The organism is Aeromonas sp. s9 (genome assembly GCF_040907765.1).
Classification (GTDB): Bacteria; Pseudomonadota; Gammaproteobacteria; order Enterobacterales; family Aeromonadaceae; genus Aeromonas; species Aeromonas caviae.
On the sequence record NZ_JBFOCK010000080.1, the window covers coordinates 1 to 57,184 of the forward strand.

Consider the following 57,184-nt stretch of genomic DNA (forward strand, 5'->3'; position numbering starts at 1 on the left):
AGCGCTACGGGCGGGAAGTGAATGTGCCACGTTGCTTGCATGAGGCGCTGGGGCGCCCCATGCAACACGTAATTGGGACATAGCCTTTTTTTATGGGGCAAGCGGCATTGTCAGGTCAGCAAGCCGGACGCTTGCCAGCGGTGCAACTCTGCCAGCACCCGGGTCTCTCGCGCCGTCCACTGGGGACAGGGACCCGCCAGCTGGGTCTTGTTGGTTTGCAGGGCCTCGGCCAGGGGGAACCAGCCCGGCGTGAAGCCGAGGCGGATCTCGTAGGGCTGGGGGCGCGGCGCACTCCAGCCCTCCCCGACCCGACAGAGGTAATAGGACGATCGGATGCAGTAGGCATCGTAATCCGGCTCGCGCGCGGCACGATATTCCCGGGTCTCTCCCAACAGGGGGCCCACGGCCACCAGCTCGGCGCCACACTCTTCCCGCAGCTCCCGGGCCAGGGCCGCATCGTGCGCCTCCCCATGCTCGATGCCGCCACCGGGGAACATGAGATCCCCGTTGACGCGGGAGTGCACCAGCAGCAGTCGATCACCACGCATCACCACGGCCCTCACCGTGGCCCGTTCAAGCACCCTGTCCTCGCCGCGGATCTGGCCGTGCACGAGACGGATATCGAAGGGATGGGCCCACTCCCGGGCTTCTGACAGGGTCGGATTCATGGTGTGCGGTAGCTCCCCTGCCTGAGTGCATCGACGATGGTGGCCGCCTGGTCGTCCAGCGTCTCCTGCTCCTCCTTGCCGATGGCATGGTAAATGCCGAGCCGGGTGGCGGAGACCTCGGGACTCTCCTGGAATGACTCGCTCACCTTGCCCCACAGATAGGCCTGATCAAATCGCTTCTGCCCCATGTAGAGGGTGCTGAGGGCGGTGAGGATCCGGCTGTTGACCTTGTCCCCCTCCCGATAGAGGGAGAGCGCATGATGCATCAGCCTGATGGCCTTCTCGGGCTCGCTCTTGGCATAAATGCCGCCGAGCGCCAGTTGCAGCTCGGGCTCCTCGAGGCTCGGCGTCCCCTCCTGCGCGAGGAAGCTGGCGCGGGCCTCGGGACTGGTGTTGTTGGTCCAGTGCCAGAGCAGCAGGTAGGGATCCCGGGAACCCCGGGTCTGCGCATCCAATTGCTCCAGTTGACGGCCGGCGGCCAGCATCCCTTCCACTCTAGGGCTCTTCTGCTCCCTGGCCCGCTTGTACTCGATGTTGGTGGAGTGCTCGGCGCACTGCAGATAACGCTCCAGGCCGCGCATCAGATCGTACTTGCGCCTGTCCGTCCCCTCTTCCTGGAGATAGTAACGACCGCGAATGACGTCGCTGCGCTCATAGCGACACCAGCCGTCGTCCACCAGGTCCGCGCACAGGGCGGGATATTGGGAGCAGATGTTGTGGATCCTGTCGTCGTCGCAGGCCGTCAACGTCAGGCAACAAGCGAGGGAAAGCAGTAACGGACGCTGTGAGAATAGGGTCATGGTTCACATCTGGTTGATAACAATCGCAACCCGCACCGGCCACCGCCAACTAGCAAACAGGCTACATATCCATTACAATGCGCGCGCCGTATAAGGCCGCGATTGCAGAATAATATAACGAAACCATCAGCCCTACACTGATCTGCCTTCGACGAATTTCAATTTGCCCAGGCAACTTGCTTCAACAACGTGAAATAAAAGGATCTGGTTAATGACCCACGAGCACTACTTGCAGGCGTGGCAGGAGAGCCAGGAGCTCGCCGAAGCCATGCAACCCTTGATAGGTCGCCTCTACCGACAGCAAGGGATAGAGATCACCCTCTACGGACGCCCGCTGCAAAACGCCTCCACCATCGATATCCTCAAGGCCCACCGGGTCGTTCGCCGCCACCAGGGCACCCCGCTGCCCATCCAGCAAAGCTTCCCTCTCCTGCGCGCCATCGTCGCCCTGAACCCCACCGCCGCCGAAGTCGATCTCGGCAAACTGGCCGTGGGCTACTGGCAGGATCACCAGGATGAAGCCGGCATCGAGGACTATCTGCGCGCCAAGCTGGCACCGGCCCTGAACCGCAGTGCTGTGCCCGCCCCGACCGACGTGGTGCTCTACGGCTTCGGCCGCATCGGCCGCCTGCTGGCCCGTCTGCTCATCGAGCGCACCGGCGCCGCCAACTCCCTGCGCCTGCGCGCCATCGTGGTGCGCGGCGGTCGTGACGGGGATCTGGAGAAGCGTGCCAGCCTGTTGCGCCGCGATTCGGTGCACGGCCCCTTCAACGGCTCCATCGAGGTGGATGCAGAACGCAGTGCCATCATCGCCAACGGCACCTTCATCCAGGTGATCTATGCGAACAGCCCGGCCGACATCGACTACACCGCCTACGGCATCGACAATGCGCTGATCGTTGACAACACCGGCGTCTGGCGTGACGAGGCGGGGCTGTCCGAGCACCTCAAGGCCCGTGGCGCCGCCCGGGTGCTGCTGACCGCCCCCGGCAAGGGGGAGATGAAGAACGTGGTGTTCGGGGTCAACCACGAGGTGATAGGCCCGGATGACAAGATAGTCTCCGCCGCCTCCTGCACCACCAACGCCATCACCCCGGTGCTCAAGGTGATGCAGGACAAGTACGGCATCCGCCACGGCCACGTGGAGACGGTCCACTCCTACACCAACGATCAGAACCTCATCGACAACTATCACAAGGGCGAGCGCCGCGGTCGCAGCGCAGCCCTCAACATGGTGATGACCAGCACCGGCGCCGCCAAGGCGGTGGCCAAGGCGCTGCCGGAGCTCAAGGGCAAGTTGACCGGCAACGCCATCCGGGTGCCCACACCCAACGTGTCCCTGGCCATCATCAACCTGTCGCTGGAGCAGACCACCGATCGGGAGAGCCTCAACGCCTATCTGCAGCAGATGGCACTGAGCTCGGCCCTGCATCGCCAGATCGACTTCAGCGCCAGCACCGAGCTGGTCTCCTCCGACATGGTGGGCTCCCGTTTTGCGGGCATCGTCGACTCCCAGGCCACCATCGCCGAGGGGGATCACTGCGTGCTCTACGTGTGGTATGACAACGAGTTCGGGTACAGTTGTCAGGTAGTACGGGTGATGGAGCAGATGGCTGGCGTAGTCCGCCAGGATCTACCGGTATAGTCCGACAGGATCTGCCCGCCTGAACCCGTGTTCATGGCTCAATTTTCAAGGAGAGGCCGGATGTCGTCTCAGCAAGTGACGTTTCAACAAGCGATAGCGCAGATGCCCAAAGAGGTGTACGAGCGACTCAAGACTGCGGTCGAACTGGGCAAATGGCCGGATGGCAAGCCCCTCACCGAGGAGCAGAAGGCCACTTCCCTGCAGGCCGTGATGGCCTGGCAGGCGATGCACCTTGAGAACCCCGAGCACATGAACATCGGCCGTGACGGCGAGATCGTGATGAAGAGCAAGAGCGAGCTCAAGCGCCAGTATCGCGATGAGGAAGAGATAGTGCGGGTCGACCTTAGCCACTGAGGCAGGCCGCACGTCACCTATCGCGGTAACGAAACGAAAGAGGGGAGCCATAATGGCTCCCCTCTTTTTTCCTCTCTATGCAGGATAACTCATCCCCCTCATCCCCCTCATCCCCGGCCCTTCTCCCACCAGGGGAGAAGGGAGCTGGCACGCACCTGCGAGCAGTCAGCGGGCCACCTGCCGGCGATCTTCATGGCAAACCTCGCCACCTCGATCTATCCCCTCTCCCGCTGGGAGAGGGTTAGGGTGGGAGGGAAAGTCAGGGGGTCAGTTCACCCCGCAGGGACTGCTGCATCAGCTCGCGGATGCGCGGCGCCGGCAGATCCTGGCTCAACAGGAAGTGCAGCTTGGTGAGCGCCGCCTCGGCGGTCATGTCAAAGCCCGAGATGACTCCCGCACGGGAGAGGGCGTTGCCGGTGGCATAGCCCCCCATGTTGACCTTGCCGTGCAGGCACTGGCTCAGGTTGACGATGATGACGCCCCGGGCAGATGCCTCGGAGAGCAGCGCCAGCATGGCCGGGTTCTGGGGCGCATTGCCCACCCCGAAGGAGAGCAGGATCAGCGCACGCACCGGCTGTTGCAGGATGTTCGCTATCACCTCAGCCGATATCCCCGGGTAGAGGGTCACCACCCCGATGGGCTGGGGGGTGATGTCGTGCAGCACCAGGGGGCGATCGCACGGCACTCCCAGCTCGCCCGCCTCCAGGGAGATGGCGATACCGGCATTGAGCAGGGGCGGGTAGTTGGGCGAGTCGAAGGCGTGGAAGCCGTCGGCATGCACCTTCTTGCTGCGGTTGCCACGATAGAGCTGGTTGTTGAAGAAGAGCGTCACCTCGTGGATCGGGTAGTTGGCCGCGATATAGAGGGCGTTGAGCAGGTTCTGCTGACCGTCCGAGCGCAGCTCGGCCAGGGGGATCTGGGAGCCGGTGATGATGACCGGCTTGTGCAGATCTTCGAGCATGAAGGAGAGCGCAGACGCGGTGAACGACATGGTGTCGGTACCGTGCAGAATGACGAAACCGTCGTACTTGTCGTAGTTGCCCTTGATATCCTCGGCGATGCGCTGCCAGTCTGCCGGCGTCATGTCGGAAGAGTCGATGAGGGGGGCATATTCGTGGATATGGTAATCGGGCATTTCCGGTCGATGGAACTCGGGCATCCGTGCCAGACAGTCCTCCATGAAGCCCGCCATCGGTACATAACCGTGGTCGGAACGCTGCATCCCTATGGTGCCGCCTGTGTAGGCAATGTAGATGGACTTCTTCACACCCTCTCCTCTCTCTGGACTGGAAACCGGCAAATCAAACAGGGCTCAACCGATACAGCCCCCGTCCTTCAGATGGTGCGGGCGGGCTCAATATCGGTCATCAGCAGACCCCTTGAGGGTCTGTGTCCTCCCGTGGGGGCGGAACCGGGCGAATTATAAAGAGTGCCGCTGCAAATGACAGCCGCAGCAGCATTGTTGCGATCCGGAGCACACTCGGCGAGGCAGTTTTAAATGCCATGTTAACACCATGTTTTAATCATTAATGTGACATATGTGGATGTACTTGGTGTTTTTTGCTAGTATCCGGCGGATTTTTCACAAATCTCATCTGGACGCCCGACGAACACGGGCTCGTGTCGACCCCCTCTTTTGCAGAGGGACGGGGCTGCGGCCCCTCTGTCACTGGCGCGTTCGCCACTCTGTTTCATCCCGGCTGGATCCGTGAGTCTTTCTCGCCAAAGACACAGCCGATCAACATGGGAGCACTGAATGCTACAACTTGATGCCTACGCCACCCTGGTCGCCGCGACCCTGGTGCTGCTGCTTGGCCGCCTGCTGGTCAACAAGATAGGACCCCTGCGCACTTTCAACATCCCCAAACCCGTGGCCGGTGGCCTGGTGGTTGCCCTGGTGCTGCTGGTGCTGCGTTCCACCCTGCAGATCGAACTGCAATTTGATACCAGCCTGCAGACGGCCCTGATGCTGACCTTCTTCGCCTCCATCGGCCTCTCCGCCGATCTGGGCAGCCTCAAGCGCGGCGGCAAGGCGGTGGCCACCTTCCTGCTGGTGGTCACCGGCCTGCTGCTGGTGCAGAACAGCCTGGGGGTGGGTCTGGCCACCCTGCTGGGGCTGGATCCCCACATGGGGCTGCTGGCCGGCTCCATCACCCTCTCCGGCGGCCACGGCACCGGGGCGGCCTGGGGCTCCATCTTCACCGAGAAGTACGGCGTGCAATCCGCCGCCGAGCTGGCGATTGCCTGTGCCACCTTCGGCCTGGTGCTGGGGGGCCTCATCGGAGGCCCGGTGGCCCGTTATCTGGTGAAGAAAGTGCAGGTGCCCGGTGAGGAGCACAACCGTGACGGCGCCCCCCAGGGCTTCGAGATGCCGGACATGGAGCGCCCGCTCACCACCTTCAGCCTGATCGAGACCCTGGCACTCATCGCCATCAGCCTGAAAGGGGGCGAAATGCTGGCCCTCTACCTCAAGGGCGGCGTCTTCGAGTTGCCGATCTTCGTCTGCGTGCTGTTCGTCGGCGTGCTGCTGCGCAACCTGCTCACCCTGCTCAACTGGCACGAAGTGAGCGACCGTGAGGTCTCCCTGCTCGGCAACGTCAGCCTGTCGCTCTTCCTCGCCATGGCGCTGATGAGCCTCAAGCTGTGGGAGCTGGCAAGCCTGGCCCTGCCCATCTTCATCCTGCTGGCCGTGCAGACGGTGGCCATGGCGCTCTACGCCATCTTCGTCACCTTCCGGGTCATGGGGCGCAACTATGATGCGGCCGTGCTGGCGGCGGGTCACTGCGGCTTCGGCCTCGGCGCCACCCCCACTGCCATTGCCAACATGCAGGCCATCACCCAGCGCTTTGGCCCCTCCCACCTGGCCTTCCTGGTGGTGCCCATGGTCGGTGCCTTCTTCATCGACATCATCAACGCCGTGGTGATCAAGCTGTTCCTGGCCCTGCCCTTCCTGTGATCCCGGACGCAGGCCCCGTATGACAGAGCCCACCTTGCGGTGGGCTCTTTGCTTGCTGGCCCCTGGACGCTTGGGCACCACGGGTTACGCTGCCACGACGGTGCCGCCGAGCCCCACCAAGGGGCCGACGGCAGGCAACAAAAAGCCCCGCACCAAGGTGCGGGGCTTTTTACTGACGCCACGGTAGGACTGCGGCCTGACCTTCCTTACAAAATAAAGGTCGACACCTGCTGGTTCAGGTTGGTGGCACGCCCCTTGAGGTTGTGCGCCTGATCCAGGTCGCGCATGGCGGAAGCGGTGATCTCGTCGCTCACATCCTTGATGGCGGTGGTGTTCTGGGTGATTTCACCGGTCACCTGGGTCTGCTCCTCGGCGGCGGTGGCGATCTGGCCCGCCATGTCGGAGATGAGGCTGACGGCCTGGGTGATCTCCTCCAGGGCCGCAGCGGCAGCGTCGGCATCCTTCACGCTGTTGTCCGCCAGCCCCTGGCTGGTCTGCATCAGGCTCACCGCGCGGGCCGTGGTCTGTTGCAGGGTTTCGATGGTGGACTGGATCTCCTGGGTGGAATCCTGGGTACGGCGCGACAACACCCGTACCTCGTCCGCCACCACGGCGAAACCGCGACCCTGTTCGCCGGCACGGGCCGCTTCGATGGCCGCGTTCAGCGCCAGCAGGTTGGTCTGCTCGGCGATGCCCTGGATGGTGGAGAGGATGCCGGAGATGGCCTGGGCGTGACGGCTCAGTTCACCGATGACGCCGGTCGCCTGCCCCACTTCCTCGGCCAGGTTGTTGATGGATTGGCGAGTCTGGTTCACCAGGATCTTGCCCTGTTCACTGCTCTGGGCGGATTGCTGGGCGGCGGCAGCGGTGTTCTCGGCGTTGCCCGCGATCTCCATGGTGGCACTCGCCATCTCGGTGACGGCGGTGGCAACCATGGTCACCTCCTGTTGCTGGCGTTGCAGCTCTTCCACCGCGGCCTGGTTGGTCACCAGACTGCGTTCGGCATCGGCGTTCAGCTCGTTGGCAAGCTGACGGATGTTGGCGATGAGCTGATGCTGGCTGCCCACGAAGCGGTTGAAGCTGCCGGCGAGCTGGCCCACTTCGTCATTGGCGTCGATCTTGATGCGCTGGGTCAGATCGCCGTTACCGTCGGCGATGCGGGCCAGGGCCTGGGACACCTTGGTGAGGGGACCGAGCAGCAGGCTGACCAGCCAGGAGATGGCGAGAATGCTGCCCACCAGCACCAGCAGGGCTAGGCCGAGCTGGGTCATCAGCAGGGAGGAGAGCGGCGCCTCCAGGGTGCTCTTGTCCAGTACCAGCACCAGCTCCCAGTCGGTGTCCGGAATGTCCGTCGCCCACAGCAGCTTGTCACGCCCCTCGTTGTCGAAGAAAGCAGGCACCAGGCTGTTGCTCGCCTTGCTCTGCTCGATCAGGGCATTGGTCAGATCGTTGTCGATCTCGCTGGCTGGCTTCATCGCCTTGGCCGCATCCTTGTAGGCGATGACGGTGCCATCCTTGTGCATCAGGATGGCGAAGCCGTCCGCTGGCAGCTTCATCTTGGTGATGTCATCCACCAGGGAGGCAATGGAGAGATCCCCCCCCACCACGCCGCCCTGGGCAGGCTGGGCCAGGGTCACCACCAGAATGTTGTAGGCCACGTCGAGGTAGGGTTTGGTGACGATCATGCCGCCCTTGGCCATGGCTTCCTGATACCAGCCACGGGAGCGGGGATCGTAACCGTCGCGGTTGATGGAGGGGTCGGAGTCGTTCATCTTGCCACTGCCCTCACCAAAATAGGTGAGCTGGAAACGGCCGGACACCTGGGCCTGTTGCAGGGCGTTGAGGGGCTCGGCACCGGCCTTGTTGCCAAGGGCCTGGATGACGTCACGACGGGCCGCGAGCCAGTCGCTGACGCTGGCGGCCTGCTGGCTACCAAGGCGCTGCACCTGTTCCTGACTGCCTTGCAGCAGCATGGACTTCTGGCTGGTGTAGCTCTGCCAGGAGAGCAGCAGGATCACCAGTGACAAGGCGATGACCACAGACAACAGTATCTTCTGCTTGAGTGATAGGTTTTTCATCGTGTTTTCTTCTTGTGGGGGTCGGGAACAGGATCAATCGGGAGTGCGTGGCACTGTGTGTTGTTAGCGGCCAATCTGCGCAAAACTGAAGCGGAGAATGGCGTGAGTGACGATATTTTACGCGGAAATTTTAAAAATGCTGCGGAAAATTAGAGCAGGAAAAAGAGCGGGGCCAGCCAACCCTGTTTATTCCTTCTGCAATTGGCTAGAATATCCCGTTTTTAAATCACATCGACCCCGAGAGTTTTCACGATGTTTGAAGTCAATCCTGTATTAAACAAGCTTAAGGAGCTGTCTGAGAGGACCGAGCTGCTTAGGGGGTACCTTTGACTATGACGCCAAGAAAGAGCGTCTAGAAGAGGTCAATGCCGAGCTGGAACAGCCGGATGTCTGGAACGAACCCGAGCGCGCACAGGCGCTGGGCAAGGAGCGCGTCTCCCTGGAGAACGTCGTCAGCACCATCGATACCCTGACCCAGGGCGTCGATGACGTCGAGATGCTGGTCAGCCTGGCCGTCGAAGGCGAAGACGAAGAGACCTTCAACGAAGCCGTGGTCGAAGCGGACGAGCTGGAGGCCAAGCTGGTGGATCTCGAGTTCCGTCGCATGTTCTCCGGTCAGCACGACGGTTCCGACTGCTACATCGACATCCAGTCCGGTTCCGGCGGCACCGAGGCCCAGGACTGGGCCAACATGGTGCTGCGCATGTACCTGCGCTGGGGTGATGCCCACGGCTACAAGCCCGAGCTCATCGAATGCTCCGAGGGCGACGTGGCCGGCATCAAGTCCGCCACCATCAAGTTCACCGGCGAGTATGCCTTCGGCTGGCTGCGCACCGAGACCGGCGTGCACCGCCTGGTACGCAAGTCGCCGTTCGATTCCGGTGGCCGTCGCCACACCTCGTTCTGCTCCGTGTTCGTCTACCCCGAGATCGATGATGACATCGAGATCGAGATCAACCCGGCTGATCTTCGCATCGACGTCTACCGCGCCTCCGGTGCCGGTGGTCAGCACGTCAACCGGACCGAGTCCGCGGTGCGTATCACCCACGTGCCGACCGGCGTGGTGGTGCAGTGCCAGAACGACCGTTCCCAGCACAAGAACAAAGATCAGTGTATGAAGCAGTTGAAGGCCAAGCTCTACGAGCTGGAAATTCAAAAGCAGAACGCTGAGAAGCAAGCCCTCGAAGAGACCAAGTCTGACATCGGCTGGGGCAGCCAGATCCGCTCCTACGTACTGGATGATTCCCGTATCAAGGATCTGCGCACCGGCGTCGAAACCCGCAATACCCAATCGGTACTCGACGGCGACTTGGACAAGTTTATCGAAGCCAGCCTGAAATCAGGCCTGTAAACAGAGCAGCAGGAATCACCATGTCTGAACAAACCACCACCCCGGAAGTCGACCAGACTCTCGAACTGAACAACGAGATGCTTGAGCGTCGCTCCAAGCTGGCCGCCTTGCGCGCCCAGGGCAACCCCTTCCCAAACGATTTCCGTCGTGACAGCCTCTCCGGCGATCTGCACGCCGAATTCGGCGACAAGAGCAATGACGAGCTGGTCGCCCTGGGTAAACAGGTGAAGATTGCCGGTCGCATCATGACCCGCCGGATCATGGGCAAGGCGTCTTTCGCGACCCTGCAGGACATGGCTGGCAAGATCCAGATCTACGTGACCCGTGACGACCTGCCGGAAGGCTTCTACAACGAGCAGTTCAAGAAGTGGGATCTGGGTGACATCGTCGGTGTCGAGGGCACCCTGTTCCGCACCAACGCCGGTGAGCTCTCCGTACACGTCTCCACCATCCGCCTGCTGACCAAGGCCCTGCGCCCGCTGCCCGAGAAGCACAAGGGTCTGACCGACCAGGAAGCCCGCTGCCGCCAGCGTTACCTGGACCTGATCGCCAACGAAGAGTCCCGCAAGACCTTCGTGACCCGCACCAAGGTGGTGGCCGGCATTCGCAAGTTCCTGAATGACAAGCGCTTCATGGAAGTGGAAACCCCCATGATGCAAGTCATCCCGGGTGGCGCCTCCGCACGTCCCTTCATCACCCACCACAATGCGCTGGACATCGACATGTACCTGCGTATCGCTCCGGAACTCTATCTGAAGCGTCTGGTGGTCGGTGGTTTCGAGCGTGTCTACGAGATCAACCGCAACTTCCGCAACGAAGGCATCTCCGTTCGCCATAACCCCGAGTTCACCATGCTCGAGTTCTATATGGCCTACGCCGATTACATCGATCTGATGGATCTCACCGAAGAGATGCTGCGCACCCTGGCACAGGACATCCTGGGCGACACCCAGATCCGTTACGCCAAAGAGGGCGAAGAGGGTCTGACCATCGATTTCGGTCAGCCGTTCCAGCGCCTCTCCATGGTTGACTCCATCCTGAAGTACAACCCGGGTGTGACCCGTGACGATCTGGCCACCCTGGAGAAGGCCACCGCCGTCGCCAAGGGTCTGAAGATCGAGCTGATGAAGAGCTGGGAGCTGGGCCACGTGATCACCGCGATCTTCGAAGAGACCGTGGAACACATGCTGCTGCAACCGACCTTCATCACCGAGTACCCGGCTGCCGTCTCCCCGCTGGCCCGTCGCAACGACCAGAACCCGGACGTCACCGACCGCTTCGAATTCTTCATCGGCGGCCGCGAGCTGGCCAACGGCTTCTCCGAGCTGAACGATGCGGAAGATCAGGCCGAGCGCTTCCAGGCCCAGGTTGACCAGAAAGCCGCAGGGGACGACGAAGCCATGTTCTACGACGCCGACTTCGTCACCGCGCTGGAACACGGTCTGCCGCCGACCGCCGGTCAGGGTATCGGTATCGACCGTCTGGTGATGCTGTTCACCAACAGCCACACCATCCGCGACGTCATCCTGTTCCCGGCCTTGCGTCCACAAAAGTAAGCGCCGCAGAAACAGGGCCGCAGCAAAACGCTGCCGTCCATGGCAATCAAAACGCCCCGCAATTGCGGGGCGTTTTTTTATGCAGAAGTCACACCGTGACGAGCGGTCATCGGTCCGCTGGTACGCCAGGCGGCAGCAGCCACTCCCCCTGCCACAGGGTCAGTGCCCGGCCCGCCATCAGCACCCGCTCCTCCTGCAATTCCAGCCTGAGATCCCCGCCCCGGGCCGAGATCTGGCGGGCCCGCAATTGCCGTTTGCCGAGCCGCTCTGCCCAGAAGGGCACCAGGGCGCAGTGGTTGGAGCCGGTCACCGGATCCTCGTCCACTCCGACCCAGGGGGCGAAATAGCGGGAGACGAAGTCGTCCTCCTTCCGGCTCGATGGCGCCGTCATCATGATCCCCCGGCCCGGCAGCGCCCGCAGGGCGTGAAAATCGGGGGTGAGCGCGCGGACCTCTTCCTCGTTGGCGAGCTCAAGCAGGAACTTGGCCCCGGCCGCCAGGGTTTGCAGCGGCTGACAGCCGAGGGCAGCCCCATAGGCAGGATCCAGCTCAAGAGGAGCCAGAGAGATACGCGGAAAGTCGAGCCAGATCCACTCCCCTTCCCGCCGGGCCACCAACTCACCGCTGCGGGTCGCGAAGCGGATGGGGAGATCCCCTGACACCTTCCCCGTCTGCCACAGCACATGGGCCGCCGCCAGGGTGCCATGGCCGCACAAGTCCACCTCCACTTGCGGGGTGAACCAGCGCAACCCGTAATGCCCCTCCCCCAGTTGGGTCAGAAAGGCGCTCTCAGAGAGGTTGAACTCCGCCGCCATGGCCTGCAGCTCGGCGTCGGGCCGCGCTTCCCCCAGCACCACCACGGCGGGGTTGCCTGCGAAGGGGTGATGGCTGAAGGCGTTGACATGATAGAGACGGGACATGGTTGCTCCTTGGGGCATGAGAGATCACCGGGACAGGGGGCTCGGCAAGGCCATTTTTATATCACGGGCGCCCCGGGGCTGAGATGGATTTTGGCTTTATAAATTCATAAATCGCATAAAGAAGATATTTTTATTCTTTGTTGTTATTCATTACACCCCTTACCCTGACCAAAAATCAGACCATGGAAGACATGTGTGATGCCATTGACAGCCCCCACCCTGAGCCCGCTCTCTGACGAACAGCAGCGCCAGCTCAACCAAGTTCTCACCACCCTCAATACCCAGCAACTGGCCTGGGTCAGCGGTTATCTCTACGGCCTCTCCCAGGCGGGCGTCCAGCCCGTGGCGAGCGCAGGCGCAGAAGTCGCGGCTCCCGGCGGCAGCCTGACCATTCTCTACGGCTCCCAGACCGGGAATGCCAAGGGCGTGGCCAGCGCCATCAAGGCCCAGGCCGAGGCCCGCGGCCTGCCGGTGACCCTCACCTCCATGGCGGACTACAAACCCAAGCAGCTCAAGAAAGAGAGCCACCTGCTGGTGGTAGTGAGCACTTACGGGGAGGGGGAGCCCCCCGAGAGCGCCGTCGATCTGTTCGAGCAGCTTAAAAAAGGCAAGGTCGGCAAGCTGGAAGGGCTCAAGTTTGCCGTGCTGGGGCTGGGTGACAGCTCCTATGAGTTCTTCTGCCAGACCGGCAAGGATTTCGATGGTTTCCTCGCCAAAGCGGGGGCCGAGCGCATCCATGAGCTAGCTAGCCTCGATGTGGATTATCAGGATGCCGCCAAGGCCTGGGGCGAGCAGGCCGTTGCGGCGGTCGCCGCCACCCTCTCTGCCGGCGCCGCGACTGCCAGTGTGGCGGGCTCGGTGCAGGCCGCCGTCGGCCACAGCCAGTACAACAAGGAGAACCCCTTCCCGGCCAGACTCTCGGTGAACCAGAAGATCACCGGCCGCGACTCCACCAAGGACATCCGTCACATCGAGATCAACCTGGAAGAGTCCGGCATCACCTATCAACCGGGGGACGCACTCGGCATCTGGTTCTACAACGACGCCGATCTCGTGGGGGAAGTGCTGGCCCTGACCGATCTGACCGGTGACGAGGCCACCCCCCATGGCAGCCTGCGCGAGGCGCTGACCCGTCACTACGAGCTGACCCGGTTGCACGGGGGCCTGATCACTGGCCTCGCCGAGATCACGGACAACGCGGCGCTGAAAGATCTGGCCGGTGACAAGGCCCAGGTCAACGCCCTGGTGGCCAGCGCCCAGGTGGTGGACGTACTGAAACGCTTCCCGGCTTCCTTGAGTGCCGATCAACTGATCGCACTGCTGCGCCCCCTCACCCCCCGCCTCTACTCCATCGCCTCCGCCCAGAGCGAGGTGGAAGAAGAGGTGCACCTGACCGTCGGCGTGGTGCGCTACCGCCAAGAAGATGGCACAGTGCGAAGCGGCGGCGCCTCCTCCTATCTGGCGGACCGTCTGCCGGAAGATGCCGAGGTCCGGGTGTTCGTGGAGCACAACGACAACTTCCGCCTGCCCGCCAATCCCGACACCCCCGTCATCATGGTGGGCCCGGGCACCGGCATTGCCCCGTTCCGCGCCTTCCTGCAGGAGCGGGAAGCACAGGGGGCAGAGGGCCAGAACTGGCTCTTCTTCGGCAATCCCCACTTCACCCAGGACTTCCTCTATCAGGTGGAGTGGCAGCGTTATGTGAAATCGGGCCTGCTGTCCAAGATCTCCCTGGCCTTCAGCCGGGATCAGGCCAACAAGATTTATGTGCAGGACCGCCTGCGCGAGGCAGGGCTTGAGCTCTACCAGTGGCTGGAAGCAGGCGCTCACTTCTATGTGTGTGGCGACGCCAACCACATGGCGAAGGATGTGCAGGAAGCCCTGCTGGAAGTGATTGCGGAACACGGCCACAAGAGCCGTGAGGAAGCAGAAGAGTATCTGAGCGAATTGCGTCGTGCCAAACGTTATCAAAGGGATGTCTATTGATGAGCAAACAACTTATTCCGGGACCGGTCGAAGGGCCGCTGGCTGACAACGAACGCCTCAAGCGCGAGAGCAACTTCCTGCGCGGCACCATCGCCGAAGATCTGCAGGACCCGCTCACCGGCGGCTTCAACGGCGACAACTTCCAGCTGATCCGCTTCCACGGCATGTATCAGCAGGATGACCGCGACATCCGCCCGGAGCGCGCCGCCCAGAAGCTGGAGCCCCTGCACAACGTCATGCTGCGCGCCCGCCTGCCCGGCGGCATCATCACCCCGGCCCAGTGGCAGGTGATCGACAAGTTCGCCGAAGAACACAGCATGTACGGCAGCATCCGCCTGACCACTCGCCAGACCTTCCAGTTCCACGGGGTACTGAAGCGCGACATCAAGCTGATGCACCAGACCCTCAACAGCACCGGTATCGACTCCATCGCCACCGCGGGGGACGTGAACCGCAACGTGCTCTGCACGAGCAACCCGGTGGAGTCCGAGTTGCACCAGGAGGCCTACGAGTGGGCCAAGAAGATCTCCGAGCACCTGCTGCCCAAGACCCGCGCCTACGTGGAGATCTGGCTGGATGGCGAGAAGCTGGGGGGTGACGAGGAGCCGATCCTGGGCTCCAACTACCTGCCGCGCAAATTCAAAACGACCGTGGTCATCCCGCCCCACAACGATGTGGACATCCACGCCAACGATCTCAACTTCGTGGCCATTGCCGAACACGGCAAGCTGGTGGGCTTCAACGTGCTGGTGGGGGGCGGTCTGGCCATGACCCACGGCGACACCACCACCTACCCGCGCAAGGCGAGCGACTTTGGCTTCATTCCGCTCTCCCACGTGCTGGAGGTGGCGGCCGCCGTGGTCAGCACCCAGCGCGACTGGGGCAACCGGGTCAACCGCAAGAACGCCAAGACCAAGTACACCCTTGAACGGGTGGGGGTCGAGGCCTTCAAGGCCGAGGTGGAGAACCGCGCCGGCATCCAGTTCGGGCCGGTTCACCCCTATGAATTCACCAGCCGTGGCGATCGCTTCGGCTGGGTGGAGGGGATCGACGGCAAGCACCACCTGACCCTGTTTATCGAGAACGGCCGCCTGCTGGACTTCCCGGGCAAGCCCCTCAAGACCGGCATGCTGGAGATCGCCAAGGTGCATCAGGGTGACTTCCGCCTGACCGCCAACCAGAACCTCATCATCGCGGGCGTGCCTGCCGGTGAGAAGGCCCGCATCGAAGCCCTGGCGCGCCAGTACGGCCTGCTGGATGACGGCGTGAGCGAGCAGCGCAAGCAGTCCATGGCCTGCGTGGCCCTGCCCACCTGTCCGCTGGCAATGGCCGAGGCCGAGCGCATGTTGCCCGCCTTCGTCACCGACATCGAGGGCTTGCTGGCCAAGCACGGTCTGGCGGATGACGCCATCATCTTCCGGGTCACCGGCTGCCCCAACGGCTGCGGTCGCGCCATGCTGGCGGAAGTGGGGCTGGTGGGCAAGGCGCCGGGTCGCTACAACCTGCACCTGGGGGGCAACCTCGAGGGGACCCGCATCCCGCGCCTGCATCTGGAGAACATCACGGAGCCGCAGATCCTGGCGGAGCTCGACACCCTGATCGGCCGCTGGGCCAAGGATCGCAACCCGGGCGAGTGCTTCGGCGATTTCGTCATTCGCGCCGGCATCATAGCCCCGGTCATCGACTCCGCGAGGGACTTCTATGCAGCCTGAACAGACTGATACAGCCCGGCTGGCGCGCACCGCCGACGGCCGACTCGACCTTGACGCCCTGTTGGTCCTGAGCCGCGAGGAGCAGACCGAGGCGCTGGCCCCCCTCAACCGGGAGCTGGACGCCATGAGCGCCCCCGAGCGGGTGCGCTGGGCCCTGGCCAACCTGCCGGGGGAGCACGTGCTGTCGTCGAGCTTCGGCATCCAGGCGGCGCTGATGCTGCACCTGGTGAGCCGCGAGCGGGCCGACGTGCCGGTGGTGCTGACCGATACCGGTTATCTCTTTCCCGAGACCTACCGTTTCATCGACGAGCTGACCGAGCGTCTCGCCCTCAACCTCAAGATCTATCGGGCCGAACTCAGCCCGGCCTGGCAGGAGGCCCGCTTCGGTCTCCTGTGGGAGCAGGGGGTGGAGGGGATCACCCGCTACAACCAGCTCAACAAGGTGGAGCCCATGGACCGCGCCCTGAACGAGCTCGGTGCCCGCACCTGGTTCTCGGGCCTGCGCCGGGAGCAGTCCGGCAGCCGGGGCAAGCTGCCGGTGCTGGCCATCCAGCGCGGCCGCTTCAAGTTCCTGCCGGTGATCGACTGGAGCAACAAGGACGTCTTCTACTACTTCAAGGAGTTCGACCTGCCCTACCACCCGCTGTGGGAGCAGGGCTACCTGTCGGTAGGCGACGTGCACACCACCACCAAGTGGGAGCCCGGCATGAGCGAGGAGCAGACCCGTTTCTTCGGCCTCAAGCGCGAGTGCGGCCTGCACGAGGAGAACGGCGAGAACGACGGCTCCGGCATCTGATCCCCCGGCCCGGCCATGTGCTGCGCCCCGCCCACAAAAAAACGCCCGGCAACTGCCGGGCGTTTTTCTTTGCGCAGAAGGGCGACGTTCCACCCCTCATTACATGGCGGCGGCGCGCGCCTGATTCAGCCAGTCGTTCACCAGTGCCTCGTGGCCCTTGAGCCAGGCGTCGGCATGACGCTCCACGTCCGCCGGCTTGTTCTGCCCTTTGTTCATCAGGCCGTTCTGCACGTTGATGTCATTCAGCGGCAGCTTGACGATGGAGAAGAGCCTGGCGGCGGCCGGATTGGCCTCGGCAAACCGCTTGTTGGCAACGATGTGCATGGTGTTCACCGCAAAGCCGTAGTTCTTGCCGTTCGGCAAGCGGGTCTTGGCCGCATCCGGGGCGTCGGCGGGGACTTCCAGCCACACCACATCCTTGCCCGGCACCAGTTCGCTGCTGAGCCAGTAGGGGGTCCAGGTGTAATAGAGCACCGGCTTGCCGGCCTGGTAGCGAGCCAGGGTATCGGCAATCAGCGCCGCGTAGTTGCCCTGTTTGTGGGCCACCGTGGGGGTCAGGCCAAAGGCGTCGAGGTGATGGTTGATCGCCCCCTCGCAGCCCCAGCCGGGGTTGCAGCCGATGAGGTCGGCCTTGCCGTCGCCATCCCCGTCAAACAGCGCCGCCACCTCGGGATCCTTGAGCTGGCCCAGGTTGGTGATGCCGTATTGGGTCGCGGTCTTCTTGTCGATGAGGTACCCCTGGGCGGCACCGGCCACATAGGTGCCCTCACGGAAGAACACCTTGTCGCCCCCCGCCTGCTCGTACTTGTTGTCCTGCAGCGGCACCCAGTTGAACGCGAGGAAGGTGCCGTCTCCCTGGGCCACCGAGGCATAAGCCACGTTGTAGTCCACCTCCTGGGCGGGCTGGACATCGTAACCCAGACGCGCCATCAGCTTGCTCACCAGCAGGCTCTGGAAGGCCTCTTCCGGCAAGGAGCTCTGCAGGGGCTGAACGCGAACCCCCTCCCCCGGCAACTCGGCGCTGGCCATGGCGAGCGGGCTCAGCAGTTGGGCACTCAGCAGCAATGTGCCCAGGGTCAATCCTTTGGTGATCGGTCTCATGCGTTTACTCCTTTGTAATCGATTTCTTGTCACGGCCGGCCAGGCGCAGCAGCAGGGCGGCGGGGCCATGCTGATACCAGCGGCCGGTACGGGTGCGATCCGGTTGCCCCATCGCCTGGGTGAGGCGGTCGAGCACGATGGCCAGCAGCACGATGCCGAGGCCGCCGATGGAGGCGAGCCCCATGTCGAGCCGGCCGATGCCGCGCAGCACCATCTGGCCGAGGCCCCCCACCGCGATCATGGAGGCGATCACCACCATGGAGAGCGCCAGCATCAGGGTCTGGTTGACCCCGGCCATGATGGTGGGCATGGCGAGCGGCAGCTGAACCTTGAACAGCAACTGGGAGGGGCTGGCACCGAACGAGTGGGCCGCCTCCACCAGATCCGTGGGCACCTGGCGAATGCCCAGCATGGTGAGCCGGATCATGGGCGGCAGGGCGAAGATGACGGTCACCACCACCCCGGGCACGTTGCCGATGCCAAACAGCATCACGATAGGGATGAGGTAGACGAACGCCGGGGTGGTCTGCATGGCATCCAGCAGCGGCCGGGTCCAGGTGGAGAGCCGCTCGCTGCGGGCAAGCAGGATGCCGGTGGGCAACCCCAGCAGCACACAGAAGAAGAGCGAGGTCAGCACCAGGGACAGGGTCACCATGGCATCGGACCAGGCCCCGATGAGCCCGATCCCCACAAGAGATACGAGCGTGCCGAGCGCCATGCGGCCGTTCACCAGTTGCCAGGCAAGCAGGGCCAGGAGCCCCATCAGCAGGGTGGAGGGCACCGTCTGCAGCAGATGGGTCATGGCGTTCAGGGTCAGCTCCACCGGTGCGCGGATCAGCTGGAACAGCGGCCGCAGGTTCTCCACCAGCCAGCCGATGCCCCCTTCCACCCAGGTATCCAGCGGCACCAGCGCCTGCTGGAAGGGATCCAGCCAGTCGATGGCGGTTGTGGTGTCGGCGGCTTCGATCTGGTTCTGCCAGTCGGTAGCCTGGGTGTCGGTACTGCCCCAGGGATCGGACACCTCGGCGGACGCAGGCGCGCTCCAGGGGTCTGCCGCCACCTCATCGGCCCGCAGGGAAGGGCTCGCCAGCAGCACCAGGGCCAGCAGCCCGCTCAGCAAGAAATGGGGATTCATCAGCTTCATGCCGGGGTACTCCTGTCCAGGGTGTTGAGCAGATTGGCCTTGGAGATGAGGCCGAGGTAAGTGCCATCCTCCTCGACCACGGGCACCTGACAGGGAGCGGCCGCCACCTGGCTGATCAGTTCATTGAGGGCGGTGTCCGCCAGAATGGGCTGGATGTCCGCCAGCAACGCCTGCTCCAGGCTGCCTTTGGCCCTTACCGCCTGACCGAGCGACTCCACCGAGACGACCCCAAGGAAGCGACGGCTGCGATCCACCACGTACCCGAACTCCCGCTCAAGCTCCTTGAGCTGGCGCAGGGCGTTGCCCGGCCCGTCGGTGGTGTGTTTCTTGATGAGGGGCACCTGCTTGCGGCTGGCCACGTCGCGGGCGCTGAACACATGGGCCAGATCCACACCGCGAAAAAAGGCGCGCACATAGTCGTTGGCGGGCTGGTTCAGGATCTCGTCCGGGGTGCCCACTTGCACCAGCTGGCCATCCTGCATGATGGCGATGCGATCGCCGATGCGCATCGCCTCGTCCAGATCGTGGGAGATGAAGACGATGGTGCGCTGCTGACTGGCCTGCAGCTTGAGCAGCTCGTCCTGCATCTCGGTGCGGATCAGGGGATCCAGCGCGGAGAAAGCTTCGTCCATCAGCAGAATGTCGGGGTCATTGGCAAGGGCCCGGGCCAGCCCGACCCGCTGCTTCATGCCGCCGGAGAGGGCATCCGGATAAGCCTCTATCCACTGTCCCAGCCCCACCTGATGGAGCGCCTGACGGGCGCTCTGCTGGCGCTCCGCCAGCGGTACACCGGCCAGCTCCAGCCCGAAGGCGGTATTTTCCAGCACACTCAGGTGCGGCATCAGGGCGAAAGACTGGAATACCATGCTGATCTTCTTGCGACGCACCTGGCGCAGCTCGCGCTCCGAGATAGCGGCGATGTCCTCACCATCGATCAGCACCTGGCCGCGGGTCGGCTCGATCAGCCGGTTGAAGAGACGCACCAGGGTGGACTTGCCCGAACCGGAGAGTCCCATCACCACGAAGATCTCCCCTTCGTTGATGGCCAGATTGACATCCTGGACCCCCAGGGTCTGTCCGGTCTTTTTCAGGATACTGGCGCGATCATGCCCTTTCGCCAGCAATTTGAACGCTTTATCCGGCTGATCGCCGAAGATTTTGTAGAGGGATTTGACCTCGAGTTTGACTGTCATATTGTCCTTTTTTCTTGGCCGACGCCTTGCCTGGCAAACCGTCGAACGTGAGCCAATTACTTTTAACACTAAGCAATATTACGCCCAAACAAAAGAACCAATTGAAGCCACCCTAAAAGGATTAAATTTAAATTATTGATTTTTATTGGTTATTTTTATTCATAAAAATCCATTAAATCACGATAAAAACGCCTATAACAGACAGGGTCGCCACAGTATCGATGCACTTTCAGCACATTTCATTAATGATTAAAAGGCGTTAGCAGCAGGCGAAAAGAGAGGGTGGGGACGACTGCGCCCATCGGAGCGATGAATGGCTTATTAGTTACATAACTAATCATTTTAATGTCACGCATTCTGGATATTGCTTCAGGCACCTTCAACCATGCCGGTTCAGCCCCCTTCTCTTTGCGGCAACAGGGCACAAAAAAGCCCCCGGCTGTCGCAAGGGGCTCTTCATGGCATCAGAGGGCTCAGCGCCGCTGCCAGGTCTCGAAACAGTAGGGATGGGGGTTCTTCTCGTCGGGGTGATGGGACTCGCGCTCGATGCAGGACCAGTCATTCTCGTCGAAGGCCGGGAAACGGGTATCCCCCTCCACCGCCAGATCGATGCGGGTCAGATAGAGCCTGTCGGCCCGTGGCAGTAGCTGGCCGTAGAGATGCCCCCCCCCGATCACCATCAGCTCGGCCACGTCGCTGCCCGCCAGCAGCGCCAGCGCGGCCTCCACCGAGTCGATGACCTCCACGCCGTCGGCCCGGTAGTCGGGATTGCGGCTGATCACCAGATTGCGACGGCCTGGCAGCGGCCGTCCGATGGACTCGAAGGTCTTGCGCCCCATCAGCACCGGCTTGCCCAGGGTGACCCGCTTGAAGTGGGCCAGATCCGCCGGCAGGTGCCAGGGCATCTGGTTGTCCAGGCCGATCACCCTGTCCTGGGCCATGGCGGCAATCATGGAAATCATCATGGGGTCAACCTCTCGCACCGTCGTCAGATAATGGGGCGGTTACGGTACACGACCAGAGAGGGGATCGCCAAACCGAAACTCAGGGCCCCCACGATAAAGAGCGCCTTGAGGCCGTTCTCCACCGCGCTCTGAAGCAGCTCCATGGTCACCCCGGAGATATTGAGCTCGACGATGGCGATCATGGTCTTGAACGCATAGCTGCCCGGGATCATGGGGATAATGGAGGCAACGCTGAACACCGGGCGTGGTGCCAGCAGGCGGCGCGACCAGTAGACACAGACAAAGCCGACCGTGGTCGCCGCTGCCAGGGTGGCCCACTCGATGGGCATGCCGTAGTGGATGAGCAGGGTACGCAGGCTGTGGGCCAAGGCGCCCCCCATGGCGCAATATTTGAGCATCCGTGGCGGCACGTTGAACAGCATGGCAAAGCCCACCGCCGGAATGGCCGACCAGAAGGCATCCTTGGCCAGCAGCCAGAGCAGTTCCATCATACCTTCCACCCCCAGATCCCGGTGACCGACATGGCGAGAATGATCCCGATATGGTTCCGCTCGCTGATGGATAGCCGGTTTGCCCCGATCAACAGGGTCGATACAACGTCAAAGATCTTCATACTTTCCACCCCCAGATACCCGTCACCGACATGGCGAGAATGATCCCTATGGCCGCGCTGATGGTCAGCAGTGTCGCCGTGCCCCAGCGGGCCAGCCCCATGTTGAAGTAACCCTTCACCATGTCGGAGACCGCATTGATGAGCGGGAACCCCGGCACCAGCAGCAACACGCTGGCGGCCATGGCGAGATAGGGTTGTTCGCCCCAGCCGAAGAAGGTGGCGCTGGAGGCAAGCAGGGTGGCGATGAAACCGGTGGCGGCAAAGTTGATGAGGGGGCTGTGGTGATGGCGGGCAATGAGCTGGCGCACCCGCATGGCGACCGAGGCCGAGCAGCAGGTCACCAGGAAGATGGGCCAGTCACCGCCAAACAGCAGGCTGAAGGCACCGCAGGAGAGCCCCACCATGGGCACCACCAGCCAGGGGTGATAGTGGAACGGCGTGATGGCCTCGAGGCGCTGACGTACCTCGCGCGCGCCGATAAGCGACTTTTCCGTCATGATGCAGATGCGCTGGATTTCGCACACCACCTGCATGTTGATGCCGTGCTCCCGCACCCGGCGGGTGGTGGTGACGCAACTGCCCTGGTAGAGGCTGGTGAGGACGATGGCGCTGGAAGAGATGGCCATCTCGACGCTCTCCAGCCCGAGCGCCATGCCCAGGCGGACCGTGGTCTGCTCGATGATGCGGCTCTCCGCCCCAAACTGGGCCAGCATCTGGCCCGCCTTGACGATGATCCGGGTGATCTCCGTCTGCTGCTCTCGCGACAGCACCCTTCCTGGTGTGATGCTTCTCATGATCCCTTTGAGTCATAGCAAGATGAAATGTGTCTGGATATTACCCCAAAATAAATACACCTTCATCCATCTCTATCGGACTGCGGGCACTGGTCACTATTATTCAGCCGCCCGGGGAATATTTGCAGCAAATAAAAAACAATTCACCCAACTTGCTTAACAACTTGTTTGAAAAGAGGTGAAACAAATTAATAAACACCCTGTTTTTTTATATCTTGAACAGGGCCTTTAATTATTTCCGTTTCAGATAACTGGAAAACGCTATCACATTATCCGGCAGCGGGGGCTCTGCCATTTCCTGACAAGATTCGTTCTGCAGATCCAGAATGTGCTGGCGCATGGCGTAGACGGAGTCATGCATCATGTTGGCTATCCGGATGCAGCTGTCGAGGTTGTTTCTTGCCAGGCGGCGCTGGCAGTCGATGCGAAATTGCAGACCTCGCAACCGACGTTGCCGCTCTGGCCCCACCTGGGCGATCAGGGTCTCTATCTGCTGGTGCAGCAGCGCGTCGAGTCGCTCCGGCTCGGCCAGCGCCCAGTACTTCAGGGTATCGAAATCAGGCAGCTCCATATACCCTCCTGGCCGGACCTCGCCCATGGAATGGAACGACGCCGGGCACATCACTATTTCACTGTCCCTAGGGAAGGTTATATAGGATGGTGGCGATTTTGGGCCATTCACCGCCGAGCCACAGGAGTCCGGTTTTTGGCACGGATTGCGCATCGTTGGCGGAAAAAATCATTTATTCCTTATGATTCATGAAATTAACCGAATCCGGCCTGCGTCAGTTTTTTTATAAAATTTCAGCGCCATTTTTCTCGGCCTTATGCCTTATTAAGGAACTTTCCTCAAAATTGTTTTTCATTCGACTCTCTCCCAGGCTCGACGCCCTCCCCTTGTACCATCCGGCGGTTTAACATATCTCACTGATTATGTTATTTTATTTACCACTTTATTGCGGCAACCAAGGGCAGACCATGAGCAAGGCAAGAATCGGTATCGTCACCGTCAGCGATCGCGCCAGTGCAGGCATCTACGAAGATCTCTCCGGCAAGGCCATCATCGACACCCTGAACGCCTACCTGACCTCGGAATGGGAGCCCGTCTATCAGGTGATCCCCGACGAGCAGGATCAGATTGAGGCGACTCTGGTTCGGCTGGTGGACGATGAGCAGTGCTGCCTTGTCGTTACCACGGGGGGCACAGGGCCGGCCAGGCGGGATGTGACCCCGGAGGCCACCGAGGCGGTGTGCGATCGCATGATGCCGGGCTTTGGCGAGCTGATGCGGGCCGAGTCCCTCAAGTTCGTGCCGACCGCCATCCTGTCGCGCCAGACCGCCGGCCTGCGCGGCAGCTCGCTCATCGTCAACCTGCCGGGCAAGCCCAAATCGATCCGCGAGTGCCTGGATGCGGTCTTCCCCGCCATTCCCTACTGCATCGACCTGATGGAAGGGCCCTATCTCGAGTGCGACGAGGCCATCATCAAGCCGTTCCGCCCGAAGAAATAAGCACTGGGCGGGGATTTCCCCCGCCCTTCGCTCATTTGCGCCCGTACACCTTGACCCCTGCCCTGCTCCCTTCCGAATTGCCGTACACCTCGATGCGCTTGATGCAGAGTCGGCTGCCGAGGGATTGCCACCCCGACTCCTGATCCTCTTTCAACACCTTGTCGAAATAGAGGGTCTTGCTGCGATCGTTGCCGTAGAACACCTTGACCCGCTCCAGGGTCAACTCCCGCCCTGCCTTGACCATGATGGATTTGGTCGGCCGGCAGGCGAGCATGGGAATGATGGCGGGATGATCGCCGACCCCGAGCAGAATGGTCTGCCCCAAGCGGATATCCTCGTCGGCCATGGCCGGGGGAACAGCAGCCCCCAGCAGCGCCATGGGTACGCAGATGCGCAACGCGCGGGCAAGAGTGGACGAGGAGTGAAGGGAAAACAGCGCTGACATGATGCCTCCTGAAAAAAGGAGTCATGATAAGGGCCCGATGCCAGACCAAAGCTGTACTGGCCCTGTACCAGGGGCCATGACAATGGCCGGAGGCCCGTGTGGGTAACGGGGGCCTGGGCCCCTGTTACCCCTGCCGGACGCGCTAACCGCCCCACATGGCCGACAGCCGCGACTCCATGGCCTCTTCCTCCTCGTCAGGCAGCTCGGTAAAGAAGTCGAGTCCGGTCTGCTCCTCCACCTCATCCACCGTCACCACATAGTCCGCCAGCTTGCTGGCCGAGACGTTATCTTGCGGCAGGATGAAGGCGATGGCCCGCTTGCCCGCCAGCTCCATCACCACCCGGTAGTAGGCGTGGGGCACGGTCACGCCGTTGCCGATGGCGCCATCGGAGTGGGTGAAGATGGGGCCGGTGATCACCTGCACGCTCTTGTAGGTGATGGCCCACTGCCGGGTCTTCTCCTCCAGGATGCGCCAGGCCCCCTGGTTGAGCGCTGGCAGTTGCGGGGTCATGTTGGTGAGCAGGAAGCTCTGCTTCATGGTGTTGGCGGTGGAGCGCATGTCCGCCGCCGGCGCCTGGTGGCCGCGGTCATAGCCCGAGCCCTTGTAGTCCGACAGGGTGGCGCGAAACTGCACCGGCACCTCCTTGTCCTCGGCGAAGGCATCCTTGCGCGGCACCTGACCCTGGGCGCTGGCGGCCGTCATCCGGTAAGAGACCCAGTCAGAGACCTTGGTGTCGTAGTTGTACCCGGCGGCATATCCCTCCCGGCACAACAGCTGACTGGATTGACCGGGTACCCCCAGGGTAACGTGCTCCCCGCACTGGAATCCCGCCGCCAGGCTCGGGAAGGTGGTGAGAGTGAATCCGATAGCCAGAACTAATTTATTGATATTATTCATTATTATGCCACTCCTTGTGTTAGGCGGAGTGATTTGACACCAGGTCGGATGAGTAAGGCAATCGCACAAATAGCGAGCAATCCGGAAATGTGAAGAGGACGGCAAAACCGCAAACAAGGCGCCGCCAACCGGGGGATTGCCATCCCGCCGTCACTGTGATGAGGGGGGAATTTCTCCTGCACTATCAGAGGGATAAGGGGTCAACACCGAGGCACTCTGTCAGCGCAGCGCCCGGCTCCCGCCACGCACGCCCCTGACCGGGTCAGGGAATATCGAACAAATCCCAGCGAAATAAGGGATCCTCAAGCCCGATAATTAGTCCGCGCTTGTTTGCTCGAGATCAAACGGAGCCATGAAAAGCCCTCTAGAATCAGCCCGTCATCTATTTGGGACGCCATGAAAGGGGGCCGTTCATTGCGAAAATGCCCGCAGGATTTCTCCTTCATGAATAAGCGAGCCCCGTTGCCGGAATACATCATGGCGCCGCCTCATGCCACGCTTCAAATAACGATGACGACAGACCTTTCATAACAATTAATCCGGTCTGGCACCGCGTACCCTGCGTTTCCAACGATGCCATTGATGAGGCCTTCCTGCCGGAAGGCCAGGAATGGCCGTGCTTTTCAATCAGGATAAGGATGCATGATGAAAAAGTCCCTGCTGGCTGGCGCCCTGCTGCTCTGCCCTGCCGCCTTTGCCGCCACCACACACTGGGAATACAGCGGCGAGGCCGGCCCGGCGAAATGGGCCAGCCTGACCCCGGAATATGGCCAGTGTGCCGGCAGCAACCAGTCGCCGGTCAACCTCTCGGGTCTGGTGAAGGCCGATCTGGCCCCCCTGCAGTTCCACTATCAGGCGGGTGGCAAGACGCTGGTCAACAACGGCCACACGGTGCAGGTCAACTATGCCCCCGGCAGCACCCTTGAGCTCGACGGCATGCACTTCGAGCTCAAGCAGTTCCACTTCCACGCCCCCAGCGAAAACCTCATCGAAGGCAGGTCCTACCCCCTGGAGGGTCACCTGGTCCATGCCAATGACAAGGGGGAGCTGGCGGTGGTCGCCGTGATGTTCGAGCCGGGCCAGGCCAATGGGGCCCTGAGCCAGGCCTGGCAGGTGTTGCCAGCCAAGGCGGGGGAGATCCATGCCTTCAAGGAACCCATCTCGGCAGAGCAACTGCTGCCCGCCCAGCACGACTACTACCGCTTCAGCGGGTCCCTGACCACCCCACCCTGCTCGGAAGGAGTGCGCTGGCTGGTGATGAAGGAGCCGGTCCAGGCCAGCCAGGCCCAGATCGATGCCTTCAAGGCGGTGATGCACCACCCCAACAACCGCCCCGTCCAACCTCTCAACGGGCGACTGGTGCTGGAATAAGGAGGTTATCTCACCGATTCGCGCAATAAAAAGAGGGCCTGTTGGCCCTCTTTTGCATCTTTCGCAAAGGTGTTTACAGGCTGGCAGCGATGCGCGCCCCCAGCGCGGCGTTGTTGAGCACCAACTGGATATTGGCCGCCAGGGAGTTGCCACCGGTCAGTCGTACGCCCGGACTACCGGTTACAGGCTGGCGGCAATCTTTGCACCCAGGGCAGCGTTGTTCAGCACCAGCTGAATGTTGGCCGCCAGGGAGTTGCCACCGGTCAGCTCGCACACCCGGGCCAGCAGGAAGGGGGTGGATTCCTTGCCCTTGACCCCCTGCTCGTCCGCTTCCCGCAGCGCCTGCTTGATGGCCGCGTCGATGTCCGCCTTCGGCATCGCAAACTGGGCCGGGATGGGGTTCGCCACCACGGCACCTCCCGCCAGCCCCAGCTCCCACTTCAGGCGCAGCGCCTCGGCGATCGCCGCCGGGGTGTCGAGGCGGTAATCCACCTTGAAGCCGCTCTCCCGGGTATAGAAGGCGGGCAGCTCCTCGGTCTGGTAGCCGATGACCGGCACCCCCTGGGTCTCCAGGTACTCCAGGGTCAGGCCGATGTCGAGGATCGACTTGGCACCGGCGCAGACCACGGCCACCGGGGTCTGGGCAAATTCCTGCAGGTCAGCCGAGATGTCGAAGGTCTCCTGGGCGCCGCGATGCACGCCGCCGATGCCGCCGGTGGCAAACACCCGGATCCCGGCCATGGCGGCCACTATCATGGTGGAGGCCACCGTGGTGGCCCCCATCCCCTTGTTCGCCAGCACGAAGGGGATGTCACGGCGGCTGCACTTGATGGCGGCGTGGCCGGCCTTGCCCAGCGCCTCCAGGGCCCCCGCATCCAGGCCCACCTTGAGGCGGCCGTCGATGATGGCGATGGTGGCCGGCACGGCGCCGTTGTCCCGCACCACCTGCTCCACCTGGCGCGCCGTCTCCACGTTCTGCGGATAGGGCATGCCGTGGGAGATGATGGTGGACTCCAGGGCAACGACGGGTTTGCCGGCGGCAAGAGCTTCGGCGACGACCGGTTGGATATCGAGGTAAGCGTTCAACATGGGTACTCCTCCAGCATGCGTTCAACGGCGGCCTTGGATAGGCCGGAAAAGACGGTATCGGAACAATTGACGGTGAGGGCGGCGCAGCCGAGGGCGAACCGGGTCGTCTCGACGATGTCCTGCTCCTGCAACCAGGCGTGGGCCAGCCCTGCCATGAAGGCATCGCCGCCGCCGGTCACGTTGACGACCGGGCTGCCGAGCACGGGCAGATGGCCCTGGCACGCCCCGTCGCTGTAGAAGATCCCCTGATCGCCGAGGCTCAGGAAGAGCCGCTGCACCCCAGCGCGGTGGAACCAGGCCGCCGCCATGGGCCAGGTGTCGGGCCCGGCGATGGTGAAGCCACACAGTTGCTCGGCTTCCGTGCGGTTCGGTTTCAGGGTGTGGATGCGGTGCAGCCAGGGGCGGATCTTCTCCACCTTGGCCACAGAGACGGTGTCCACGAAGATGATGTGCTCCCCCTGGCGCTCGAACAGCCAGTCCAGGGTGTGGGTGGCGAGGTTGGTGTCCAGCACCCAGAGCCGGGCCGCGCCGAGGAAGCCGCTCAAGGGGGCAAGCCGGGCCGGGGTGAGCTGCTCGATGATCCCCATGTCGTTGACGGCGCAGCTCATCTCGCCGCTGCCATCGTGCAGGCTGAGGTAGCAGGAAGTCGATTGACCCTCCAGTACCAGTACCTGGCGCACGTCGACCCCGGCGCGCTGGCTCACCTCCAGCAGGTGGTGGCCGTATTGATCGTTGCCCACCGCAGTCAACAGCCGGGTGTCGGTACCAAGGCGCGCCAGGTTCTCGGCGATGTTGCGCCCTACCCCACCGGCGGAGGTGCGTACCCGGCCCGGGTTGGAATCCCCGATGCGCAGGTTGTCGTGGCTGCAGCCGCAGATATCCATGTTGGCGCCGCCTATCACCACGGCGTAGGGGCCTTCGCGCAGCACATAGCCGCGCCCCTGCACATAGCCCTGGCGCATCAGGCTGGAGATGTGGCTCGCCAGCGCGGAGCGGCTGATGCCGAGCCTGTCCGCCAGCTCCTGCTGGGCAATCATGGGATCCTGGCGCAGCAGGGCGAGGATCTCTTGTTCACGTTCCGTCATAGACAAACATCCAGCTGCAAACGTTTGTCCATTATTTCTGAAAAACGTTTTCCCGCCATCCTCTCGTGCAAGAAATGTCGGGTCGCGCACAAAAAATCACCGGGCAAGCCCGGTGATAGAAAAACGGTTTTCAGATGGAGCCACTCACCCCAGCTGTACCCAGACCTCGCTCCCCTCCAGTCGCACCGGCCAGCAGGCGACGCTCAGGGCAGGATCGTCCAGACAGCGACCGTCCATCAGGGCGTAGCGCTGCTTGTAAAGGGGCGAGGCGACCACGGGCTCCCCACCGGCATCCCCCACCAGACCACGCCCCAGCACCGCCACGCCGGCCAGGGGATCCACCCCGTCCAGGGCATAGACATGCTCCCCGAGGCGAAACAGCGCCAGCACCCGCCCCTCCAGCCAGGCGCTGCGCCCGGCCTGCTCCGGCAGCGCCGCCAGCTCGCATACCCTATGCCAGGCTCCAAGTTCTGACTGTAAGGTCTCTTCTTTTATGTCGCTCATACCACCTCCTTGATAGCGATATCCGGCACCCATTGCCCCCGCTCCTCACGGCGCGGCGGCGTCTCGTCCTCGGGCCGGTTGACGAAGGCCTCGAACAGCTTGAGCTTGTCCGGATCCGCCAATGTGCTCTTCCACTCGCACTGCCAGGTGCCGACTATCCCCTCCATCATGGCCTCCAGCTCGGCACCGATGCCGAGCCTGTCCTCGATGATCACCGACTTTAGGTAGTCGAGCCCCCCTTCCATGTTCTCCATCCAGACCGAGGTACGTTGCAGTCTGTCCCCGGTGCGCACGTAGAACATCAGCAGCCGGTCGATGTAGCGGATCAGGGTCTGCTCGTCGAGATCCGTGGCAAAGAGGTCGGCGTGGCGCGGCCGCATGCCGCCGTTACCACACACATAGAGGTTCCAGCCCCGCTCGGTGGCGATGACGCCTATGTCCTTGCTCTGGGCCTCGGCGCACTCCCGGGTGCAGCCGGAGACCGCAAACTTCAGCTTGTGTGGCGCCCGCAGTCCCTTGTAGCGGTGCTCCAGGGTCTGGGTCAGGGTCATGGAGTCCTGTACCCCGTAACGACACCAGGTGGAGCCCACGCAGGACTTCACGGTGCGCACCGACTTGCCGTAGGCCTGACCGGTCTCGAAGCCCGCCGCCACCAGCTCACCCCAGATGGCGGGCAGCTGGTCGACCCGGGCGCCGAAGAGATCGATGCGCTGGCCGCCGGTGATCTTGGTGTAGAGGCCGTACTTGCGCGCCACTTCGCCGATGGTGATGAGCCCCTCCGGGGTGATCTCCCCCCCCGGGATGCGCGGCACCACCGAATAGGTGCCGTCCTTTTGCAGGTTCGCAAGGAAGGCGTCGTTGGTATCCTGCAACGCGCGGTGGGGCTTCTCCAGCACGTGCTCGTTCCAGAGGGACGCCAGGATGGAGGCCACCGTCGGCTTGCAGATGTCGCACCCCAACCCCTGGCCGTGCTTGTCCCGCAGCGCCTCGAAGCTCTTCAGCTCGCCCACCCGGGCCAGGTGATAGAGCTCCTGACGGCCGTAGGCGAAGTGCTCGCACAACCCCTTGTCCGCCTCGACGCCAAGGTCTGCCAGGGTCTGATCCACTACCTGCTTGAGCAGGTTGCTGCAACCGCCGCAACCCGTGCCGGCCTTGGTGCAGCTCTTCACCGCCGACAGCTCGTGATTGCCCGCCCGAACGGCGGCTACCACGTCCCCCTTGCTGACGTTGTGGCAGGAGCAGAGGATGGCGCTGTCCGGCAGCACCAGGGGCGCGGGAGCGGCCCCTGCCTCCCCCACCAGCAGGGAGAGCGGCGGCTGGGGCAGCGCCACCCCGTTCTGGTAGTACTGCAGCAGCCGCTCATAATCGGCCCCGTCCCCCACCAGGATGGCGCCGAGCAGGCGATTGCCCTCGCCGTCGGTCACCAGCTTCTTGTAGATGCCGTTGACCCTGTCCAGCAGCAGCAACTCCTGGGCGCCGGCGGTGTTGGCGTGGGCATCGCCGATGGAGCCCACGTCCACCCCCATCAGCTTGAGCTTGGTGGACATGTCGGCCCCGATAAAGCGGGTCTCGCCGCCGCACAGACTGGCCACTGCGGCCCGGGCCATCTGGTAGCCGGGAGCCACCAGGCCGAAGATGCGCCCCTGCCAGAGCGCGCACTCGCCGATGGCGAGGATGGCGGGATCCGAACTGTGGCAGCCGTCGTCGATGCAGATGCCGCCGCGCTCCCCGACCTCCAGCCCGGATTGCCGGGCCAGGGTGTCGGCGGGGCGGATCCCCGCCGAGAACAGCAGCACGTCGGTCTCAATGTGGGAACCGTCCTTGAAACGCAGGCGATGACGGGCCTGCTCCCCCTGCTCGATGCACTCGGTGGCTTTCTCCACCAGCACCTCGACCCCGAGGGCCTGGATCTTGTCCCGCAGCACGGCGCCGCCGCTCTCGTCGAGCTGCACCGGCATCAGCCTGGGGGCGAACTCCACCACCTGGGTCTTGAGGCCGAGCAAGCGCAGGGCGTTGGCCGCCTCCAGCCCCAGCAGGCCGCCACCGATGACCACGCCGCTGCGGGCCTGGGCGCAGGCATCGCGGATGGCGGCGAGATCTCCCAGGGTACGGTAGACGAAGCACCCCTCTCGCTGATGACCGGGGATGGGGGGCACGAAGGGGACCGAGCCGGTCGCCAGCACCAGACGGTCGTAAGGGAACTGCTCGCCGTTGGCCAGCGTCAGGGTGCGGGCCGCCCGGTCGAGCACCTCCACCTCGGCCCCCAGTCGCAGCGCAATGCCGCTCTCCTCATACCAGGCGGGATCCGCCATGCGCAGGGCCTGGGGCGCCTTGCCGCCGAATACCTCGGACAGATGCACCCTGTCGTAGGCGGGGTCAGGCTCGGCGCCAAACACCGTCACCTGGAAGCGCGTCAGCCCGCCGGCCGCCACCAGCTGCTCGACGAAGTGATGGCCCACCATGCCGTTACCCACTACCAGCAGCCGTTGCTTGTCGGCCGTGTCGGCGGAACCACTGTTCTGGCGACCGAGCAGGTCCATGCCGCCCCCTGTCACCCACTGTTGCTCTTTGTCAGTCATGTCTCTCTTCCTTGAATCCGGCGGGCTCAGGCGCGCAGCTTGCTGCGCACCTGCCCGGCTGCCTTGAGGGGGGTCACCTTGCGCTGCTTCTCGTAGAGGAAGCGCAGCACCTGCTGGCGCAGCTTGTGGTAGTGGGGATCGTCCGCCAGGGCGACCCTGTCCCTGGGCCTTGGCAGGTCCACGGTCAGGATCTCCCCGACGGTGGCACTGGGGCCATTGGTCATCATGACGATGCGATCGGAGAGCAGCACCGCCTCGTCCACGTCGTGGGTGATCATGATGACGGTGTTGCCAAGCTCCGCCTGGATCGCCATCAGGGCATCCTGCAAATGGGCCCGGGTCAGGGCATCGAGGGCGCCGAACGGTTCATCCATCAGCAGCACCTTGGGGGAGAGCGAGAGGGCGCGGGCGATGCCGACCCGCTGCTTCATCCCCCCCGACAGCTCGTGGGGCATCTTCTGGCTGGCGTGATCCATCTGCACCAGGGAGAGGTAGTAGTCCACCCGCTCCGCCACCGCCCGCTTGTCAGACTCCACCTGGGCCACCGCCAGCGCCACGTTCTGCTGGACGCTGAGCCAGGGCAGCAGGGCGTGGTTCTGGAACACCATGGCCCGCTCGGGCCCCGGGCCCGCCACCTCGCGACCATCGAGAATGATGCCCCCCAGGGTCGGCTCCAGCAGCCCGGCCACCAGGTTGAGGACGGTGCTCTTGCCGCAGCCCGAGTGACCAATGAGGGAGACGAACTCCCCCTTCTCGATGCGCAGGTTGACCCGGCTCAAGGCCTCGAAGCTGCCCTGCTCCGTCTCGAACGAGATGCCGACGTCGCTTATCTCCAGATAACTCTTCATTGGCTCTTCTCCTGCCTGAATAGGAATGTGATTAACGCAGCACCTGACGCTTGTCCCAGGACAACCACTGCTGCAGGGCCAGCATGCCCCTGTCCAGGGCGCAGCCGATGAGGCCTATGGTGATCACCGCCACCATGATGCGGGCCAGAGACGCAGAGCCGCCGCTCTGGAACTCGTCCCACACGAACTTGCCGAGCCCCGGGTTCTGGGCCAGCATCTCCGCCGCGATCAGCACCATCCAGGCCACCCCAAGGGAGAGCCGCAGTCCGGTGAAGATCATGGGCAGGGCCCCTGGCAGCACGATGCGCCGCACGTGGGTCACAAAGGAGAGGCGCAGCACCCGGCTGACGTTGTGCAGATCCCCATCCAGCCCCGCCACGCCGACCGCCGTGTTGATCAGGGTCGGCCAGAGGGAGCAGAGGGTCACCGTCAGGGCCGAGGTGAGGAAGGACTTGGCAAGCCAGGGGGCGGGATTGGCGTAGAGGGCGCTCACCACTAGCGTGATGAGGGGCAGCCAGGCCAGCGGCGACACCGGCTTGAGCAGCTGGATCACCGGGTTGGCGGCGCGATAGAGCCCCTGGTTCATGCCGAGCAGCACCCCGCACGGAATGGCGATCAGAGTCGCCAGCGCGAAGCCGCACAGCACGGTGAGCAGGCTGGTGGCTATCTGATCGAAGAAGGTGGGACGTCCTGTGTAGGGACGCAGCTTCACCTCGGCCGCCGGATCCGCCGCCAGTCGCTCGGCGTTGCGCACCTGCTGGCGTTCGAGGAAGGCCGCCGCCTTCTCCCGCTCCTGCAGATGCTCCTGCCCGAGGGACCAGAGCTGGCTGGCGGTGGCGAGCGGCCCCGGCAGGGTGCCCAGACTGGTCTGCACCTGGCTCGCCCCCCACTGCCAGAGGCCGAGGAAGAGCAGCACGCCGAGCAGGGGCTGCACCATGATTTTCCAGTTGATGGCTTTTAAATGGATGAGGGGCCATGTGTGTCGTTTCATCGGGATCTCCTTGCTCATTGCACCCGCTCATCGCCCTTGAGGCCGATGGCGAACTGTTGCAGGTAGGCGTTGGGGTGGCGGCCGTCGTAGATGAGGCCGTCGATGAAGCCATCCTGGGGGCCGCGATAGCCCTGCTCGCTGGCAAAGTCGGGGAAGTCACTGGCCTTGAGCTTGCCCTCGGCGATCAGCGCCTCGGCGGCCTGGCGATAGACGTCCGGTTGATAGACGGCCTTGGCCACCTGCTCGAACCAGGCGTCCGGTCTGGCCTCGGGGATCTGGCCCCAGCGCCGCATCTGGGTCAGATACCAGATGGCGTCGGAGTAGTAGGGATAGGTGGCGTGGTGGCGGAAGAAGACGTTGAAATCCGGCACCTGGCGCTTGTCCCCCCTGGCGTACTCGAAAGTGCCCGTCATGGAGTTCGCGATCACCTGCTCGTCCGCCCCCACGTACTCGGGTCTGGCCAGCAGCTTGGCCGCCGCGCGCCGGTTGCCGTTGTCGTCTGCATCCAGCCACCAGGCCGCCCGCAGCAGCGCCTTCACCAGCCGCACATGGGTGTTGGGGTGACGTTCGGCCCACTGCCGGGTGACGCCGAACACCTTCTCCGGGTTGTTGCGCCAGATCTCGTTATCCGTGATGACGGGCACCCCTATGCCCCTGGCGACCGCCTGCTGGTTCCAGGGCTCCCCCACGCTGTAGCCAGCGATGGTGCCCGCCTCCAGGGTGGCGGGCATCTGGGGCGGCGGCGTCACCGACAGCAGCACGTCCGCCTGGCGCTGGCCCGAGTTGTCGCCGAGCCGGGGTGCATAGAAACCGGGGTGCAGACCACCTGCCGCCAGCCAGTACCTCAGCTCGTAGTTGTGGGGGGAGACGGGGAAGACCATCCCCATGTTGAAGGGCTTACCCCCCTGGCGATACTCCGCCACCACGGGCTTGAGGGCGGCGGCGCTCACCGGGGGCGGCACCTGGCCCGCCTGCGGCCTGGGCAACTGGGGCGCCATGGCGGCCCAGACGCTGTTGGCCACCGTGATGGCGTTGCCGTTGAGATCCATGGCAAACGCCGTCACCAGCTCGGCCTGGGTGCCGATGCCGATGTGGGCCGCCAGGGGCTGGCCCGCCAGCATCTGGGCACCGTCCAGCTCGCCGTCTATCACCCGATCCAGCAGGATCTTCCAGTTCGCCTGGGCTTCGAGGGTGACGTAGAGTCCCTCATCCTCGAAATAGCCACGCTCGTAGGCCACCGCCAGCGGCGCCATGTCGGTCAGCTTGATGAAGCCGAGCCTGAGCTCCTCCTGCTCCGGGGCTCCCAGTGCCAGCACCGGCAGCGACAACGCCGCCAGCAGCAGCCCCGCACATCCTTGTCGTCCGTTCATTGCATCTCCTCCCTCGGTTCCGGGTCAGGGCCATGGCGCCAGGCTGCCTGGAATCGCAGTGCCACCTCGTTGCAGCGCTGCGACCCAAGGTGCGTCGCGACCAAAAAAAAGCCCCGCCGATCCGGGATCGGCGGGGCTTCTTTGCCCTGTTGCGGGTGAGTGACCTGACCGGCCCCTCACTGCGCATCGTTACTTCATTGCTATCGTGTTTTTGTTATTCACTTTCCGTGCCAGCTCGTCCAGGGTGCATCAGGCGGCCCTTTGCGGCCTGTGGTGCCCTGATCCTCCCTCAAATTTGCCTCAATTAGGCGCAGTTGCACCAAAACGGTTGGCCACGGGAGCGCTCAGGCGGGCAAAGCCTGCAGCAGTTGCCGCGCCAGCTCCCCCAGGCTCAGGTGACGGCTCATGGCGGTGCTGCGCATCAGGCGATAGGCCTCGTCCTCGTCCAGCCCCTGATGGCGCATCAGGCGTCCCTTGGCCTGCTCGATGAGCCGCCTATCCTCCAGCTTCTGGCGCAGCTCGCTCTCGGTCTGCATCAGGGCCTGCACCATGGCGAGCTGACTGCGGGCCAGGCGCAGCCACTGCTCCACCGGCTCACGCTCGCCGCAAGGGTGGGGCACCAGCAACACCCCCTGCTGCAACAGGGCGAGCTGGGTATCGCCCCCCAGCCGCTCGCAGAACAAGAGGCGCGGCATGTCGGGCCAAAGGGAGAGGCCAAGGCGTACCTCGGCGCTGAACTGGCGGCAACTGACGAGCAGGGCATCCCCCCTCTGCGTCGGAGTCAGCAACTGGCGGGTATCGAGGATCTCGGGCTGATGGCCGTAGTGACTGACCAGCAGGGCCAGGCGGTTCGCCTGGCCCGGGTCATCGGCGTGGATCAACAGCCGGGAAGCGGGGCCGTCCTGGCCCCGGGTGGAAAAAGTAGTCATGGCGCTCCTTGCCGGCGACGATCGCGTTCTGTCTGGCGAAAATACCGCAACATGAAGGCCAACTCTTTGAATCTACCTCCTTTTTATCTATCAGGAGGTAGTGGGGGTAGAGGGAAAATCGCCCCTCAGGCGACCCGTTCCAGGGCCTCCGTCAGCAGCCCCTGCAGCTCGGCGCGCAGCCGCACCACCTCCCCCATGATGATCAGCACCGGGCTCTGGCCCAGCAGGGCACGGGCGGCCTGCTCCAGGCCATCGAGCGTGGCCTCGTGCACCTGCTGGCGGGGGCTGCAGCCAGCCACCACCAGGGCCACCGGCAGCGCGCCCGGGGCCCCCGCCCTCAACATCCCTTCCCGAATGCGGGCCGCCCGCTCCAGCCCCATGTAGAACACCAGGGTGTGGCCCGCCCGGGTCAGCCCGTGCCAGCCCTGATAGTCGCGCTCGTCCATCAGGTGCCCCGTCACCAGGGTCAGAGAGCGGGCCAGCCCCCTGTGGGTCAGGGGAATGAAGCTGCTGGCGGCGCACCCCAGGGCCGCCGTGATCCCCGGCACCAGCTCGGCCTCGATGCCGTGCCGGGCCAGGTGCAGCGCCTCCTCGCCACCGCGCCCGAACACCAGGGGATCCCCTCCCTTGAGACGCACCACCCGCTTGCCCGTGCGGGCCAGGGCCAGCAGCAGGGCGTTGATCTCCTCCTGGGTCGGGCTCGGCTCACCGCAGCGCTTGCCCACGTCGAAGCGGGCCGCCCCGTGGGGAATGCGGGCCAGGATCTCGCTCCCCACCAGGCGGTCATAGACCACGATCTCTGCCGCCTCCAGACGGTGCAGGGCGCGCAGGGTCAACAATTCGAGGGGCCCGGGGCCCGCTCCCACCAGACTGATTTGGCTCATCTCAGGCTCCTTGTGTCCTGGCACCGCACTAAGCGGATGCCAGGAAAACATGTTTGATCAACAGCTTGTCGATTTCGGGCAGACAGGTGCCGCAGTTGCTGCCACAGCCGAGCAGGGCCTGCAGCCCCGCCAGCTCGCTCACCCCCTGCCGGGTGATGGCATCGACGATGCGCTGCTCCGAGACCCGCAGGCAGGAGCAGACCAGCCGGCTCTCCCCGGCCAGGGCCTGGCTCAGTGTCTGGCTCAGGGCCCCCGCCTGGAGCGGCGTGCCGAGCAGACTGGCCAGCAGGTCGACCTTGATGTCCGGGCGCCGCTCTCCCACCAGCAGGATCCCCTCGATGCGATCTCCGGCCAGGGCCACGGCCAGCCACCCCTCCTTCATGGGCAGCCTGAGCCAGTGCCCCTCGGCCCCCAGCCGTTGCCACAGGCACTCTGTGCTCTCTGACCAGGAGGCCAGCAGGGTGCAGTTACCCTCGGGCAGGGGGCGCCTGGCCCACCAGTCCACCGGCTCGCGCCACTCACCCCGGCCACACCAGAGCCCTTGCCAGCGGGTGAGCTGCGCCCTGGCCTGCACCCGCCCCTGTTTGAACATCGGCTGGCCGGAAAGGGGATCCACCACGGGGGCGATGAGGCGGTTGACCGCCCCCTGGCTGCACTGGCTGTCGGTCCAGTGCATGGGCAGGAAGGCCTCCCCCTCCCTGAGCCCCTCATCCAGCCCCACCAGCAGCAGCGCCTCCCCAAGCCCGTTGCAAAGGCGCACCAGATCCCCCTCCTTCACGCCAAGCGCCAGCAGGCTGGCGGCCCCCATCCGCACCCTGGGCCAGGGCTCGGCCTCCTGCAACCGGGGCACGTGGCCGGTGCGGGTCATGGTGTGCCACTGATCCCGCAGGCGGCCACTGTTGAGGAGCAGGGAGACAGCCCCTGCAAGCGGGAGCGTTGCTGGCTGCTCGGGGAAGCGCTGGGCCAGGGGCAGCAGGCGGGCCCGGCCATCCGGGGTGGCAAAGCGCCCATCCTCGAACAGGCGGGCCCTCCCCTGGGGCCAGTCAGCGTTGACGGGCCAGCGCAGGGGAGAAAGGGCCTCGAATTCGGCACGGGTGAGACCCGCCAGCCCGGAGATGTCGAACTGGCGGGATCCGTCGTTCTCAAACCCGGAGAGGGCGGCATGCTCGCAGAAGATCTCGTGCTCGTGCTCATAGGCGAACCCCTCGCCAAAGCCGAGCCGACGGGCGAGCCGGGTCAGGGCCCACCAGTCGGGCCTGGCCTCCCCCGGCAGGGGCAGGAAGGCGCGCTGGCGGCTGATGGTGCGCTCGGAGTTGGTGACGGTCCCGCTCTTCTCTCCCCAGGCTGCGGCAGGCAACAGCAGGTGGGCGAGGCGCGCCGTGTCGGTGTTGGCCGTCACCTCGGAGACCACCAGCAGCTCGCAGCGGCTCAGGGCCTCGCGCACCCGGTTGCCGTCCGGCAGGGAGACCGCAGGGTTGGTGCCGAGCACCCAGAGCGCGCGGATCTCCCCCCGGTGCACAGCCTCGAACAGCTCGACGGCCTTGTGCCCCTGCCCGCGCACCATGGTCGGGCTTCCCCAGAAGCGCTGTACCCGATCGCACTCGGCCTCGCCAAAGCCCATGTGGGCGGCGAGCTGGGTCGCGAGCCCTCCCACCTCGCGCCCGCCCATGGCGTTGGGTTGCCCCGTCATGGAGAAGGGAGCCGCCCCCGGCTTGCCGATGCGACCGCACATCAGGTGGGCGTTGATGATGGCGTTGGCCTTGTCCACCCCCTGGTTGGACTGGTTGATCCCCTGGCAGAACAGGGTGACGGTCTTGGGGGTACGGGCAAAGAGCTGGTAGAAACCGAGCAGGTCGCTGCGGGAGAGGCCGCAGCTGCGGGCCACCTCGTCCAACTGCCAGGCCGGATCGTCCAGCGCCCCCGCCAACGCCTCGAAGCCGCTCACGTGCTGCGCCACATAGGCCTTGTCCCAGCCATCGACATCGAGCAGGTAGCGGCACAGGCCGTTCCAGAGCGTCACGTCGCTGCCGGGTTTGAGTGCCAGATGCAGATCCCCCTGCTCCGCCGTCATGGTGCGGCGGGGATCCAGCACCACCAGCCTGAGCTCGGGGCGCCGCGCCCTGGCCTGCTGCAGGCGGCGAAACAGCACGGGATGGGTCCAGGCGGTGTTGGCACCGGTGAGCACCACCAGATCGGCGAGCTCCAGATCCTCGTAACAGGCGGGCACCAGATCCTCCCCGAAGGCGCGCTGGTGGGCCACCACCGCCGACGACATGCAGAGCCGGGAGTTGGTGTCCACGTTGGCACTGCCCAGATACCCCTTCATCAGCTTGTTGGCGACGTAGTAATCCTCGGTGGTGAGCTGGCCCGACAGATAGATGCCGATGGCATCCGGCCCGGACTCGGCCAGGATGGCGGCAAAACGCTCCGCCAGGGTGTCCAGGGCCTCCTCCCAGCCGATGCGCTGCCCCATCCAGCGCGGATAGAGCAGGCGATCGGGAAAGGCCAGGCTCTCCAGCAGGCTGGCGCCCTTGACGCACAGGGCGCCGCCGTTGGCCGGATGCTGCTCATCCCCCTGCAACTGCCAGTTGTCCCCCTCCCGGCTCAGCCGGATGCCGCACCCCACTCCGCAATAGGCACAGGTGGTCTTCATTCCCTTGCTCCTTGTCATGTGTCTGACGAGGGGCCCATAAAAAAAGCGTCCGCCCCCCTGCGGGGACGGACGCCTTTGTCCGGATGCCTCATCGTCTTGTATGGGGAAGTGACTGCAAACCCCGCGCCAGGATGCAAGGGGCGCCGCCATTGCGCATCAGGATGTCGGGCTGCGCCGCCACGGTGCAGCCGCCCCCTTGTTGGGCCCGCCTTGCGGGAATCCGCCCCGCACGCTGGGCAAGGGACCCACCGGGGGTATAATGCGCCACCACACAGGAGAGAGAGATGAAAGTGTCAGATGAAGGCGCCGCCGGGCAGCACCGGGCAGATGCCCGGGAGGGTGGGGACTATTGCGCCATCGGGCTGGTCAATCCCAAATCCCCGGAGAACGTGGGCGCCGTGATGCGGGCCGCCGGCTGCTACGGGGCGGACGAGGTCTACTACACGGGGCAGCGCTTCGAGCTGGCACGCCGTTTTGTTACCGACACCAAGCAGATGGTGGAGAAGATCCCCCTGCTCGGGGTCGAGGAGCTGCTGGACTTCGTGCCCGAGGGCTGCACCCCAGTGCTGGTGGATTTGATCGAGGGGGCCACGCCCCTGCCGGATTACGTGCACCCCGAGAGAGCCTTCTACATCTTCGGCCCGGAGGATGGCACCCTGGAACCCGCCCGCTTCGCGGCGGTGAAGGAGGTTATCTATGTGCCGACTCAGGGTTGCATGAACCTGGCCGCCTCGGTCAACGTCATCCTCTATGACCGGTTGGCCAAGACGCTCAGAGCCAAAGGTTAAGGCAGGACAAGACGTTATCTATGTGGCCAGACCGACAGGCTGCATGCACCTCACCGCCTCGGTCAACGTCATCCTCTATGACCGGTTGGCCAAGACGCTCAGAGCCAAAGGCTGAGGCAGGACAAGAGGGGCCCGATGACGTTATCAGGCCCGACAGCTAGGGCTGTGGCTTGTTCGCCCGCACCACCTGCTCCCTGAGAAAGTCCTGGTAGTAGTCGTAGAGCTTGTTCTGCCGATAGATCTCCGCCAGCTTGCCCTGCCTTATCAGGGTGCGCATGCCGGGATCCCAGAGCCCGTGTAACTCCCTGCCCTTCGGGGTATCGGCGAAGATGGGGTAGGTCGGGATCCAGCGCAGGAATACCTGTACCAGCTCGGGGGGAAGGGAGCCTTCGGGGTAGAGGGCGCCGTCGGTCAGGTAGTAGCGGTAACGCCCCTTGATCAGCAATTGCAGCGCCATCTCATGACTGTCTATCTCGAACCAGCGCATCGGCTCCGGGATGAACTTGTCAAAGGCCCACCCCCTCAACCAGAGCACCTCCTGCTCCTTGAGGCTGTGCTCCCCTGCCCAGTGCGGCAGCCAGCGCTTTTGCATCACCACGCTCACGTAGTCAGCCGAGTCTGGGTAGTCGGGCTGATGGACCCCGGGCACCTCTCCCCGATAGACCCCCATCGCCATGTCCCCCTCCTTTTTCGACACCACCGCCAGTGCCCGTTTGTAAGGCACCATGTGAAGCTTCACCTCGTGCCCCAGGGGTTCATAGATGGCTCGAACCACATCCAGATAGACCCCCTTGCCGTCCCGGTGACAGAAGCCGGGCCAGTCGTCGCAATAGACGTGTATGGTGTCTGCCCGCACGGACGAGGTGATCAGCAGGCAACAGAACAGAAAAAGACGAACCATGAATATCCTCAGTGATATGGCACTCGGCAGATGCTCACCGCCGGACGGCCCGTTCAGGCATACAGATAGCATAGAAAAACAGAGTCCCGGCCGACATTTTCCCCATTTTGCGAGCGGGTCGAGGGTTATTGTCGCCCCACAGCGTATCATGGCAAACAAGATTCATTAGTAGCCCAACTTGAGGGGAGATTCTCATGCCAACCATCAAATCCCTGCTCTGCCCCGTCGATTTCTCCGAGATGTCCAGAGCGGTACTCGACTACGCCGTCTTCATGGCCAACACCCACCAGGCCGAGCTCAAACTGGTCCACGTGGTGGATCAGCTGCACGGCTTCGACAGCTACAAGATCCTGCACATGACGGCCATCGAGATCACCCACGAGATGGAACGCCAGGCCAAGAGTCAGCTCAAGGAACTGGTCGCCTGCCTGCCCATTCCGGCCAAGTTCGAGGTCCGTTTTGGCCGCGCCGCCGATGAAATCGTTCTCCAGGCGAAGGAAGACAAGGTGGATCTCGTGGTCATGGGCAGCCATGGCCGCTCCGGCATCACCCACCTGCTGGTAGGCAGCGTGGCGGAATCCGTGGTGCGCCACGCTCCCTGCCCTGTGCTGGTGGTCCGCAAATAATCCCCGCCTGATGCGCCAAGGCCAGCATATGCTGGCCTTTTTGCTGTTCATTGCCATGGGATGCTCATCTCAGAACCGGTGCACGAGGGATAACGAGAGGTCGTCGGCAAGGTAGAACGCCGCCCACCAGTCCTGGTGACGCCCTCGCAGCAGGCTCGCGGGCAGGGTCTCAGCCATGGGCATAGATGACGCTCCCTCCCTTGATGGTGTCGATAATGGCCCTGGACTGCTCCCTTGGCAGGGCCGGGCATCCCCAGCTGCGCCCCAGCTTGTCAAACTTCTGCAGATGCCTGGGGCTGGCGTAGTCCGCCCCGTGCACCACGATGGCGCGCTTGCGGGCATTGCTGTTCTTGCCGGGACTGAGGCCGTCGAGACGCAGGGAGTAACCGTGCTTGCCCTGATAGGTCTCGGCGGTGCGGTAGACCCCGAGGGAGCTTTGCCGGGAATTCATCTGATTGGAGAACTGGCGGGCGGCCAGCTCCCCCGAATTGCGGCCGTGGCTGACCCAGGTGTGGTAGAGCAGCTTGTGGCGCTTGACGTCGATGACGAACAGCCGGCGCATGGTCGAGGGCTTGCTGTAGTCGATGATGGTGAGAATGGGTTTTCGCTTGTGGCGCACGCTCTGGTAACCGTCCAGGGCCTTGCGAAACACGCGGCTGTCGAGCTTGCCGGCCAGGCCGAGCTGACGATAGAGATCCTGGTCCCAGCTGGCGTGGCTGGCGCCGCTGAAACAGAGCGCCCCCAGCAGCAGTGGCAGGCTCAGCCAGAGGCTGCCCCACCACGCACTCCTATCCCATCCCTTCATCCTTGAAGTTGCTCCCCTTGCTGTCGCTGGCCTGATGCCCCGGGTGACACCGCATCCTGCTGGATAGTTATATGCAAGCCATTGATTGCGAGCAATAAAAAAGCACAAAAATGCCGACCTGAGTCGGCATTGTCCTGCTTGCTGAGCGTGCCTGGATCAGGCACGGCTGAGATAATCCGCCTGCCCCACCCACTTGTAGCTGGTGAGTTCGGTCAGCCCCATGGGGCCACGGGCGTGAAGCATCTGGGTCGAGACCGCCACCTCGGCCCCGAGGCCAAACTGGCCGCCGTCGGTGAAGCGGGTGGAGGCGTTGACATAGACCGCCGCCGAACCGGCCCCGTTGACGAAACGCTCGGCATTGGCGAGGGAGTTGGTCAGGATGGCATCGGAGTGGCCGGCGTTGTGCTCGCGCATATGGGCGAGCGCCTCGTTGACGTCCGCCACCACCTTGACCCCCAGGGTCAACCCCAGCCACTCGGTGTCGAAATCTTCCGGCCCCGCGTCGCACAGGTTGTCGCTGCCAGCCAGCAGCGCCATGGCATTGGGCGCTCCCACCAGGGTCACCTTGCGCTCGTTCATCAGAGCCACCAGTTGCGGCAGCAAGGTAGCCGCCAGCTTCTCGTGTACCAGCAGGGTATCGAGGGCATTGCAGGCGGAGGGGCGCTGGACCTTGGCGTTCTCGATGACCGCCAGGGAACGCGCCAGATCGGCGCTCTCGTCCACGAAGATGTGGCTGATACCGAACCCGCCGATGATGACGGGGATGGAACTGTTCTCCTTACACATCTTGTGAAGACCCGCGCCGCCGCGAGGGATGATCATGTCCACGTAACGGTCAAGGCGCAGCAACTCGGCCACCAGCGCCCTGTCCGGGTTGTCGATGTACTGCACCGCCGCCTCGGGCAGACCGGACGCCGCCAGGGCATGCTGGATCACCCGCACCAACTCCAGGTTGGAGTGGAAGGTCTCGCGACCGCCGCGCAGAATGCTGGCGTTGCCGGTCTTGAGGCAGAGGCTGGCGATGTCGATGGTGACATTGGGGCGCGCCTCGTAGATGACGCCGATGACACCGATGGGCACCCGGCGACGGGAGAGGCGCAGGCCATTCTCCAGCACCCGGCTGTCGATTTCGGCCCCGACCGGATCGTCTAGGGTGATCACCTTGCGCACATCCGCCACTATGCCGGCAAGGCGCGCCGGGTTGAGCAGCAGGCGATCCAGCATGGCTTCCGTGAGCCCCGCCTCGCGCCCGGCGGCGATGTCTTTCTCGTTGGCCACCAGGATCTGGGCACTGCGTGCTTCCAGTTCATCGGCGATGGCCGCCAGCGCCCGGTTCTTCTGTGCCGTACTGACGGTGGCCAGTTGATAGGCGGCTTCACGGGCCGCCTGCCCCATTTTCTCCAGACTCATCACAGTTCCCTTTTGTTCATGCGGTGCCGCCCTGTTCAGAGCAGCACCATATCATCACGGTGGATGGCCACGGCCCCATAGCCGTAACCCAATACCTGTTCAATCTGATCCGAGTGGACACCGCGCAGCCGATCCAGCTCCAGATGGTCGTAACGGCAGATACCGCGAGCCAGCTCGCTCCCCTTGGGATCCAGGATACGCACCACGTCGCCACGCACGAAATCTCCCTTCACCGCGACGATGCCCTTGGGCAGCAGGCTGGAGCCCTTCTCCTGCATGGCGGCCACGGCCCCCTGATCCACCTGCACTTCGCCGTGAGGAGGGGGCCCTGCCAGGATCCAGCTCTTGCGCCCTTCCAGGGGGGATGCCAGGGCCGGGAACAGGGTCCCCACCCGCTCCCCGGCGGCGAGTCGGCCGATCACTTCCGGGATCTGGCCGGTGGCGATCACCACGTCCACCCCGGCGCGGCGCGCCACGTCGGCGGCCTGCAACTTGGTGGCCATGCCACCGGTGCCAAGGCCGCTCACGCTGTCACCGGCGAGGGAGCGCAGGGTGTCGTCTATGGTCTGCACCTCTTCGATGAGCTGGGCATCCGGGTTGGTGCGCGGGTCGGCGGTGAAGAGCCCCTTCTGATCCGTGAGCAGGATCAGCAAGTCCGCATCCGCCAGGATGGCCGCACGGGCGGAGAGGTTGTCGTTGTCCCCCACCTTGATCTCGGCGGTGGCCACGGCGTCGTTCTCGTTGATGACGGGGATGATGCGGTGATCAAGCAGAGTGCGCAGGGTGTCGCGGGCATTGAGGTAGCGCTCCCTGTCTTCCAGGTCGGCGCGGGTCAGCAGCATCTGGCCGATGTGCAGCCCGTAGAGGTTGAACAGGTCCTGCCATACCCGGATGAGCTGGGTCTGACCCACCGCCGCCAGCATCTGTTTGTTCGGCAGGGTAGGCGCCAGCGGAGGGTGGCCCAGATGCTCACGACCGGCGGCGATGGCCCCCGACGTGACCAGCACGACACGGTGCCCGTGTCGATGCAAGGCGGCACATTGTCTGACCAGCTCGACCATGTGGGCACGGTTGAGGCGGGCAGATCCCCCGGTGAGCACGCTGGTGCCCAGTTTGACGACTATGGTTCTGTTTTCCATGGGAACGAAGGGTTAGAAAAGTAAGGAATCCCTTTATACCCACGGCCCCCCTGCCCTGCAAGGCAATTAAGCCTCGCCAGGCAGTTGCGGGCTCGGTGACAAAGCATCGGGGTACCCCGCACCGGGAAGATGCGGGGCTTGGGGATCAGGCTGCCGTCACGCTCAGTTCGGCGGTCACCTGCTTCGCGGGGGAGAGGGTGCACTCCAGCTGGGTCAACTTGCCGCTGATGAGCTTGTAGAAATGTTGCAGGGTGCGTTCCACTTCCGCCTGATGCTTCTTGGGCAGCGCCTTGTCGATCCACTCCCCGTCCGCGTTGTAGAACCCCGTCTGATAGTGGTAGCTGAAGCTGTGATCCGCCTGCTCCAGCACCAGCCACCAGCCCCAGAACTCCCGCTTGTCCGGAGCAGGCTTGGCGCTGACACAGACGGACAGGCAGTCAAAGCGGTAACGGCCCTCCTCGCACAGGTCTTCACGCAAATAGGGGCCAATGGCCGCGAACTGCCGAAGCAATCGCTTGTAAGTCACTCTTTCTGACATGCTAACCTCCCTGTTGAACAAGCCATACCATCACATGGTGATGTTACATTTTTAGTTTTATATCATGTACATAAGTGCTTTTTTAGCCAATCTACCGTCTCTTTCAGTGCCTCGTCATAGACCTCGAGCAGTGGCTGCTTGTCAAACACCACCGCCTTGCCGTTGCGACTCGCAGCGGCCAATGCCCGGACATCCTGCTCGGGACAAATAAAATCTTTCTTGTGCCCGATACTCAATATCGGCACGGAAGTGCGACTCCCCAGCAATCCCTGGGTCTTGAGGGAGAAGACCTGACACTTGGTGCGCAGCAGATCCCACTGGGCCGCGTCCGCCCCCAGCCGGTTCGCCAGCCCGTCGCGCATCATGCGCGGGCAGCGGGCGAACATCTCCTGATTGGTGAACACCTGGTTGATGCCGGCACCGATGCAGACCACGGTCCTAAGCTTGAACGGCTCGACGAAGGCGAGACGGGCCGCCACATTGCCGGCGAGGCGGAACCCCACCATGGCGATGCGCTGGTGATCGACCCAGGCCACCTCCGAGAGGTAGTTGAGCACCGCCTGGTGCAGGCGGCTGGTGTCCTGCACCAGGGGCCAGTGTTCGGCATAGCCGGTGCCCGGCATGTCCAGGGAGAGCATCCCGATGCCGTGGGGCTCGAGACACTTGAAATAGAAGTTGAGGAAGTCCACCTGAAGCGAATCGATGCCACCGCTGACGATGACCAGGGGCACAGGTTTCTCGGTGGTGGGCAGATGCAGGTAGCCCTGGATGGTCTTGCCCCGAAACGGGACCTGCAGCTCCTTGAGGGGCACCTTGAACAGGCGTCCGGCCTCGCGATAGGCCATGTTGCCGAGCAACTGGGCCTGATCCGCCAGCTCGTCGTGCTTGAGGTGGGGGTAGCTTGCGATGGAGTAGTAGCGCACTGCCTTGAGCAGGCTCTTCAGCGCCGCGGCGCGATCCCCTTCCCCCAGCAGCGTCCGCCCCGTATTGAAATAACGGCCGGCGAGCTGACTCCACTCATAGACCCAGTTGCCGGGCACATAGCCCTTGATGGTGTCCAGATAGCGTTCGTGACTGCGCTCCCCCTGCCCCATGGCGATGCGCGCCAGGGTCTGCTCCACCTCGACGGGATCGGCCCCCTGCCAGGCCCAGGTCGGTCTGCGCAGCAGGCGATACCAGCGGGGCGACAGGGCGCCATCGATGAAGCTGTCAGACAGTGCGCTGTCTTGCTCGTCGACGGGGCTAGAGTTGGAGACTTCGGAAGTTTCCAATACCTTTTTGACCCGGGTAAACAGCTTTTCCGTCAGATTGGTATCGTCGTTTGGTTCCAAAATGGTGGCTCTTCTGTCTCAAACAATGTCCCATCTTAACCACTTTTCACATCGAGCAGCCACACCAGAAACGCATTGAGCCCCAAAAGGGGCTCAATGTGGTCAACCTTGCATCACGACGGATCAGTCCGCTCCCGAATGCCGGGGAGTCACTGGTCGCGACCGGTGGGGCGATTACGCTTCGTCGCAGATCGGCTTGGCGAACTCCAGCGCCATGTCCCAGGGCTGTTCAATCCAGGTATCCTGCGGAATGGCGACTTCGAAGTCATCCACCAGGGGTTCGCCCATGGGCTTGGCGAAGATGGTGATGAACTTGGCTCTGGGGTAGAGCTCGCGGATCGCCTTGGCGGTGCCGCCGGTGTCCACCAGATCGTCCACCACCAGCCAGCCTTCACCGTCACCTGCGGTGGTGGCAGCCTTCACCACCACCAGCTCGCGCTGGTTGTCGTGGTCATAGCTGGAGATGCAGAGGGTTTCGACATTGCGAATGCCAAGTTCGCGGGCCATCAGGGCCGCAGGCACCAGACCACCGCGACTGACGGCGATGATCCCTTTCCACTGGCTGACAGGCAGTTGACGACGGGCCAGACGGCGCGCTTCGCGTTGCAGGTTATCCCACGATACATAGAACTTTTTTGGCATGCTATCGATCTCAACGAGTTATAAAGCAATCACTTATGAGGCGAAACCCGGCAAAGAGACGGGTTCAGGTCAATTCTGGCACCCCGTTTCCCGAATTTTGCTTGCACTTTTTCGGCCTCGGGGCTGACGCCTCGGCGGCAAAAACGGATGCAATGCGAACAGGGATAGGGTGTAGCTGGCGGCCATCTCGGGTGGACTCCCGAGCTCGGGCCGGCTGTTGGGCCGGTATGATAGCACTCTTTATGGATAAATTGAGCGGCAAACGTATGCGAAAAACAGGAAATGTCCGCCATCTCCCGCTCTGTCGCCCTTTTGGGAGGGCTCCGGTGGCACCGAAATGGTAGCCGTTCGACACCCAAATGACTTTCGGGCAAAAAAATAGCAGGGGGAGGAGAGGATCCTCACGCACCTGCTGCTGTTACCTGTGACGCCTGCGAGCCTTAACGGCGGGTAGCGTAGGGATTCGGGTAGTTGAAGCCCTGGGTATAGAGAGATTGGGCAAACCAATAGGTTGAATTGCTGCCTGACATCATAAACTCCTGATTGCTTAACAAGTTACGTACCTTAATGCGGGTTCACATCCTTGAACTGACACTCGGTTCCATGGAGGCGCACTTGCTTTGCTTCGGTTCCCTGGAGGCATTGATTGTCATCCTGACAAGTGGGCTGGCCACGGCGGCTAATTTACCACCCGGCGCCCAAAAGACAATATTTTTGTGACCGACATCACAAAATTGATGTTGTGCTGACACAAATAAGGCAGGTAGTGAAGTTCGCCATCCATGCTCCCTTTCCCAGCACAAGCAGAGCGTCATTTGCGCTGATCGCTCACATTTTTGCGTGATTGACTGTATTATCGTTATCCTCTTCCCCGGCCCGCAGAGTGGGGCCCGACATTTTCCATGCTGGTAAGGAGTCCCGACGTGGCACAGCTCAGTTCTCTGTCTCCCAAGTTGATTTGGCAATTCTTCGAGCAGATCTGCTCCATCCCCCACCCCTCCAAGCACGAAGCCCAACTGAGCGCCTGGATCGTCGCATGGGCCCAGGGAGAAGGCCTGGCGGTCAAGCAAGATGCCGTCGGCAACATCATCATCAAGAAACCGGCCACGCCGGGGATGGAAAACCGCAAGGCCGTGGTGCTGCAAGCCCACATCGACATGGTGCCCCAGGCCAACGCCGACACCCAGCACGACTTCACCACCGATCCCATCGATGCCTACATCGATGGCGAATGGGTCACCGCCCGTGGTACCACCCTGGGTGCCGACAACGGCATGGGCATGGCGGGCTGCCTGGCCGTGCTGACCGACAAGACCATCAAGCACGGCCCGCTGGAAGTGCTGCTGACCACCGACGAGGAGACCGGCATGACCGGCGCCTTCGGTCTGGAAGCGGGCTGGCTGGAGGGCGAGATCCTGCTCAATACCGACTCCGAAGAGGATGGCGAGGTCTACATGGGCTGCGCCGGCGGGGTGGATGCCAATATCCGCTTCCCCCTGGAGCTGGTCGCAGCCACCGAGGGTGAAGGTTTCGAGCTGCAGGTCAAGGGCCTGCGCGGCGGCCACTCCGGGGTCGACATCCATCGCGGCCGCGGCAACGCCAACAAGCTGCTGGTCCGTCTGCTCAAGGCCGCCGAACCGCTGGGGGTGCGCCTTGGCGATCTCAGTGGCGGCACCCTGCGCAACGCCATCCCCCGCGAGGCCCGTGCCAGCCTGCTGGTGCCCGCCGCCAGCGTGGCTGACTTCAAGGCCCTGGTGGACCGCTACGCCGGCATCTATCAGAGCGAGCTGGCCGCCACCGAGGCCAACCTCACCGTGCTGCTCACCGCCCGGGAGAAACCGGCCCAGCTCATGAGCGAGTCCCTGCAAAGCCGCCTGCTGGATGCCCTGATGGCCTGCCCGAACGGGGTGATGCGCATGAGCGACGCCATCCCGGGCGTGACCGAGACCTCCACCAACCTGGGTGTCATCAAGACACTCGAGGGGGAAGTCTATGTGCAGTGCCTGATCCGCTCCCTCATCGATTCCGGTCGCGAGAACATCGAGCAGATGACCCGCTCCCTGTTCACCCTGGCCGGCGCCAGCTGCGAGTTCACCGGCGCCTACCCGGGTTGGGCCCCGAACGTCGACTCACCGGTCATGGCGCTGGTGCGAAGCAGCTACCAGACCCTGTTTGGCGAGATGCCGAACGTCATGGTGATCCACGCAGGCCTCGAGTGCGGTCTGTTCAAGAGCGCCTACCCGGACTGGGACATGGTCTCCTTCGGCCCGACCATCCGTGGCGCTCACGCACCGGGGGAGAAGGTGCACATCCCGGCGGTCGAGCGTTTCTGGCAACTGCTGGTTCACGTGCTGGAACATATCCCGGCCAAGTAAGCCAGCTCACGACCATACCGATGCCCCGCCCAGTGCGGGGCATCTTTTTTGTGCTCCCTCCTCGGCCACCTCTCTCATATCCCCGATTCCACGCGCGGCCCTGGCTTGAAATCGTATCCATGAACAGGTCTGCATTTGAAAACCTTTTCCATGATTTATGTAAATTTACAACACAAAAAGTTGATCCAGCCCACATATCCCCCTAGGATCAGAACGTGACCAAGGTCACACAACCCATGAACCACAGAGAAACGAGGTCATCATATGTTCGAGAATCTGGCAGTGCTGTTCCACCTGAAGGGTGCAACCAGCAAGAAAGGTGCTGAAGAGAAAGACACTTATGCGCCTGCAACCCGCAATTACTACTTCCGTTATGGCGCCTGATATCGCCTGTCCGGAAGTTGAAATTAGCAACGTAATAAAACTACAAAACAACTCAGCAATCCACACAACAGCCACCCCATCGGGGCGCTGTCCTGCCCGGGCCAGAATTTCCACGGCCAAACCTGAACTCCAACCATGAAGATGGGGCCCACAGGCCCCATTTTTTTATTCCGTTTCCGCTTTTATTGCGCCTCCTCGGTGCCACCTTGCAGCGATGCCGGTTGCGACGCGGCGGGCGCCGGCATCATATCGCCTTTCCCAGTGGCACCGCCTCCTGCACGGGCAAGGGGAAATGGCAGGCTACCTGATGCCCCTGCCCGCCGCACGCCTCAAGGGCAGGCGAGCGGGTGCGGCACAGATCCGTTGCATGGGGGCAGCGCTGGTGAAAGTGGCAGCCACTCGGCGGCGAGATGGGGGACGGCACATCCCCCGTCAGCAGGATGCGCTGGCTGCGCCGCCGTGGATCCGGCACCGGAATGGCGGAGATGAGCGCCTGGGTATAGGGGTGGCGCGGCGCCAGGTAGAGAGCCTGGGCCTCGGCCAGCTCGACGATCCGGCCCAGATACATCACCGCAATCCGGTCCGAGATGTGCTTGACCACCGACAGGTCATGGGCGATGAAGATGATGGCGAGGTTCATCTCCCGCTGCAGATTGAGCAGCAGGTTCACGATCTGGGACTGCACCGACACGTCGAGCGCCGACACCGCCTCGTCACACACCAGCAGCTTGGGCTTGAGGGCGATGGCGCGGGCGATGCCGATACGTTGGCGCTGGCCACCAGAGAACTCATGGGGGTAGCGATCCACCGCGCTGCCGGGCAAGCCGACTTTCTCCAGCAGCTCCTGCACCCATGTCCGGCGCTGTTCGGCGTTGCCCTTGCCGTGGATGATGAAGGGCTCCTCCAGGATCTGCCCCACCGTGTGGCGGCTGTTGAGGGATTCTGCGGGATCCTGGAACACGATCTGCATCTCCTGACGCAGGGATCGCATCTCCTTGGGCGAGAGGTGGGTGATGTCACGCCCCTCGAAGGTGATGGAACCGGCGCTCGGCTCGAACAGCTTGAGCAACGAACGCCCCAGGGTGGACTTGCCGCATCCCGACTCTCCCACCAGGCCAAGGGTCTCCCCCTGCCTGAGATCAAAGCTGATGCCATCCACCGCGTAGACGGTGTATTGCTTGCGCAAGAAACCGCCACCCATCTTGAAATGCTGCTTTAAATTGCTTACCGACAACAAGCTGGTCATGACTTCCATCCCCGACGATTCATGGCAGCAGACGACCTGGTCGCTTTCCCGCCGCCTGGCTGCCCTGCGACACCCCGTCCCCACACCAGGCCGCTCATAGGCTCACCTCCTTCCAGTGGTGGCAGGCCACCCCGTGGTGCTCGCTCAACTGCTCGGTCACCGGTATGGTCTCCACGCAAAGGGGCGTGGCATGGGGGCAGCGGTTGGAGAAACGGCACCCCGCCGGCATCTCGTGCAGGGCAGGCACCTGACCCTTGATGGTCTTGAGCAGGCTCTTTGGCACATCTTCCAGACGCGGGATCGAGGCCATCAGACCATGAGTATAGGGATGGCGCGGGTGGTCAAACAGTTCATAGATATCGGCCCGCTCCACCGCACGCCCGGCATACATCACCACCACCTCGTCGCACAGCTCCGCCACCACCCCGAGATCGTGGGTGATGAAGATGATGGCCATGCCGGTCTGGGCTTGCAGCTCCTTCATCAGATCCAGGATCTGGGCCTGGATGGTCACATCGAGCGCCGTGGTCGGCTCGTCGCAGATGAGCAGGGCCGGTTCGCAGGCCAGCGCCATGGCGATCATCACCCGCTGGCGCATGCCGCCGGAAAGATTGTGGGGATAAGCCGCGAAACGCTGGGCAGGCTCGGGGATCCCCACCTTCTTCAACATGGCAATGGCGGCGTCACGGCGCTGGGCCTTGCTGTAATCGGGGCGGTGGAGGCGAAACACCTCCATCAGCTGATCGCCGACCGTCTGCACCGGGTTGAGGGCCGTCATGGGCTCCTGAAAGATCATGGAGATACGGTTGCCGCGCACCTTGTACATCTGCTCCGGCGGCAGATTGAGCAGCTCCTCCCCCTGAAAGCGGATGGAGCCCCCTACCACCTGACCGTGAGGCCTTGGCAGCAACCCCATGATGGCCAGCGAGGTGACGCTCTTGCCGCAGCCGGACTCGCCGACTATCCCCAGGGTCTTGCCCGGGGCGACCTGGAAGCTGACCCCGTCGAGCACCTTGATCTTGCCGTCGTCGACGGCGAACTCCACCTCGAGATCCCGCACCTCGAGGATGGGGGACAGAGACTGCCCCTCATGATCGCTGGTGCCGGGGGCGGTGGCCTGTGTGTTGGGCATGACTGCTGCTCCCTTCTGGACCACATCAATGATGTGCATAGGTCTTGTCGATCAGGGTGATGGGGGCCAGCGCCTTGCCGTCAGCCTTGGCCTTCTGGGTCTCCTCCTTCACCTTGGGATCGATCCAGAGCAGGCCGCCACTGCTGTGGGGGTAGCCATCCATGGGCCAGTAGAGCAGATCCGGGGTGTTGCGGGTGGCGGGCACCTCCGGCAGCATCACATAGCGCCAGCTGCTGGCTCGCACGTAGTTGAGCTGAACCCCGGGCACGAAGATGGCGAGATCATAGATCCGCTGCTGGATCTGGTGGGAAAGCGCGGCCCGCTTGTCCATGTCGAACTCGACGTTGTAGGCGTCGATCAGGCTGTCGAGCGCTTTGTCAGCCACGTTGAACAGGTTGTTGGTCTGGGGCTTGTTGGCGTTGTCGGAGTGGAAGGACTCCCAGTATTGCGGATAGAGACCGCCGCCCCCCCAGCCAAGCCAGGCCGCCTCGTGTTTCTTCTCCAGCATCACCTTGAAGCCGGTGGCGCCATCCACCAGATTGAGCTCCAGATCCAGGCCCGCCTTCTTGGCCTCTTCCTTGAGCACGGTCAGCCGCTTGGAGTGCTCCTGGCTGGTGTAGGTGAGGGCCAGGGTGAGCCGCTCTCCCTTGTCGTTTTGCAGGATGCCGTCCGGTCCCTGCTTGCCGTAACCGCCCTTGGCGAAGTACTCCCGTGCCTTGGCGATGTCGTAGGCCCGCTCAGGGAGCGCGATGTTGGTGAAGGCCCCGAAGCCAGAGCCGAAGGTGGTAGCGCGGTCATAGTCGCCGTGCAGCACCGTCTCTATCATCTTGTCGATGTTGAAGGCGTGCTGGATACCGAGCCGCACGTTGAGATCCGCCAGCTTGGGATTGGCCACGTTGAGGTGAACCCCCTGCCCCCCCTGCTTGGTGTCGGTCATGGCCATCACCTTCTGCACGTATCCCTGCTTGTACTCCGGGGTGACCGCCTTCTCATGCCACCAGTTGGGCAGGATCATCTCGAAGGTGTCCAGCTCCCCCTTGAGGAAGTGGCGGAACGCGATGTTATGGTCGCGGATCACCTGCACCTTGATGGTGTCGAGGTTGAACCTGTGCTGGTTGTAGCGATCGTCTTTTGCCCACCACTCCTTCTGCTTGCTGAAGGTGACGGACTTGCCCTTCTTCACGTCGCTCATCACGTAGGGGCCCGTGGTGGGTACCACGGCCCAGTTGTACTGCTTCACCCAGTTCGGGCCCATCTTGTAGTAGTGCTTGGGCTGGGGCCACAATTCGGTGGTGTTGAGGAGATCGAGCTTGGCCTTGCGGCTGCCCGCCTTGACCAGGATGGTGTGGTCGTCAATCTTCTCCACCGCCACCACCTCGGTGGTGTAGTAGTTGTTGAACCAGGGGCCCTTGATGTCCTTGGAGCGCATCATCTCGTAGCCGAAGGTGTAGTCATCGGCGGTGACCGGCTTGCCGTCGGACCACTTGGCGCGCGGGTCGAGCCTGAAATAGACGGTCTGGCTGTCCGGCGCGATGGCCCAGGCATTCGCCAGGGCCGGAATGGGGTTGCCCGTGTTGGGATGGAAGCTGATGAGCCTCATCTGGTTGTCGAGGATGAAGGAGCGGAACGAGCCGTTGGAATCCGGCCCCACGGTGCGAAACGTCAGCGGGAAGCTGTCGACGAAGAGATTGAGGTTGCCGCCGGGCAGCGCCTTGGGAGAGGCGAACACGGGGTCGGTGTCGTTGGTCTCCCACGTCAGATCCGCGGGCAGGCTGGCCGCCCACACACAGGATCCGTTCAACAGCAGAAAGAGAGCACCTGTCCATTTGATTTTATTGTTCATGTTTGACTTCCTGGTCATGCCCCTGCACTGGGGGCGTCTTCATTAAGGGTCCTGTCGATGTGCCCTGGCAAGGCGCCACCGCTCACTGATAACGGGTAAATTTGCGCGGATCGAACGCCTCCCGGATGGCCTCCCCGATGAAGGAGACCATGATGAGCACCAGGCTCACCGCCGCCACCACCGAACTCACGATCCAGATGGCGTCGAGGTTGTTGATCCCCTGGGAGAGCAGCTCCCCCCAGCTCGGGGTCGGCGGCGCCAGGCCAAAGCCCAGGTAGTCCAGCGCCGTCAGGGTGGAGATGTTGCCCACCACGGCAAACGGGGCCAGGGTGACGATCATCATCAGGGTATTGGGCAGAATGTGGTTGAAGATGATGCGCCTGGTGCTCGCCCCCTGGGCCCGCGCCGCCATCACGTAGTCCCGCGCCCGCTCCTTGTAGGTGAGGGTGCGCATGTACCAGGTGATCCCCATCCAGCCGAACAGCACGTTGATGCCGACGAACAGGCCGAAGTTCGGCTTGGCCAGGGAGACCAGGATCATGATGACATAGAGGAAGGGCACCTGGGACCAGATCTCGATGAAACGCTGCATCAGGAGATCGAACCGACCGCCGAGGAACCCCATCATGCAGCCGATGCTGACCCCGATGACATAGCTCGCCACCAGCGCGATGAAAGCAAAGCCGATGGCAATGCGAAAGCCGTAGACCAGCCGTGCCAATACGTCGCGACCGCTGGTGTCGGTGCCGAGGAAGTGGCGCTCCGCCAGGCTCGGGGCATAGGGCGGATAGGCTTCCTCCTTGAAGTCCTGTTCATAGGGGTTCCAGGGGACCAGGGGCAGCAACACCCAATCCCCCTTCCCTTCCTTCGCAAATTGGCTCTTGAGCTGGCGGTAGTTGGTCTCGTACTCGTAGTCGAGCCCGAAGTGCTGGCCCGGGATCACGTCCCCATAGGTGGGGAAATAGAGCTCCCCCTGATAGCTCACCGCCAGGGCCCGGCTGTTGACCAGCAATTCCGCCAGCAGAGAGATGACCACCAGGACCGAAAAGATGACAAAGGAGTAGTAGCCGCGCTTTATCGACTTGAAGCGCTTGAGTTTTTTCAGAGTTACCGGATTCAGGTTCATGCTCACTCTCCAAACCGCACGCGGGGATCGACCAAGGCAACGCAGATGTCGGAGACAATGTTCCCCACCAGCATCAGCATGGAGGTGATGGCCAGAATGCCCATGACGGTGGGGTAATCCCGCTCGACAATGGCCTCATAACCGAGCAGGCCGATGCCGTCGATGTTGAAGATGGTCTCGATGAGGAAGGAGCCCCCGAAGAAGACGGTGAGCACCGACCCTAAGTGACTCGCGATGGGGATCAGGCTGTTGCGCATGGCGTGATCGGTCACCGCCTTGCGAAACGGCAGCCCCTTGGCCACGGCGGTGCGCACGTAATCCGCCGACAGGTTCTCCATCAGGCTGTTCTTCATGGTCATGGTGAGGATGGCGAAATCCCCGATGGCGTAGGCGATGAGCGGCAGCAGGGCGTGGGCGAAGACGGTACGGATCTGATCCCAGCTGCTCTCCATCCCGTCAAACTCGTCCCCCGGGAAGCCCCCCATGGGCAGCCACTCCAGATGGAACGCAAAGACGGTGATGAGGAAGATCCCCACCACGTAGGCGGGCAGCGCATAGGCCATGTAGATGAGCATGGAGCTCAGGGAATCGAAGCGGCTGTTGTGCCTGAGCGCCTTGGCCACCCCGAGCGGGATGGAGACGGCATAACTCAGCAGAAAGGTGGCGAGCCCGAAGAAGGCGGTCACCGGCAACCTCTCCTTGATGAGATCCCACACCGGCTCGTAATAACGGGTCGACTCCCCGAGATCCAGCACCGCCAGCTTCTGCAACCAGTCCCAGTAGGCGACCAGCATGGGCTTGTCGAGGCCGTAGAACGCCTTGAGCTCTTCAATCTGTTCGTCGGAGAGTGCCTGCGCCCCCTTGCTGCCACTGGAGCGGCCGGACTCGTTTTGCGAGACCTGCGCCTGCAGCAGCATGCGCTCGACCGGGCCGCCCGGCACGAAGCGGGTGATGGTGAAGACGAGCAGGGTGATACCGAGAAACGTCGGGATGATCAAAAGCATCCGACGTAGGAAATACGACAGCATGGTGGAACCTCGTCCTTGTTGTTCTTTTATGGCCAGTCACATCCGGTGACGGGCCTATCCTTACCTGGCATTACTCACTGAATT

General features: G+C 63.2%; 49 protein-coding genes and 1 pseudogene. 13 read left to right on the forward strand and 37 right to left on the reverse strand.

Annotated features, from left to right (window positions below):
- Positions 1-110: 110 nt before the first annotated feature.
- Both AB5Y54_RS16795 and AB5Y54_RS16800 read right to left on the reverse strand, forming a co-directional pair.
- Positions 111-668 (reverse strand): NUDIX domain-containing protein, encoded by a 558-nt coding sequence (locus AB5Y54_RS16795; protein WP_223955711.1) that lies wholly within the window; start codon positions 666-668, stop codon positions 111-113.
- On the reverse strand, positions 665-1,468 hold the full coding sequence (locus tag AB5Y54_RS16800) for a DUF2989 domain-containing protein (protein WP_042865069.1): 804 nt from the start codon (positions 1,466-1,468) through the stop codon (positions 665-667). Before AB5Y54_RS16800 ends, AB5Y54_RS16795 begins: the two co-directional genes overlap by 4 nt.
- 211 nt (positions 1,469-1,679) lie before the next feature.
- Here AB5Y54_RS16800 and AB5Y54_RS16805 point away from each other — a divergent pair, with 211 nt between their 5' ends.
- Entirely contained in the window at positions 1,680-3,113 is a 1,434-nt protein-coding gene (locus AB5Y54_RS16805; protein ID WP_010675422.1) for a glyceraldehyde-3-phosphate dehydrogenase, read from the forward strand.
- 60 nt (positions 3,114-3,173) lie between these two features.
- Entirely contained in the window at positions 3,174-3,467 is a 294-nt protein-coding gene (locus tag AB5Y54_RS16810) for a YeaC family protein (RefSeq protein ID WP_010675423.1), read from the forward strand.
- A 259-nt stretch (positions 3,468-3,726) separates the two neighbouring features.
- On the opposite strand, the gene ansA is transcribed toward AB5Y54_RS16810, so the two are convergent.
- A complete protein-coding gene (gene ansA, locus AB5Y54_RS16815) occupies positions 3,727-4,734 on the reverse strand; it encodes an asparaginase (RefSeq protein WP_010675424.1) in 1,008 nt (335 codons plus the stop codon).
- A gap of 489 nt (positions 4,735-5,223) precedes the next feature.
- Here ansA and gltS point away from each other — a divergent pair, with 489 nt between their 5' ends.
- Positions 5,224-6,423 (forward strand): sodium/glutamate symporter, encoded by a 1,200-nt coding sequence (gene gltS / locus AB5Y54_RS16820; RefSeq protein WP_039040321.1) that lies wholly within the window; start codon positions 5,224-5,226, stop codon positions 6,421-6,423.
- Positions 6,424-6,629: 206 nt separating this feature from the next.
- Here the strand turns inward: gltS and AB5Y54_RS16825 are convergent, their stop codons facing one another.
- Complete coding sequence (locus AB5Y54_RS16825; protein WP_041215693.1) at positions 6,630-8,501, reverse strand: methyl-accepting chemotaxis protein; 1,872 nt, start codon at positions 8,499-8,501, stop codon at positions 6,630-6,632.
- A gap of 252 nt (positions 8,502-8,753) precedes the next feature.
- Between AB5Y54_RS16825 and prfB the strand changes: the two genes are divergently transcribed.
- Together prfB and lysS are read left to right on the forward strand one after the other, a co-directional pair.
- Positions 8,754-9,852 (forward strand): peptide chain release factor 2 gene (gene prfB, locus AB5Y54_RS16830; RefSeq protein ID WP_102948437.1). Its coding sequence is split into 2 segments (ribosomal slippage): positions 8,754-8,828 and positions 8,830-9,852, totalling 1,098 coding nucleotides; the frame shifts between segments, so codons are not numbered across the junction.
- A 77-nt stretch (positions 9,853-9,929) separates the two neighbouring features.
- Positions 9,930-11,408, forward strand: a complete 1,479-nt coding sequence (lysS, locus tag AB5Y54_RS16835) for a lysine--tRNA ligase (protein WP_368154064.1) — start codon at positions 9,930-9,932, stop codon at positions 11,406-11,408.
- A gap of 106 nt (positions 11,409-11,514) precedes the next feature.
- On the opposite strand, the gene AB5Y54_RS16840 is transcribed toward lysS, so the two are convergent.
- The gene (locus tag AB5Y54_RS16840; RefSeq protein WP_368154048.1) at positions 11,515-12,327 is read right to left on the reverse strand and encodes a PhzF family phenazine biosynthesis protein; all 813 of its coding nucleotides are present in this window, start codon (positions 12,325-12,327) and stop codon (positions 11,515-11,517) included.
- Between the two features lie 198 nt (positions 12,328-12,525).
- Here AB5Y54_RS16840 and AB5Y54_RS16845 point away from each other — a divergent pair, with 198 nt between their 5' ends.
- From AB5Y54_RS16845 to AB5Y54_RS16855, 3 genes are read left to right on the forward strand one after another with little or no spacing between them, the layout of a single operon-like run.
- Complete coding sequence (locus tag AB5Y54_RS16845; RefSeq protein WP_368154065.1) at positions 12,526-14,313, forward strand: assimilatory sulfite reductase (NADPH) flavoprotein subunit; 1,788 nt, start codon at positions 12,526-12,528, stop codon at positions 14,311-14,313.
- A complete protein-coding gene (gene cysI, locus AB5Y54_RS16850; protein WP_368154049.1) occupies positions 14,313-16,025 on the forward strand; it encodes an assimilatory sulfite reductase (NADPH) hemoprotein subunit in 1,713 nt (570 codons plus the stop codon). Before AB5Y54_RS16845 ends, cysI begins: the two co-directional genes overlap by 1 nt.
- The gene (locus AB5Y54_RS16855) at positions 16,015-16,821 is read left to right on the forward strand and encodes a phosphoadenylyl-sulfate reductase (protein ID WP_368154050.1); all 807 of its coding nucleotides are present in this window, start codon (positions 16,015-16,017) and stop codon (positions 16,819-16,821) included. The genes cysI and AB5Y54_RS16855 overlap by 11 nt, the downstream gene beginning before the upstream one ends.
- 99 nt (positions 16,822-16,920) lie before the next feature.
- Here the strand turns inward: AB5Y54_RS16855 and proX are convergent, their stop codons facing one another.
- From proX to AB5Y54_RS16895, 8 genes and pseudogenes are all read right to left on the reverse strand, one after another.
- Complete coding sequence (gene proX / locus AB5Y54_RS16860; RefSeq protein ID WP_194860075.1) at positions 16,921-17,922, reverse strand: glycine betaine/L-proline ABC transporter substrate-binding protein ProX; 1,002 nt, start codon at positions 17,920-17,922, stop codon at positions 16,921-16,923.
- Positions 17,919-19,066: pseudogene (gene proW, locus AB5Y54_RS16865) on the reverse strand (glycine betaine/L-proline ABC transporter permease ProW). The gene proX and the pseudogene proW overlap by 4 nt, the downstream one beginning before the upstream one ends.
- The gene (gene proV / locus AB5Y54_RS16870) at positions 19,063-20,259 is read right to left on the reverse strand and encodes a glycine betaine/L-proline ABC transporter ATP-binding protein ProV (RefSeq protein WP_041212476.1); all 1,197 of its coding nucleotides are present in this window, start codon (positions 20,257-20,259) and stop codon (positions 19,063-19,065) included. The pseudogene proW and the gene proV overlap by 4 nt, the downstream one beginning before the upstream one ends.
- Positions 20,260-20,732: 473 nt before the next feature.
- Positions 20,733-21,224: a type 3 dihydrofolate reductase gene (gene folA, locus AB5Y54_RS16875; protein WP_042878727.1), complete on the reverse strand. Its 492-nt coding sequence runs from the start codon at positions 21,222-21,224 to the stop codon at positions 20,733-20,735.
- A gap of 23 nt (positions 21,225-21,247) precedes the next feature.
- Positions 21,248-21,715: a threonine/serine exporter family protein gene (locus AB5Y54_RS16880; RefSeq protein ID WP_010675437.1), complete on the reverse strand. Its 468-nt coding sequence runs from the start codon at positions 21,713-21,715 to the stop codon at positions 21,248-21,250.
- The gene (locus AB5Y54_RS16885) at positions 21,712-21,837 is read right to left on the reverse strand and encodes a hypothetical protein (protein WP_368154051.1); all 126 of its coding nucleotides are present in this window, start codon (positions 21,835-21,837) and stop codon (positions 21,712-21,714) included. The genes AB5Y54_RS16880 and AB5Y54_RS16885 overlap by 4 nt, the downstream gene beginning before the upstream one ends.
- Positions 21,834-22,631 (reverse strand): threonine/serine exporter ThrE family protein, encoded by a 798-nt coding sequence (locus AB5Y54_RS16890; protein ID WP_042014428.1) that lies wholly within the window; start codon positions 22,629-22,631, stop codon positions 21,834-21,836. The genes AB5Y54_RS16885 and AB5Y54_RS16890 overlap by 4 nt, the downstream gene beginning before the upstream one ends.
- 232 nt (positions 22,632-22,863) lie before the next feature.
- Positions 22,864-23,202: a DUF3135 domain-containing protein gene (locus AB5Y54_RS16895; RefSeq protein ID WP_010675440.1), complete on the reverse strand. Its 339-nt coding sequence runs from the start codon at positions 23,200-23,202 to the stop codon at positions 22,864-22,866.
- 407 nt (positions 23,203-23,609) lie between these two features.
- Here AB5Y54_RS16895 and mog point away from each other — a divergent pair, with 407 nt between their 5' ends.
- On the forward strand, positions 23,610-24,140 hold the full coding sequence (gene mog / locus AB5Y54_RS16900) for a molybdopterin adenylyltransferase (RefSeq protein WP_041212474.1): 531 nt from the start codon (positions 23,610-23,612) through the stop codon (positions 24,138-24,140).
- Between the two features lie 31 nt (positions 24,141-24,171).
- On the opposite strand, the gene AB5Y54_RS16905 is transcribed toward mog, so the two are convergent.
- Positions 24,172-24,519, reverse strand: a complete 348-nt coding sequence (locus tag AB5Y54_RS16905; RefSeq protein ID WP_103255340.1) for a DUF2541 family protein — start codon at positions 24,517-24,519, stop codon at positions 24,172-24,174.
- 208 nt (positions 24,520-24,727) lie between these two features.
- On the reverse strand, positions 24,728-25,483 hold the full coding sequence (locus AB5Y54_RS16910) for a DNA/RNA non-specific endonuclease (protein WP_103858116.1): 756 nt from the start codon (positions 25,481-25,483) through the stop codon (positions 24,728-24,730).
- 645 nt (positions 25,484-26,128) lie between these two features.
- Here AB5Y54_RS16910 and AB5Y54_RS16915 point away from each other — a divergent pair.
- Positions 26,129-26,854 carry a carbonic anhydrase gene (locus AB5Y54_RS16915; protein WP_039040335.1) on the forward strand — a complete coding sequence of 242 codons (726 nt, stop codon included), beginning with the start codon at positions 26,129-26,131 and terminating at the stop codon, positions 26,852-26,854.
- Positions 26,855-27,034: 180 nt separating this feature from the next.
- On the opposite strand, the gene AB5Y54_RS16920 is transcribed toward AB5Y54_RS16915, so the two are convergent.
- The 10 genes from AB5Y54_RS16920 to AB5Y54_RS16965 form a co-directional block, all read right to left on the reverse strand.
- Positions 27,035-27,943, reverse strand: coding sequence for a pseudouridine-5'-phosphate glycosidase (locus AB5Y54_RS16920; RefSeq protein ID WP_103858114.1), 909 nt, complete (start codon positions 27,941-27,943; stop codon positions 27,035-27,037).
- Positions 27,937-29,028, reverse strand: coding sequence for a PfkB family carbohydrate kinase (locus AB5Y54_RS16925; RefSeq protein WP_103858113.1), 1,092 nt, complete (start codon positions 29,026-29,028; stop codon positions 27,937-27,939). The genes AB5Y54_RS16920 and AB5Y54_RS16925 overlap by 7 nt, the downstream gene beginning before the upstream one ends.
- Before the next feature lie 144 nt (positions 29,029-29,172).
- On the reverse strand, positions 29,173-29,532 hold the full coding sequence (gene nirD, locus AB5Y54_RS16930) for a nitrite reductase small subunit NirD (protein WP_104452409.1): 360 nt from the start codon (positions 29,530-29,532) through the stop codon (positions 29,173-29,175).
- Entirely contained in the window at positions 29,529-32,111 is a 2,583-nt protein-coding gene (gene nirB / locus AB5Y54_RS16935; RefSeq protein ID WP_368154052.1) for a nitrite reductase large subunit NirB, read from the reverse strand. Before nirB ends, nirD begins: the two co-directional genes overlap by 4 nt.
- A 26-nt stretch (positions 32,112-32,137) precedes the next feature.
- Positions 32,138-32,959 carry an ABC transporter ATP-binding protein gene (locus tag AB5Y54_RS16940; protein ID WP_010675449.1) on the reverse strand — a complete coding sequence of 274 codons (822 nt, stop codon included), beginning with the start codon at positions 32,957-32,959 and terminating at the stop codon, positions 32,138-32,140.
- Positions 32,960-32,990: 31 nt separating this feature from the next.
- Entirely contained in the window at positions 32,991-33,950 is a 960-nt protein-coding gene (locus AB5Y54_RS16945; protein WP_049636599.1) for an ABC transporter permease, read from the reverse strand.
- Between the two features lie 14 nt (positions 33,951-33,964).
- Complete coding sequence (locus tag AB5Y54_RS16950) at positions 33,965-35,320, reverse strand: CmpA/NrtA family ABC transporter substrate-binding protein (protein WP_319904571.1); 1,356 nt, start codon at positions 35,318-35,320, stop codon at positions 33,965-33,967.
- Positions 35,321-35,664: 344 nt separating this feature from the next.
- Entirely contained in the window at positions 35,665-36,249 is a 585-nt protein-coding gene (locus AB5Y54_RS16955; protein WP_104455408.1) for an ANTAR domain-containing response regulator, read from the reverse strand.
- Between the two features lie 125 nt (positions 36,250-36,374).
- A complete protein-coding gene (cobA, locus tag AB5Y54_RS16960) occupies positions 36,375-37,133 on the reverse strand; it encodes a uroporphyrinogen-III C-methyltransferase (protein ID WP_201996405.1) in 759 nt (252 codons plus the stop codon).
- A 28-nt stretch (positions 37,134-37,161) separates the two neighbouring features.
- A complete protein-coding gene (locus tag AB5Y54_RS16965; RefSeq protein ID WP_368154054.1) occupies positions 37,162-39,786 on the reverse strand; it encodes a molybdopterin-dependent oxidoreductase in 2,625 nt (874 codons plus the stop codon).
- A 284-nt stretch (positions 39,787-40,070) separates the two neighbouring features.
- On the opposite strand from AB5Y54_RS16965, the gene AB5Y54_RS16970 reads away from it, so the two are divergent.
- A complete protein-coding gene (locus AB5Y54_RS16970) occupies positions 40,071-40,574 on the forward strand; it encodes an RNA methyltransferase (RefSeq protein ID WP_048207027.1) in 504 nt (167 codons plus the stop codon).
- A 157-nt stretch (positions 40,575-40,731) separates the two neighbouring features.
- Here AB5Y54_RS16970 and AB5Y54_RS16975 read toward each other — a convergent pair whose 3' ends face one another.
- A complete protein-coding gene (locus tag AB5Y54_RS16975; protein ID WP_368154055.1) occupies positions 40,732-41,475 on the reverse strand; it encodes a hypothetical protein in 744 nt (247 codons plus the stop codon).
- A gap of 194 nt (positions 41,476-41,669) precedes the next feature.
- Between AB5Y54_RS16975 and AB5Y54_RS16980 the strand changes: the two genes are divergently transcribed.
- Positions 41,670-42,101, forward strand: coding sequence for a universal stress protein (locus tag AB5Y54_RS16980; protein WP_041212463.1), 432 nt, complete (start codon positions 41,670-41,672; stop codon positions 42,099-42,101).
- A gap of 169 nt (positions 42,102-42,270) precedes the next feature.
- On the opposite strand, the gene AB5Y54_RS16985 is transcribed toward AB5Y54_RS16980, so the two are convergent.
- From AB5Y54_RS16985 to gpt, 6 genes are all read right to left on the reverse strand, one after another.
- On the reverse strand, positions 42,271-42,906 hold the full coding sequence (locus AB5Y54_RS16985; protein WP_104452400.1) for a murein L,D-transpeptidase catalytic domain family protein: 636 nt from the start codon (positions 42,904-42,906) through the stop codon (positions 42,271-42,273).
- Between the two features lie 156 nt (positions 42,907-43,062).
- Complete coding sequence (locus AB5Y54_RS16990; RefSeq protein WP_368154056.1) at positions 43,063-44,319, reverse strand: glutamate-5-semialdehyde dehydrogenase; 1,257 nt, start codon at positions 44,317-44,319, stop codon at positions 43,063-43,065.
- 32 nt (positions 44,320-44,351) lie between these two features.
- Positions 44,352-45,455: a glutamate 5-kinase gene (proB, locus tag AB5Y54_RS16995; protein WP_010675460.1), complete on the reverse strand. Its 1,104-nt coding sequence runs from the start codon at positions 45,453-45,455 to the stop codon at positions 44,352-44,354.
- Between the two features lie 145 nt (positions 45,456-45,600).
- Positions 45,601-45,993 (reverse strand): sigma factor-binding protein Crl, encoded by a 393-nt coding sequence (gene crl / locus AB5Y54_RS17000; protein ID WP_039040346.1) that lies wholly within the window; start codon positions 45,991-45,993, stop codon positions 45,601-45,603.
- Between the two features lie 62 nt (positions 45,994-46,055).
- The gene (gene frsA, locus AB5Y54_RS17005; protein WP_368154057.1) at positions 46,056-47,324 is read right to left on the reverse strand and encodes an esterase FrsA; all 1,269 of its coding nucleotides are present in this window, start codon (positions 47,322-47,324) and stop codon (positions 46,056-46,058) included.
- A 174-nt stretch (positions 47,325-47,498) separates the two neighbouring features.
- Positions 47,499-47,966 carry a xanthine phosphoribosyltransferase gene (gpt, locus tag AB5Y54_RS17010; protein WP_039040347.1) on the reverse strand — a complete coding sequence of 156 codons (468 nt, stop codon included), beginning with the start codon at positions 47,964-47,966 and terminating at the stop codon, positions 47,499-47,501.
- Positions 47,967-48,889: 923 nt separating this feature from the next.
- Between gpt and AB5Y54_RS17015 the strand changes: the two genes are divergently transcribed.
- A complete protein-coding gene (locus AB5Y54_RS17015) occupies positions 48,890-50,341 on the forward strand; it encodes an aminoacyl-histidine dipeptidase (RefSeq protein ID WP_368154058.1) in 1,452 nt (483 codons plus the stop codon).
- 628 nt (positions 50,342-50,969) lie between these two features.
- Here the strand turns inward: AB5Y54_RS17015 and AB5Y54_RS17020 are convergent.
- The 5 genes from AB5Y54_RS17020 to AB5Y54_RS17040 form a co-directional block, all read right to left on the reverse strand.
- Positions 50,970-51,971: an ABC transporter ATP-binding protein gene (locus tag AB5Y54_RS17020; RefSeq protein ID WP_041212969.1), complete on the reverse strand. Its 1,002-nt coding sequence runs from the start codon at positions 51,969-51,971 to the stop codon at positions 50,970-50,972.
- 94 nt (positions 51,972-52,065) lie between these two features.
- Entirely contained in the window at positions 52,066-53,103 is a 1,038-nt protein-coding gene (locus AB5Y54_RS17025; protein ID WP_171865682.1) for an ABC transporter ATP-binding protein, read from the reverse strand.
- Between the two features lie 25 nt (positions 53,104-53,128).
- Positions 53,129-54,946: an extracellular solute-binding protein gene (locus AB5Y54_RS17030; protein ID WP_368154059.1), complete on the reverse strand. Its 1,818-nt coding sequence runs from the start codon at positions 54,944-54,946 to the stop codon at positions 53,129-53,131.
- Between the two features lie 82 nt (positions 54,947-55,028).
- The gene (locus tag AB5Y54_RS17035; protein ID WP_214004362.1) at positions 55,029-56,072 is read right to left on the reverse strand and encodes an ABC transporter permease; all 1,044 of its coding nucleotides are present in this window, start codon (positions 56,070-56,072) and stop codon (positions 55,029-55,031) included.
- Positions 56,073-56,074: 2 nt separating this feature from the next.
- Positions 56,075-57,100, reverse strand: a complete 1,026-nt coding sequence (locus tag AB5Y54_RS17040) for an ABC transporter permease subunit (protein WP_010675471.1) — start codon at positions 57,098-57,100, stop codon at positions 56,075-56,077.
- Positions 57,101-57,184 lie beyond the last annotated feature (84 nt).

Bases quoted from the DNA above. Each gene is read 5' to 3' on its own strand.
- AB5Y54_RS16795 (WP_223955711.1), bottom strand. From the start codon at position 668: ATGAATCCGACCCTGTCAGAAGCCCGGGAGTGGGCCCATCCCTTCGAT.
- AB5Y54_RS16800 (WP_042865069.1), bottom strand. From the start codon at position 1,468: ATGACCCTATTCTCACAGCGTCCGTTACTGCTTTCCCTCGCTTGTTGC.
- AB5Y54_RS16805 (WP_010675422.1), top strand. From the start codon at position 1,680: ATGACCCACGAGCACTACTTGCAGGCGTGGCAGGAGAGCCAGGAGCTC.
- AB5Y54_RS16810 (WP_010675423.1), top strand. From the start codon at position 3,174: ATGTCGTCTCAGCAAGTGACGTTTCAACAAGCGATAGCGCAGATGCCC.
- gltS (WP_039040321.1), top strand. From the start codon at position 5,224: ATGCTACAACTTGATGCCTACGCCACCCTGGTCGCCGCGACCCTGGTG.
- AB5Y54_RS16825 (WP_041215693.1), bottom strand. From the start codon at position 8,501: ATGAAAAACCTATCACTCAAGCAGAAGATACTGTTGTCTGTGGTCATC.
- lysS (WP_368154064.1), top strand. From the start codon at position 9,930: ATGCTTGAGCGTCGCTCCAAGCTGGCCGCCTTGCGCGCCCAGGGCAAC.
- AB5Y54_RS16840 (WP_368154048.1), bottom strand. From the start codon at position 12,327: ATGTCCCGTCTCTATCATGTCAACGCCTTCAGCCATCACCCCTTCGCA.
- AB5Y54_RS16845 (WP_368154065.1), top strand. From the start codon at position 12,526: ATGCCATTGACAGCCCCCACCCTGAGCCCGCTCTCTGACGAACAGCAG.
- cysI (WP_368154049.1), top strand. From the start codon at position 14,313: ATGAGCAAACAACTTATTCCGGGACCGGTCGAAGGGCCGCTGGCTGAC.
- AB5Y54_RS16855 (WP_368154050.1), top strand. From the start codon at position 16,015: ATGCAGCCTGAACAGACTGATACAGCCCGGCTGGCGCGCACCGCCGAC.
- proX (WP_194860075.1), bottom strand. From the start codon at position 17,922: ATGAGACCGATCACCAAAGGATTGACCCTGGGCACATTGCTGCTGAGT.
- proV (WP_041212476.1), bottom strand. From the start codon at position 20,259: ATGACAGTCAAACTCGAGGTCAAATCCCTCTACAAAATCTTCGGCGAT.
- folA (WP_042878727.1), bottom strand. From the start codon at position 21,224: ATGATGATTTCCATGATTGCCGCCATGGCCCAGGACAGGGTGATCGGC.
- AB5Y54_RS16880 (WP_010675437.1), bottom strand. From the start codon at position 21,715: ATGATGGAACTGCTCTGGCTGCTGGCCAAGGATGCCTTCTGGTCGGCC.
- AB5Y54_RS16885 (WP_368154051.1), bottom strand. From the start codon at position 21,837: ATGAAGATCTTTGACGTTGTATCGACCCTGTTGATCGGGGCAAACCGG.
- AB5Y54_RS16890 (WP_042014428.1), bottom strand. From the start codon at position 22,631: ATGAGAAGCATCACACCAGGAAGGGTGCTGTCGCGAGAGCAGCAGACG.
- AB5Y54_RS16895 (WP_010675440.1), bottom strand. From the start codon at position 23,202: ATGGAGCTGCCTGATTTCGATACCCTGAAGTACTGGGCGCTGGCCGAG.
- mog (WP_041212474.1), top strand. From the start codon at position 23,610: ATGAGCAAGGCAAGAATCGGTATCGTCACCGTCAGCGATCGCGCCAGT.
- AB5Y54_RS16905 (WP_103255340.1), bottom strand. From the start codon at position 24,519: ATGGCGCTGCTGGGGGCTGCTGTTCCCCCGGCCATGGCCGACGAGGAT.
- AB5Y54_RS16910 (WP_103858116.1), bottom strand. From the start codon at position 25,483: ATGAATAATATCAATAAATTAGTTCTGGCTATCGGATTCACTCTCACC.
- AB5Y54_RS16915 (WP_039040335.1), top strand. From the start codon at position 26,129: ATGAAAAAGTCCCTGCTGGCTGGCGCCCTGCTGCTCTGCCCTGCCGCC.
- AB5Y54_RS16920 (WP_103858114.1), bottom strand. From the start codon at position 27,943: ATGTTGAACGCTTACCTCGATATCCAACCGGTCGTCGCCGAAGCTCTT.
- AB5Y54_RS16925 (WP_103858113.1), bottom strand. From the start codon at position 29,028: ATGACGGAACGTGAACAAGAGATCCTCGCCCTGCTGCGCCAGGATCCC.
- nirD (WP_104452409.1), bottom strand. From the start codon at position 29,532: ATGAGCGACATAAAAGAAGAGACCTTACAGTCAGAACTTGGAGCCTGG.
- nirB (WP_368154052.1), bottom strand. From the start codon at position 32,111: ATGACTGACAAAGAGCAACAGTGGGTGACAGGGGGCGGCATGGACCTG.
- AB5Y54_RS16940 (WP_010675449.1), bottom strand. From the start codon at position 32,959: ATGAAGAGTTATCTGGAGATAAGCGACGTCGGCATCTCGTTCGAGACG.
- AB5Y54_RS16945 (WP_049636599.1), bottom strand. From the start codon at position 33,950: ATGAAACGACACACATGGCCCCTCATCCATTTAAAAGCCATCAACTGG.
- AB5Y54_RS16950 (WP_319904571.1), bottom strand. From the start codon at position 35,320: ATGAACGGACGACAAGGATGTGCGGGGCTGCTGCTGGCGGCGTTGTCG.
- AB5Y54_RS16955 (WP_104455408.1), bottom strand. From the start codon at position 36,249: ATGACTACTTTTTCCACCCGGGGCCAGGACGGCCCCGCTTCCCGGCTG.
- cobA (WP_201996405.1), bottom strand. From the start codon at position 37,133: ATGAGCCAAATCAGTCTGGTGGGAGCGGGCCCCGGGCCCCTCGAATTG.
- AB5Y54_RS16965 (WP_368154054.1), bottom strand. From the start codon at position 39,786: ATGAAGACCACCTGTGCCTATTGCGGAGTGGGGTGCGGCATCCGGCTG.
- AB5Y54_RS16970 (WP_048207027.1), top strand. From the start codon at position 40,071: ATGAAAGTGTCAGATGAAGGCGCCGCCGGGCAGCACCGGGCAGATGCC.
- AB5Y54_RS16975 (WP_368154055.1), bottom strand. From the start codon at position 41,475: ATGGTTCGTCTTTTTCTGTTCTGTTGCCTGCTGATCACCTCGTCCGTG.
- AB5Y54_RS16980 (WP_041212463.1), top strand. From the start codon at position 41,670: ATGCCAACCATCAAATCCCTGCTCTGCCCCGTCGATTTCTCCGAGATG.
- AB5Y54_RS16985 (WP_104452400.1), bottom strand. From the start codon at position 42,906: ATGAAGGGATGGGATAGGAGTGCGTGGTGGGGCAGCCTCTGGCTGAGC.
- proB (WP_010675460.1), bottom strand. From the start codon at position 45,455: ATGGAAAACAGAACCATAGTCGTCAAACTGGGCACCAGCGTGCTCACC.
- crl (WP_039040346.1), bottom strand. From the start codon at position 45,993: ATGTCAGAAAGAGTGACTTACAAGCGATTGCTTCGGCAGTTCGCGGCC.
- gpt (WP_039040347.1), bottom strand. From the start codon at position 47,966: ATGCCAAAAAAGTTCTATGTATCGTGGGATAACCTGCAACGCGAAGCG.
- AB5Y54_RS17020 (WP_041212969.1), bottom strand. From the start codon at position 51,971: ATGACCAGCTTGTTGTCGGTAAGCAATTTAAAGCAGCATTTCAAGATG.
- AB5Y54_RS17025 (WP_171865682.1), bottom strand. From the start codon at position 53,103: ATGCCCAACACACAGGCCACCGCCCCCGGCACCAGCGATCATGAGGGG.
- AB5Y54_RS17030 (WP_368154059.1), bottom strand. From the start codon at position 54,946: ATGAACAATAAAATCAAATGGACAGGTGCTCTCTTTCTGCTGTTGAAC.
- AB5Y54_RS17035 (WP_214004362.1), bottom strand. From the start codon at position 56,072: ATGAACCTGAATCCGGTAACTCTGAAAAAACTCAAGCGCTTCAAGTCG.
- AB5Y54_RS17040 (WP_010675471.1), bottom strand. From the start codon at position 57,100: ATGCTGTCGTATTTCCTACGTCGGATGCTTTTGATCATCCCGACGTTT.